This window comes from Hyphomonas oceanitis SCH89, from assembly GCF_000685295.1.
GTDB classification, from domain to species: Bacteria; Pseudomonadota; Alphaproteobacteria; order Caulobacterales; family Hyphomonadaceae; genus Hyphomonas; species Hyphomonas oceanitis.
Genome location: NZ_ARYL01000016.1, coordinates 1 through 57,442, shown reverse-complemented (window position 1 = coordinate 57,442; position 57,442 = coordinate 1). Strand labels below are relative to the sequence as shown.

At 61.3% G+C, this 57,442-nt stretch carries 50 protein-coding genes and 1 tRNA gene (1 of these 51 cut by a window edge); 26 read left to right on the top strand and 25 right to left on the bottom strand.

Translation table 11 applies throughout. The features are described from left to right. Together HOC_RS11595 and HOC_RS11590 are read left to right on the top strand one after the other, a co-directional pair. Positions 1-130, top strand: the 3' end of a protein-coding gene (locus HOC_RS11595) for a MarR family winged helix-turn-helix transcriptional regulator (RefSeq protein ID WP_051624808.1). The gene continues 347 nt to the left of window position 1, outside the view; only the last 130 of its 477 coding nucleotides appear in the window; its start codon lies beyond the left edge, outside the window; its stop codon occupies positions 128-130. Then, the gene (locus HOC_RS11590) at positions 127-822 is read left to right on the top strand and encodes a GNAT family N-acetyltransferase (RefSeq protein ID WP_035538709.1); all 696 of its coding nucleotides are present in this window, start codon (positions 127-129) and stop codon (positions 820-822) included. The genes HOC_RS11595 and HOC_RS11590 overlap by 4 nt, the downstream gene beginning before the upstream one ends. 2 nt (positions 823-824) lie before the next feature. Here the strand turns inward: HOC_RS11590 and HOC_RS11585 are convergent, their stop codons facing one another. Continuing rightward, positions 825-2,204, bottom strand: a complete 1,380-nt coding sequence (locus HOC_RS11585; RefSeq protein ID WP_035538708.1) for a class II 3-deoxy-7-phosphoheptulonate synthase — start codon at positions 2,202-2,204, stop codon at positions 825-827. A 152-nt stretch (positions 2,205-2,356) separates the two neighbouring features. Here HOC_RS11585 and HOC_RS11580 point away from each other — a divergent pair, with 152 nt between their 5' ends. Then, a complete protein-coding gene (locus HOC_RS11580) occupies positions 2,357-3,655 on the top strand; it encodes an AAA family ATPase (protein ID WP_035538707.1) in 1,299 nt (432 codons plus the stop codon). A 19-nt stretch (positions 3,656-3,674) separates the two neighbouring features. Here HOC_RS11580 and gor read toward each other — a convergent pair whose 3' ends face one another. The 3 genes from gor to glmU form a co-directional block, all read right to left on the bottom strand. Continuing rightward, the gene (gene gor, locus HOC_RS11575) at positions 3,675-5,078 is read right to left on the bottom strand and encodes a glutathione-disulfide reductase (protein WP_035538705.1); all 1,404 of its coding nucleotides are present in this window, start codon (positions 5,076-5,078) and stop codon (positions 3,675-3,677) included. A 95-nt stretch (positions 5,079-5,173) separates the two neighbouring features. Then, entirely contained in the window at positions 5,174-5,875 is a 702-nt protein-coding gene (rpiA, locus tag HOC_RS11570; RefSeq protein WP_035538701.1) for a ribose-5-phosphate isomerase RpiA, read from the bottom strand. 4 nt (positions 5,876-5,879) lie between these two features. Next, the gene (glmU, locus tag HOC_RS11565; protein WP_035538700.1) at positions 5,880-7,250 is read right to left on the bottom strand and encodes a bifunctional UDP-N-acetylglucosamine diphosphorylase/glucosamine-1-phosphate N-acetyltransferase GlmU; all 1,371 of its coding nucleotides are present in this window, start codon (positions 7,248-7,250) and stop codon (positions 5,880-5,882) included. Between the two features lie 86 nt (positions 7,251-7,336). Between glmU and HOC_RS11560 the strand changes: the two genes are divergently transcribed. After that, a complete protein-coding gene (locus tag HOC_RS11560; protein WP_035538699.1) occupies positions 7,337-8,017 on the top strand; it encodes an HAD-IA family hydrolase in 681 nt (226 codons plus the stop codon). On the opposite strand, the gene HOC_RS11555 is transcribed toward HOC_RS11560, so the two are convergent. After that, positions 8,014-8,256, bottom strand: a complete 243-nt coding sequence (locus HOC_RS11555) for a hypothetical protein (protein WP_034738295.1) — start codon at positions 8,254-8,256, stop codon at positions 8,014-8,016. The genes HOC_RS11560 and HOC_RS11555 overlap by 4 nt on opposite strands. 480 nt (positions 8,257-8,736) lie before the next feature. Between HOC_RS11555 and HOC_RS11550 the strand changes: the two genes are divergently transcribed. The 6 genes from HOC_RS11550 (at position 8,737) to HOC_RS11525 (ending at position 13,601) form a co-directional block, all read left to right on the top strand. Further along, positions 8,737-8,811 (top strand) — tRNA-Val (locus tag HOC_RS11550). 69 nt (positions 8,812-8,880) lie between these two features. After that, a complete protein-coding gene (locus HOC_RS11545; protein ID WP_035538786.1) occupies positions 8,881-9,618 on the top strand; it encodes a lysophospholipid acyltransferase family protein in 738 nt (245 codons plus the stop codon). Beyond that, complete coding sequence (locus HOC_RS11540) at positions 9,615-10,874, top strand: 3-deoxy-D-manno-octulosonic acid transferase (protein WP_035538695.1); 1,260 nt, start codon at positions 9,615-9,617, stop codon at positions 10,872-10,874. Before HOC_RS11545 ends, HOC_RS11540 begins: the two co-directional genes overlap by 4 nt. Beyond that, a complete protein-coding gene (gene lpxK / locus HOC_RS11535; RefSeq protein WP_035538693.1) occupies positions 10,871-11,866 on the top strand; it encodes a tetraacyldisaccharide 4'-kinase in 996 nt (331 codons plus the stop codon). The genes HOC_RS11540 and lpxK overlap by 4 nt, the downstream gene beginning before the upstream one ends. Next, positions 11,863-12,822 carry a lysophospholipid acyltransferase family protein gene (locus tag HOC_RS11530; protein ID WP_051624806.1) on the top strand — a complete coding sequence of 320 codons (960 nt, stop codon included), beginning with the start codon at positions 11,863-11,865 and terminating at the stop codon, positions 12,820-12,822. The genes lpxK and HOC_RS11530 overlap by 4 nt, the downstream gene beginning before the upstream one ends. Positions 12,823-12,854: 32 nt before the next feature. Then, positions 12,855-13,601 (top strand): hypothetical protein, encoded by a 747-nt coding sequence (locus HOC_RS11525; protein ID WP_035538688.1) that lies wholly within the window; start codon positions 12,855-12,857, stop codon positions 13,599-13,601. A gap of 21 nt (positions 13,602-13,622) precedes the next feature. Here HOC_RS11525 and HOC_RS11520 read toward each other — a convergent pair whose 3' ends face one another. After that, positions 13,623-13,952, bottom strand: coding sequence for a darcynin family protein (locus HOC_RS11520; RefSeq protein ID WP_035538686.1), 330 nt, complete (start codon positions 13,950-13,952; stop codon positions 13,623-13,625). A gap of 50 nt (positions 13,953-14,002) precedes the next feature. Here HOC_RS11520 and HOC_RS11515 point away from each other — a divergent pair, with 50 nt between their 5' ends. Beyond that, complete coding sequence (locus HOC_RS11515) at positions 14,003-14,611, top strand: TetR/AcrR family transcriptional regulator (RefSeq protein WP_051624805.1); 609 nt, start codon at positions 14,003-14,005, stop codon at positions 14,609-14,611. A gap of 12 nt (positions 14,612-14,623) precedes the next feature. Here the strand turns inward: HOC_RS11515 and HOC_RS11510 are convergent, their stop codons facing one another. After that, a complete protein-coding gene (locus HOC_RS11510; RefSeq protein ID WP_035538685.1) occupies positions 14,624-15,853 on the bottom strand; it encodes a potassium/proton antiporter in 1,230 nt (409 codons plus the stop codon). A gap of 182 nt (positions 15,854-16,035) precedes the next feature. Between HOC_RS11510 and HOC_RS21260 the strand changes: the two genes are divergently transcribed. From HOC_RS21260 to HOC_RS11480, 6 genes are all read left to right on the top strand, one after another. Further along, on the top strand, positions 16,036-16,455 hold the full coding sequence (locus tag HOC_RS21260) for a hypothetical protein (protein WP_051624804.1): 420 nt from the start codon (positions 16,036-16,038) through the stop codon (positions 16,453-16,455). A gap of 18 nt (positions 16,456-16,473) precedes the next feature. After that, positions 16,474-17,454, top strand: coding sequence for a pseudouridine synthase (locus HOC_RS11500; protein WP_051624803.1), 981 nt, complete (start codon positions 16,474-16,476; stop codon positions 17,452-17,454). Between the two features lie 11 nt (positions 17,455-17,465). Further along, complete coding sequence (locus HOC_RS11495; RefSeq protein ID WP_084146281.1) at positions 17,466-18,800, top strand: cytochrome P450; 1,335 nt, start codon at positions 17,466-17,468, stop codon at positions 18,798-18,800. Between the two features lie 72 nt (positions 18,801-18,872). Beyond that, on the top strand, positions 18,873-20,210 hold the full coding sequence (locus HOC_RS11490) for a cytochrome P450 (RefSeq protein ID WP_035538679.1): 1,338 nt from the start codon (positions 18,873-18,875) through the stop codon (positions 20,208-20,210). Continuing rightward, complete coding sequence (locus tag HOC_RS11485; RefSeq protein ID WP_035538676.1) at positions 20,207-20,947, top strand: enoyl-CoA hydratase/isomerase family protein; 741 nt, start codon at positions 20,207-20,209, stop codon at positions 20,945-20,947. Before HOC_RS11490 ends, HOC_RS11485 begins: the two co-directional genes overlap by 4 nt. Positions 20,948-20,960: 13 nt before the next feature. After that, positions 20,961-22,028 carry a DUF2855 family protein gene (locus tag HOC_RS11480; RefSeq protein ID WP_035538674.1) on the top strand — a complete coding sequence of 356 codons (1,068 nt, stop codon included), beginning with the start codon at positions 20,961-20,963 and terminating at the stop codon, positions 22,026-22,028. 6 nt (positions 22,029-22,034) lie between these two features. On the opposite strand, the gene HOC_RS11475 is transcribed toward HOC_RS11480, so the two are convergent. The 6 genes from HOC_RS11475 to HOC_RS11450 form a co-directional block, all read right to left on the bottom strand. Beyond that, a complete protein-coding gene (locus tag HOC_RS11475; RefSeq protein ID WP_035538671.1) occupies positions 22,035-22,913 on the bottom strand; it encodes an OmpA family protein in 879 nt (292 codons plus the stop codon). A 148-nt stretch (positions 22,914-23,061) separates the two neighbouring features. Next, a complete protein-coding gene (locus HOC_RS11470; RefSeq protein ID WP_035538668.1) occupies positions 23,062-24,354 on the bottom strand; it encodes a metal-dependent hydrolase family protein in 1,293 nt (430 codons plus the stop codon). A gap of 14 nt (positions 24,355-24,368) precedes the next feature. After that, positions 24,369-25,406, bottom strand: a complete 1,038-nt coding sequence (locus HOC_RS11465) for an alcohol dehydrogenase family protein (RefSeq protein WP_035538666.1) — start codon at positions 25,404-25,406, stop codon at positions 24,369-24,371. 28 nt (positions 25,407-25,434) lie between these two features. Next, complete coding sequence (locus tag HOC_RS11460) at positions 25,435-26,346, bottom strand: hotdog family protein (RefSeq protein ID WP_051624802.1); 912 nt, start codon at positions 26,344-26,346, stop codon at positions 25,435-25,437. 74 nt (positions 26,347-26,420) lie between these two features. Beyond that, positions 26,421-27,620, bottom strand: coding sequence for a serine hydrolase domain-containing protein (locus HOC_RS11455; RefSeq protein WP_035538661.1), 1,200 nt, complete (start codon positions 27,618-27,620; stop codon positions 26,421-26,423). 35 nt (positions 27,621-27,655) lie between these two features. Continuing rightward, a complete protein-coding gene (locus HOC_RS11450) occupies positions 27,656-28,744 on the bottom strand; it encodes a phosphotransferase family protein (protein WP_035538659.1) in 1,089 nt (362 codons plus the stop codon). A gap of 106 nt (positions 28,745-28,850) precedes the next feature. Here HOC_RS11450 and HOC_RS11445 point away from each other — a divergent pair, with 106 nt between their 5' ends. After that, positions 28,851-29,438: a murein L,D-transpeptidase catalytic domain family protein gene (locus HOC_RS11445; protein ID WP_051624801.1), complete on the top strand. Its 588-nt coding sequence runs from the start codon at positions 28,851-28,853 to the stop codon at positions 29,436-29,438. A 2-nt stretch (positions 29,439-29,440) separates the two neighbouring features. On the opposite strand, the gene purD is transcribed toward HOC_RS11445, so the two are convergent. Beyond that, positions 29,441-30,730: a phosphoribosylamine--glycine ligase gene (gene purD, locus HOC_RS11440; protein WP_035538657.1), complete on the bottom strand. Its 1,290-nt coding sequence runs from the start codon at positions 30,728-30,730 to the stop codon at positions 29,441-29,443. A 47-nt stretch (positions 30,731-30,777) separates the two neighbouring features. On the opposite strand from purD, the gene xseA reads away from it, so the two are divergent. Beyond that, the gene (gene xseA, locus HOC_RS11435; RefSeq protein ID WP_035538770.1) at positions 30,778-32,187 is read left to right on the top strand and encodes an exodeoxyribonuclease VII large subunit; all 1,410 of its coding nucleotides are present in this window, start codon (positions 30,778-30,780) and stop codon (positions 32,185-32,187) included. 14 nt (positions 32,188-32,201) lie between these two features. Here xseA and HOC_RS11430 read toward each other — a convergent pair whose 3' ends face one another. The 5 genes from HOC_RS11430 to HOC_RS11410 all read right to left on the bottom strand — a co-directional run bounded on the left by HOC_RS11430 (position 32,202) and on the right by HOC_RS11410 (position 38,416). Beyond that, positions 32,202-32,414 carry a DUF3126 family protein gene (locus HOC_RS11430; RefSeq protein ID WP_034738270.1) on the bottom strand — a complete coding sequence of 71 codons (213 nt, stop codon included), beginning with the start codon at positions 32,412-32,414 and terminating at the stop codon, positions 32,202-32,204. A 96-nt stretch (positions 32,415-32,510) separates the two neighbouring features. Continuing rightward, positions 32,511-33,323 carry a serine O-acetyltransferase gene (cysE, locus tag HOC_RS11425; protein ID WP_035538655.1) on the bottom strand — a complete coding sequence of 271 codons (813 nt, stop codon included), beginning with the start codon at positions 33,321-33,323 and terminating at the stop codon, positions 32,511-32,513. A gap of 83 nt (positions 33,324-33,406) precedes the next feature. Then, the gene (locus HOC_RS11420; RefSeq protein ID WP_035538653.1) at positions 33,407-36,508 is read right to left on the bottom strand and encodes an efflux RND transporter permease subunit; all 3,102 of its coding nucleotides are present in this window, start codon (positions 36,506-36,508) and stop codon (positions 33,407-33,409) included. Between the two features lie 13 nt (positions 36,509-36,521). Next, entirely contained in the window at positions 36,522-37,709 is a 1,188-nt protein-coding gene (locus HOC_RS11415) for an efflux RND transporter periplasmic adaptor subunit (protein WP_051624800.1), read from the bottom strand. Further along, a complete protein-coding gene (locus HOC_RS11410) occupies positions 37,706-38,416 on the bottom strand; it encodes a TetR/AcrR family transcriptional regulator (RefSeq protein WP_051624799.1) in 711 nt (236 codons plus the stop codon). The genes HOC_RS11415 and HOC_RS11410 overlap by 4 nt, the downstream gene beginning before the upstream one ends. A 144-nt stretch (positions 38,417-38,560) precedes the next feature. Here HOC_RS11410 and HOC_RS11405 point away from each other — a divergent pair, with 144 nt between their 5' ends. Beyond that, on the top strand, positions 38,561-39,196 hold the full coding sequence (locus HOC_RS11405; protein WP_084146278.1) for a nitroreductase family protein: 636 nt from the start codon (positions 38,561-38,563) through the stop codon (positions 39,194-39,196). On the opposite strand, the gene queF is transcribed toward HOC_RS11405, so the two are convergent. Together queF and HOC_RS11395 are read right to left on the bottom strand one after the other, a co-directional pair. Further along, positions 39,197-39,664: a preQ(1) synthase gene (gene queF / locus HOC_RS11400; protein ID WP_035538651.1), complete on the bottom strand. Its 468-nt coding sequence runs from the start codon at positions 39,662-39,664 to the stop codon at positions 39,197-39,199. Beyond that, the gene (locus HOC_RS11395) at positions 39,657-40,676 is read right to left on the bottom strand and encodes a calcium/sodium antiporter (RefSeq protein ID WP_035538649.1); all 1,020 of its coding nucleotides are present in this window, start codon (positions 40,674-40,676) and stop codon (positions 39,657-39,659) included. Before HOC_RS11395 ends, queF begins: the two co-directional genes overlap by 8 nt. A gap of 307 nt (positions 40,677-40,983) precedes the next feature. Here HOC_RS11395 and HOC_RS11390 point away from each other — a divergent pair, with 307 nt between their 5' ends. The 3 genes from HOC_RS11390 to HOC_RS21810 all read left to right on the top strand — a co-directional run bounded on the left by HOC_RS11390 (position 40,984) and on the right by HOC_RS21810 (position 47,442). Further along, the gene (locus HOC_RS11390; RefSeq protein ID WP_162174832.1) at positions 40,984-42,762 is read left to right on the top strand and encodes an autotransporter assembly complex protein TamA; all 1,779 of its coding nucleotides are present in this window, start codon (positions 40,984-40,986) and stop codon (positions 42,760-42,762) included. Next, positions 42,762-46,868 carry a translocation/assembly module TamB domain-containing protein gene (locus HOC_RS11385; RefSeq protein WP_035538645.1) on the top strand — a complete coding sequence of 1,369 codons (4,107 nt, stop codon included), beginning with the start codon at positions 42,762-42,764 and terminating at the stop codon, positions 46,866-46,868. Before HOC_RS11390 ends, HOC_RS11385 begins: the two co-directional genes overlap by 1 nt. Before the next feature lie 193 nt (positions 46,869-47,061). Beyond that, on the top strand, positions 47,062-47,442 hold the full coding sequence (locus HOC_RS21810; RefSeq protein WP_162174831.1) for a helix-turn-helix domain-containing protein: 381 nt from the start codon (positions 47,062-47,064) through the stop codon (positions 47,440-47,442). Here HOC_RS21810 and HOC_RS11375 read toward each other — a convergent pair. From HOC_RS11375 to HOC_RS11365, 3 genes are all read right to left on the bottom strand, one after another. Next, positions 47,428-48,402: a LysR family transcriptional regulator gene (locus tag HOC_RS11375; RefSeq protein ID WP_035538643.1), complete on the bottom strand. Its 975-nt coding sequence runs from the start codon at positions 48,400-48,402 to the stop codon at positions 47,428-47,430. The two genes, HOC_RS21810 and HOC_RS11375, sit on opposite strands and share 15 nt — an antisense overlap. A 122-nt stretch (positions 48,403-48,524) precedes the next feature. Then, positions 48,525-48,968, bottom strand: a complete 444-nt coding sequence (locus tag HOC_RS11370) for a hypothetical protein (protein WP_035538641.1) — start codon at positions 48,966-48,968, stop codon at positions 48,525-48,527. A gap of 166 nt (positions 48,969-49,134) precedes the next feature. Further along, complete coding sequence (locus tag HOC_RS11365; protein ID WP_051624813.1) at positions 49,135-51,426, bottom strand: Tex family protein; 2,292 nt, start codon at positions 51,424-51,426, stop codon at positions 49,135-49,137. A gap of 321 nt (positions 51,427-51,747) precedes the next feature. Between HOC_RS11365 and HOC_RS11360 the strand changes: the two genes are divergently transcribed. Both HOC_RS11360 and HOC_RS11355 read left to right on the top strand, forming a co-directional pair. Beyond that, complete coding sequence (locus HOC_RS11360; protein WP_035538639.1) at positions 51,748-52,983, top strand: parallel beta-helix domain-containing protein; 1,236 nt, start codon at positions 51,748-51,750, stop codon at positions 52,981-52,983. Positions 52,984-52,987: 4 nt separating this feature from the next. Further along, positions 52,988-54,151, top strand: coding sequence for an SO2930 family diheme c-type cytochrome (locus tag HOC_RS11355; RefSeq protein ID WP_035538637.1), 1,164 nt, complete (start codon positions 52,988-52,990; stop codon positions 54,149-54,151). On the opposite strand, the gene HOC_RS11350 is transcribed toward HOC_RS11355, so the two are convergent. Next, positions 54,148-54,792, bottom strand: a complete 645-nt coding sequence (locus tag HOC_RS11350; RefSeq protein ID WP_035538635.1) for a TetR/AcrR family transcriptional regulator — start codon at positions 54,790-54,792, stop codon at positions 54,148-54,150. The genes HOC_RS11355 and HOC_RS11350 overlap by 4 nt on opposite strands. 180 nt (positions 54,793-54,972) lie before the next feature. On the opposite strand from HOC_RS11350, the gene HOC_RS11345 reads away from it, so the two are divergent. Continuing rightward, positions 54,973-57,420 (top strand): TonB-dependent receptor, encoded by a 2,448-nt coding sequence (locus HOC_RS11345; RefSeq protein ID WP_206741564.1) that lies wholly within the window; start codon positions 54,973-54,975, stop codon positions 57,418-57,420. Positions 57,421-57,442: the final 22 nt, after the last annotated feature.

Genomic DNA, 57,442 nt, shown 5'->3' with positions numbered 1-57,442 from the left:
GGCGCTGACAGCAGACATGCTCGCGCCCTTGTCGGCCGCCGAGCGACGCCAGCTCGTCGATGCAATGACGACGATAGAGACACTGCTCGGCAAGCGCCGCGCATCCACCAGCGAAGCAGGCAAACAATGACACAGCCCCACCCCCTTGATCGGCCGATCTGGAGCGCACTGGCGAGCCGACAAGCGCATTTCGATACGCAGGGCAAACTGGCGCGAAAGTTTCCATCCGAGGTGAGCCCCTTCATCGCCGCCCGTGATACATCGGAAGAGGCCTGGGCAGACCTGGTTCGGCAGATACCTGCCGAGTATGACGTATCGATCCTTGAGCCAAGCATGCCCGCAGCGCCTGTGACGGTGAACGCAATAGAGCGTCCGCTCCTCCAGATGATCATGACGGGGCAGCCGCCAGCCTCAAGCAGCCATGTCGAGCTTGTGACGCTAGGCGACGACGACGCTGCGGAGATGCTGGCGCTCGCAACACTGACCAAGCCTGGCCCCTTCAGGACCCGAACGCATACGATGGGGCGGTTCCTGGGAATTCGGGATGGCGCGCGGTTGGTCGCCATGGGAGGCGAACGGCTGGCGACCGACGGATTCACGGAAATCACCGCGCTGTGCACGCATCCTGATTATCGCGGGAAAGCCTATGGCAAGACATTGCTTGCGGCGCTGGCCAACAGGATTCTGTCAGACGGACTTACGCCCTTCCTGCACACCTATCCGACCAATGACGTCGCCATCGCCATGTACACGCGCATGGGCTTTGAACCGCGTGCACAGCTGGTGCACGCGGTTTGGGAACGAAAGCCTGTAGCGGCGTAAGTCTAGCCAGCCATGCGCGAGGCGGTCGCCTCGGCAACGTTCATGTCCTGCAGCTTCTCGGCAATCAGGAATGCAAGCTCGAGGGCCTGTTCGCCGTTGAGACGCGGATCACAATGCGTGTGGTAACGCGATGACAGGTCGCCTTCGGAAATGGCCTGTGCGCCGCCGATACATTCGGTGACGTCCTGGCCTGTCATTTCGAAGTGCACGCCGCCGGGATAGCAACCTTCCGCCGACAGCACGTCGATGAACTGGCGGACTTCCGAGAGGATGCGATCCACTGGGCGCGTCTTGAAGCCGCTCTCGGTCTTCAGTGTGTTGCCGTGCATCGGGTCACAGGACCAGACGACCGTGCGGCCGCTTTTCTTGAGCGCACGCGCTAGCGGCGGCAGGCCCTTGGCCACGCCTTCAGAACCGAAGCGTGAGATCAGCGTGATGCGGCCGGCCTCGTCATGCGGGTTCAGCGTGTCGATCAGGCGAAGCAGTTCGTCTGTCTCCATGCCGGGACCACACTTGATACCGATCGGGTTGCGGATGCCCTTGCAGAAGTTCACATGGGCATGGTCGACCTGGCGGGTGCGGTGGCCGATCCACAGCATGTGGGCCGACGTGTCATACCATTCGCCCGACGTGGAATCGATGCGGGTCAGGGCTTCCTCATAGCCGAGCAAAAGCGCTTCATGGCTTGTGTAGAAGTCCACCTGCGCCATTTGCGGCACGGTCTCGGCATTGAGGCCGACGGCCTGCATGAAATCGAGGGACTTGGAAATCTGATCGGCCAGCTTCTCGTAGCGTTCGCCCTGCGAACTGCGGTCAACGAAGCCCAGCATCCAACGATGGACGTTGGCAAGGCTGGCATAGCCCCCATTGCTGAAAGCGCGCAGGAGGTTGAGCGTCGCAGCCGATTGCGAATAGGCCTGGATCAGGCGTTCCGGATCGGGGTTGCGGGACTCCGGCGTGAAATCCATGCCGTTGATATTGTCACCGCGATAGGAAGGCAGCGTGACACCATCAATGGTTTCGGTCGGCTCCGAGCGCGGCTTCGCGAACTGGCCGGCAATACGGCCGACTTTCACAACGGGTTTTGCCGCAGCGAAGGTCAGCACGACCGCCATCTGCAGGATCACGCGGAATGTGTCGCGAATATTGTCCGGGTGGAACTCCTTGAAGCTCTCAGCGCAATCGCCGCCCTGAAGCAGGAAAGCCTTGCCGGCAGCAACATCGCCGAGGCGCTGTTTCAGGCGCCGGGCCTCGCCAGCAAACACAAGTGGGGGATAGCCCTTCAGGCGTGCCTCAACTGCAGACAGTGCTGCAGCGTCGGTATAGTCCGACGGGATGTGTTTGGCAGGCAGATTCCGCCAATCAGAAGGGGTCCATGTCATGTTAAGTGCTCCGTTCGAGTGCAGCTTAAATCACATGGACCTCGGTTGCTCAAGTTTCACCATAATTTCACAGCAGAAAGGTGGCGGAATCAACGCGAAGTCCCTTAGTAACGTAGGAACAACGCCGCCACCTGAAGGACTGTCCTAGCCCCATGTCGCACGTCTATATCAGCCATTCGACGCGAGACCTGGACGAACTGCTGGAAATCCATGAAGCGCTGCGCATGGCGGCCATACCCGACTGGTATGCGCCGAACGACACCGAAGACCGCCCGAAAGCCGACCAGGCCATCGATGACGCGTTCGCCATGATTGTCATCGTGTCAGCCAGCGCTGTGCGGTCGAAGACGGTCAGGCAGGATGTCGAGCGGGCCAAGGCGCGCAATCTGCGACTCATCCCCTATCAGATCGACAAGGCCCGGATGAACGGCTTCTTCAAGCATGAAGTCCAGCCGCATCTGAAGCTGTCGTCCACCCTGCCCGATGGCGTCACGCAGCTCGTTGATGAAGTGCAGAAAGCCTACAAGCGCAAATGCCCTGTACTGGCGGTGATGAACCTGAAGGGCGGTGTCGGCAAGACGACCGTAACCAGCCAGGTTTTTGGCGCGTGGCAGGGCGCGCTCGGCGGGCGTGTGCTGCTGGTCGATCTCGACCCGCAATATAACCTGACCCAGACTTTCTTCGACATGGAAGAGGCCGACGCGAGCGCCGCAGCCGATCGCTCTGTCATCTCCCTGTTTGAACGCTCGAAACTACATGCCCGCGATGCGACCAGCCCGGGCGAGAGCTGGCTGACCCTGTCGACAGAGCCTTTCTCGCCGGTGCCGCGCAAAGATCTGATGCATGACCTCATGGGCGAAGGCAGTCCCGGCGGAAGGCTGGACCTGATCTCCGGCCAGTTCGAGATTTCGAAATACGCTTTCGCCAATGATTCCGGCGCGCTCCTGAAAGTGAAGTCGCAATTCCTGCGAATGGTGGACCATTATCGCAGCGAGTATGACCTGATCGTCTTCGACACCAACCCGAACGCGACCTTCCTGACACGCTGCGCGCTGGAGGCGGCAGACCGGGTGCTGGCGCCGATGCATGCGGATGTCTATTCGCTGCGCGGCGTTCGCCTGCTGAACCAGGTGATCGAAGAGCAGGTGGAAGAAGGCAAGCGGCCTGCGCTCTCCGTCATGTTCAATGCGGTGGGCCGGAGCGAACAATCATCGTTCGAGGCAGAAGCTCGCAATGGCACGTTTGACGGCAAGGCGGGCTTTCCCCTGTCCAAAGCGCTACTGAAAGCCGCCCTGCCCCGCTCAGGTCACCTGATGGTCAAGGCGCCAAAGGACGGCCAGCCTGCCTGGCGCCAGCTGGTCATTCATTCCGGGCGTGGCGGCGGCCTGAAATCCATCCGCGAGAGCCTGAAGACTGTCGGGATGGAGCTCCAGGCGCTGCTAGAGGACTGAGCGGCTTTCCCGTCAGCGATCAGGAATTGGACGTGACTTCCGGCACCCATTTCTGGCGCATGGTGACCAGTTCTTCGGCGACGCTGGGGTGGAGGGCGCACGTGCGGTCAAAGTCCGGCTTGGTCACGCCCATCTTTATGGCAATCCCTACGGCCTGAATCATCTCGGCAGCGTCATCCCCAACAATATGGACGCCGAGCACTCTCTCATCGTCAGGCTTGACCACGAGCTTCATGAGGACGCGGCTGGTATCGCCGTTCAGCATGTTCTTCATCGGCCGGAAGCGTGTCTTGTAGATATCGACATTGCCGTACTTTTTGCGGGCGTCTGCCTCGGTCATGCCGACCGTGCCGACTTCCGGCTGGGTGAAGACGGCTGTCGGGATGTCGGAATGGTCGAAATGCCATGGCTTGTCGTAGAATTCCGTCTCGGCAAAGGCGTGGCCTTCGCGGATGGCGACAGGCGTGAGCGCGACACGGTCGGTCACATCGCCAACAGCCCAGATGCTTGGAATATTGGTCTTTGACCATTCATCGACGATGACGGCGCCGCCATCGCTGACGGCAACACCAGCCGCTTCAAGGCCGAGGCTCTCGGTGTTTGGGCGTCGGCCGACAGCCATCATGACCACATCTGCATTGATGTTGTGGCCGTTCTTGAGATGGACGCACAGCGGGAGGTCTTCGCCTTCGACCTTTTCGATCTTCTCGAACACGGTCTGGGTGATGACCCGCACGCCGGCTTCCTTCAGGCCTTCATGCACCGCCATGCGGACGTCCTCGTCAAAACCGCGAAGCACGGTGTCGCCACGATAGACGAGGCAGGTCTTCACGCCGAGGCCAGCGAAGACGTGCGCGAACTCGACGGCGATGTAGCCGCCGCCAGCGATGACCAGGTGCTTGGGCAGCGTCTCAAGATCGAAAATCTCGTTGGACGTGATCGCATGCTCAACGCCCGGCAACTCGTCCGGCGATGGCATCCAGGGGCGGCCGCCAACAGCGATAAGGATCTTGGCGGCCGTGATGGTCCTGCCGCTGGCCTTGAGCCGCAGCGTATTCGCATCAACGAACTCGGCGCGCTCTTCGAATATCTCGACGCCGGAATTCGCGAGGTTGCGGTGATAGATGCCCGAGAGGCGGTCGACCTCGGCATGCATTGCGGAGGCGAACACGGCGTGGTCGTAGGACACGTCACCGACGCTCCAGCCATAGCCCTTGGCGTGCTCGATATGTTTGCCGTAGCCCGACGCATAGACCATGAACTTCTTCGGCACACAGCCGCGGATGACGCAGGTGCCGCCCATCCGGTATTCCTCGGCAACAGCCACTTTGGCGCCCGTAAGGGCCGCAAGCCGGGCTGCACGGACACCGCCGGAGCCGCCCCCGATGACGAAGAGATCATAGTCGTAGGACGTATCGGCCATAGGTTATTCCTTGCGTGAAGCCGGCCATCTAACAGCACCATCAGGGCGCTGGCCGGGCAATCCTTTGAATCTTCAGCAGATGTAGGGGCCTGCCCCTAGAATTCAAAGACAGTCGCACCGTTTTCATTGCCGATGATCACAGTGCGGGCGATGCCGATGAACAGGCCATGCTCGACAACACCCGGCACATTGGAGAGGCGCGCGGCAAGCGCTTCGGCATCGGGAATGCGGCCGCAATGACAATCGAGAATGTGGTTGCCGCCGTCTGTTACGAGCATCTCCATGCTGCCCGGCTTCTTGCGCAATTCGACGCGCGGACGGTCGACACCGGCGGCGCAGAGGACGTCAAAGACCTTCTTCGCCGTGATCGTGTAGCCGAAAGGCGTGACCTCGACCGGCAAGGGGAATGAACCAAGGCGCTCGACCTGTTTTGAGGGGTCTGCAATCACCACCATGTGATCGCTGGCATTGGCGATGATCTTCTCGCGCAGCAGTGCTGCGCCGCCGCCCTTGATCATGTTGCCCTGCGCATCGACCTCATCGGCGCCATCCACAGTGAGGTGGATGCGCTCGACCTGCTCGAACGGAATAAGTGGCACGCCGAGGCTGGAGGCGAGCGCGCGGGTCTGTTCGCTGGTCTCAATACATTTGACGAGCAGGCCATCGGCAACCTCGTCCGCCAGCATCTCGACAAAATACTTTGCGGTGGAGCCTGTGCCGAGGCCGATGGTCATGCCGTCTTCGACATATTCCATCGCTGCCAGGGCGGCATTTTCCTTTTCGTGCTCGTTGGCCATACGGCTAGTCCTTCTTGCTGGCGGCCTTTTCGGCGCCTTTTCGGGTGCGGAAGCTGATCGCCCAGCCTGCGCGCGTAATGAGCGGGCCGCGTGCGACGGCGAGGGCATCCGGCTCAACGTCCTTGGTGATGACACTGCCAGAGCCGACAATGGCGCCCTTGCCAATCTCGACAGGCGCAACAAGGGAGGAGTTCGATCCGATGAAGGCACCCTCCCCGATTATCGTGCCATATTTCATGAAGCCATCATAATTGCAGAAGATCGTGCCGGCGCCGATGTTGACGTTGGCGCCAATCGTGCCGTCGCCCAGATAGGCCAGATGGTTCGCCTTGGCGCCCTCGCCCATCTGCGTGTTCTTGGTCTCGACGAAATTGCCGATGCGAACATTGGGCTGGAGAACGGTGCCCGGACGCAGGCGAGCGTAGGGGCCAATCTCGCAGCCAGAGGCCACATCGGCGCCCTCAAGATGACTGAAGGCACGGATGCGGGCGCCGGAGCGGACATGCACGCCGGGGCCGAACACGACATTGGGCTCAACAACGACATCGGCTTCAAGGAGCGTGTCGTGGGAAAAGAAGACGGTTTCGGGGGCAACCAGTGTCACGCCCGCCTTCATGGCTTCAAGGCGGCGATGCGACTGAAAGATCGCTTCGGCCTCCGCAAGGTCTGCCTTGCTGTCGCAACCGATGAGATCGTCTTCGCCGCACTGGACGGCCTTGCAGATGGCGCCCTCAGCGCGGGCAAGGCCGACAAGGTCCGTCAGGTAATATTCGCCCTTGGCATTCTGGTTGGTCACCTTGGCGAGCAGGCGGAACATGGTCTCAGCCCGGCCCGCCATGACACCTGAATTGCAGAGGCGCACAGCGAGTTGTTCAGCGCTTGCTTCGCGCGCTTCAACGATGGCGTCGAGATCGCCGTCAGCGGCGAGAATGAGGCGCCCATAGAGGCCGGGTTCGGCGGCTTCAAAGCCGAGCACGCCGAGCGAGGCGCCGGTCTCAAGGGCAGCATACAGGTCTTCAATGGCCGAGGGGGGCACAAGTGGGCTGTCGCCATAGAGCACGACCAGATCGCCGACGAAGCCTTCGAGCGTCTCTTCTGCACAGCGCACGGCATGGCCTGTGCCCTGCGGCGGGTCCTGGAAGGCAATCGCGCCTTCGCCGAGCAGGGCGCTCACATGTTCGATCAGAACGGTTTGCGAAGGATGCACGATGACGACGATCTTCGAGCAGCCCACATCACGGGCCAGGTCAATCGACCAGTCGATCATGGGTCGGCCGCCAACGGCATGCATGACCTTTGGCAGGTCTGACTTCATGCGCGTGCCCTTGCCAGCGGCAAGAATGATCGCAGCGCGGTCTCTGGCGATATGTGTCACAGGTGGCCCTCTCGCTTTCCCCAGACCTTTCGCCTAGACCAAAGGCCGATTCAAGGCGAGTGGCGAGACGGGAATACATATCAGGCATGGCAAAGCGGTTCGACGGCTGGACGATTGTATTTGATCTCGACGGGACACTGGTAAACACCGCGCCTGACCTGCTGGACGCGTTGAACCATGTCCTGGTGGAGTCAGGCCTCCAAACGGTCGACCTTCCAACGATTTCCACGATGATTGGCCATGGCGCGAAGGCCATGATCGTTAAAGGTATGACGGCACAAGGCGCTGAACCAGACGCAGACCGCATGGATGCGCTCTTCGATCAGTTCCTGGCCTATTACGAAGCCAACATCGCGGTCGGATCGCGGCCATTCGAAAATGCATTGGATGCGCTAGATGCGCTGACCGACGAGGGGGCCATACTTGCCGTCTGCACCAACAAGCGTCAGCGCTCGACTGACCGATTGCTGGACGCGTTGCAAATTTCTGAAAAGTTTGCAGCTATCGTGGGAGCCGACAGCGTGCCGGATCGCAAACCACATGGGGATCATATTCTTTTGACCGTCGACCGTGCAGGCGGCAATCGGTCACGGGCCATCATGGTGGGTGATAGCCGGACAGATGAAAGGGCAGCCCGGAATGCCGGGCTGCCCTTCGTATTCGTTCCATTTGGGTACGAGACCGAAACTGAAGATGAAATCGGCGCTGACGAAGTTGTCAGCAACTATTCCGAACTAGTTCCGGCGTTGCTTCGCCTTATCGGCTAGGCAGTTGCTTCGGCACGCGGACGGTAGCTGGGGCGCGCTGCGCCTGCTTCGCCAGCTGCACGACGACGGGGCATACCGTTCACCATGTTGCTGCGCACGTCAGTGCGGGCACTCCGCATTGCAGGCACGAAGCCAGCGTCAACAAGGTCGACGTCCACTTCATAGCCGCGCTCGGCCCAATAGGCATTGATTTTCTCGCAAAGGCGCTTTGCGCCTTCTTCGTCACACCAGTCTTTCATATCACTCTCTCCAGGCTTATTATTTTACTGTCGAATTACTTCGACATGCCTGTCCTTCTTTCTGACTACGTCGTGGGCCGCTTATCAGCCCATCGCTTATGATTGCAAGATGACGATGTTCTGTGGGTTTCTCAAGGGCTTAGCGCGATGAAAGAAAGGTAATGATCTAACATGAACAGGTGTTCATTATGAACAGATGTTCATCTCGCATAGGAAGCTGAGTTTTTTGATGTGGAAACCTGCTCGCATGCGCAAAAATAAGCAAACACAGCTAGGATTTAGCCCTCATCGACCAACTATGATGGTACGGAAGCCAAAATAAGGCAATTGTGCTTTTGCATGTGAAATTGACGCCTATCGGGATACAGCCATGCATTCATGCATTAGTTATTTCTGACTATAATCCTGCTAGCGGTAACAAAAGCGTTCCGCGCTTGACGTTGGCGGGGCATGGCATTACGGACCCGTTTCCCGGAACCGGGGCGATTAGCTCAGTGGTAGAGCACTGCCTTCACACGGCAGGGGTCGCAAGTTCGAACCTTGCATCGCCCACCATTTCTGATCAGTCAGTCATCATTGCCTGCCAGCATGGCGCATGGCGCAAAGCAAAGTATAAGCGACGCGATGAAGTCACTGTTCCGATCAAAACCTGTCGTGATTCTGCTGGGATTCCTGATCTGGTTCTGGATGGTCATGATCGGTCGCACCTTGCGTTGGACAGTCGAAGGCGAACATGAGGCAAAAGCTGCTTGGGCCAGGGCTCCGGGCGTGGTTGTGGCGGCCTGGCATTCGCGCATAATGCTGCTTCCCTCTGGCTGGATGAAATGCATGCGCGACTGGCCCGGACGCGATGCAAAAGGTGCCATGCTGATATCTCTCTCCGGTGATGGCGAACCTGTGGCCCGCGCCATCAAGCATCTAGGGCTGGAGCCAATCCGAGGATCCGCCGGCAACAAGAAGAAGGCGAACAAGGATAAGGGCGGCGCCCGTGCGATCGCAGAATCCGTGAGACTGCTGAAATCTGGCGGCGCTGTGTGTATCACGCCTGACGGGCCGCGCGGTCCTCGTGAAGAGGTGAGCCTTGGTGCCATCATGATTGCGCAGCGCTCGGGCGCGCCTATCCTACCCTATGCTCTGGCCAGCAGGCCGGCCAAGCGCTTTGACAGCTGGGACAGGTTCATCCTGCCCTGGCCGTTTACGAAAGGGGCTATCGTGTTCGGGGAAATGCTGCAAACACCACGGTCGGAAAGCCCGGAAGCCCTGCGTGCCGAACTGCAGCGCCGCATGGACGCCGCAACGCGCCGCGCTGAAGCGCTGGTCGGCTATTCCGTTCCGGACACGGCAGGGCTGAGCGCAACATGACCCTAGCCTTTCATGCCTATCGGGCGATTACCCGCCTTCTGTCGCCCTTCCTGCCGGGCGTGCTGCGCCGACGCGCCGGCAAGGGAAAGGAAGATTACGGACGGATGAATGAGCGCCTCGCGCGCAACATGCCCAACAGGCGCCAGGGACGGCTCGTCTGGCTGCATGGCGCCAGCGTCGGCGAAAGCCGCCTGTTACTCGAAGTGGGCCACCGGCTGGTGGCGGCACGTCCGGACCTGATGCTTGTGTTCACGAGCCAGACGCTGACCTCTGCCCGCTTGCTGGGCCCTGCCCTGCCGGACGCAGCAATTCACCTGATGGCGCCGCTGGATACGCCCGCCGTGGCAAAGCGCTTCATCGCGCATTGGAAGCCTGACCTTTGCGTGTTCGGCGAGAGCGAGATCTGGCCGAACCTGATTTTTGAAGCGGGGAAAAGCGGGGCGAAACGCGCACTGGTCAATGCGCGCATGACGCAAGGCTCTGCCGATGGCTGGAAGCGCTTTCAGGGCATGTTCCGCAAGTTGGTTGGCAGTTTCGACGTTGTTCTTGCTGCAGATACCGATACGGCGCAGCGGCTCGGAAGCCTGCTGGGCGAAAATGTGCGCTCGTCTGGTAACCTGAAATCGGCCCTGCCCGGCCCGCAAGCGAGCGATTTCGAAATCCAGAGGATACGTGAGGGCTTTGTCGGCGGCCGACGCTGCCTTGTGGCCGCTTCGACGCATGACGGCGAGGAGGCATTGTTCCTCGACGCCGTCGCCGACATACCCGAATCTGCAATCATTATTGCTCCGCGCCATCCGGAGCGCGGGGATGAGGTCGAGGCGCTTATCCGGGCGCGGGGCCTGCCCTTCGCGCGGCGGTCCAAAGGACAAGTGCCTAACACACGGACCCGTGTGTTGCTGGCCGACACGATGGGCGAGATGGGCCTTTGGCTGAGGCTGGCCGATGCAGTTTACCTCGGCGGCGGTCATGCCGAGGGCGTCGGCGGCCATAACCCCCTGGAACCCGTGCGTTTTTCCAAACCTGTCGTGACCGGCCCGCGCGTGCACAACTTTGCCAGCATGATGGCTGATCTTGAACAACGCGGCTTGGTACGCTTGGCCGATGATGCTGCCGGGGTGGCCGATGCACTGCAGAATACACCGCCGCCACCTGTTGCAGCTGTTACAGCGCTAGCGGAACATGCCGATGCGCCCATGGTGGAGACGCTGAAGGCGCTGTTGCCACTCATCCCTGAACCGGGTCTGCTGCAATGAAGGCGCCGCACTTCTGGTCGGCGGGGCTCGACCCGAAGTCCCGTGAAGCCGCGCCGCTGACGCGCCTCCTGTTATCACCACTGGCCTTTGCCTACCGGCTGGGCGTGCAGACAAAGCTGGAAAAGGCCGAGCCTGTCCGGGTGGATATCCCGGTCGTCTGCGTCGGCAACCTGACGGTCGGGGGCGTCGGCAAGACGCCCGTTGTTGAGGCTATCCGGACCGTTCTCGGGTCATTCGGAGTCCGTTCCGCGACCCTTTCGAGGGGCTATGGGGGGGATTCCAAGGGTGTTCTGAAGGTGGTTCCGGGCGAACACACGGCTGCAATGGTCGGCGACGAGCCGCTGATGCTGGCCGCGACCGGCGAGAGCTGGATCGGGCGCGACCGGGTCGAAGCGGCGCAGGCCATGCAGGCCGACGGCGTGCAGGTGATCATCATGGATGACGGCCACCAGAACCCGTCGCTCTACAAGGACCTGTCCATCATCGTGATTGATGCCGCCGCACCGTTTGGCAATGGCCACCTCTTGCCCAAAGGCCCGCTGCGTGAGCCGGTCAGCGACGGGCTGGCGCGGGCCAATGGCGTGATCCTGATGGGCGACGGCGATGTGCCCAACGCGGTGACCCGATCCGGCCTGCCAGTGTTGCGCGCGAAGATCGGGCCGACAAAGGTCATGCCGACCGGGCCGTTGGTGGCCTTTGCCGGCATTGGACGACCGCTCAAGTTCTTCGACGGGTTGAAGGCAGCTGGGGCTGACCTGCACGAGGCGGTCGGTTATGCCGACCACCATGTGTACAGCGAAGGCGAGCTGAAATTCCTGCACGAACTGGCCGAGGCGCATGGCGCTCGCCTGATCACAACGACGAAAGACCATGTGCGCCTGCCACAGGCGGAACAGAAGCGCGTGCTTGCCTTTCCGGTCGCAGCACGATTTGAAGACAGACCTGCGCTTGAAGCGCTGCTGGACGCCATCATCTTCTCTGCACGCCAATGACAGACATGCCCCCCGCCTATGTCCGCCCGAAGGACATCGATAACCGCGCCTCCTTCTGGCAGCGGGTCCAATGGCGGCTGGAGACCGTGGCCTGGGACGTGATCTACTGGTGGCCAATGAAGATGCTGGGGCCGGACAAGGCGTCAGACTTCTGCGGATGGCTGCTGAAGAAGATCGGGCCCAAGCTGTCGCAGCACAAGACGATGCGGCGCAACCTGAAACTGGCCTTCCCCGACTGGACCGAAGCCGAGATAGAGCGCACGGCGATGGCCGCGTGGGAGAGCGCCGGACGCACGGCGGGCGAACTGCCTCACCTGCCCGCCATCGACCCGTATACCAGCGGCCGCGTGAATGTCGTCGGTGTCGAGCGCCTTGATGAAATCAATGCCAGCGGCAAGGGCGCCGTGTTCATCTCCGGCCACTTTGCCAATTGGGAAATCATGCCGGCGGCGATCTGCAAGCGCATCCCGCATGCCGTGATGACCTACCGGGCCCTGAACAATCCGCACATCGACCGGCGCATCAACAAGCTGCGCCATGACTATGGCACTGGCACGACCGCGCCGAAGGGCATTGGCACGCGCGAGCTGATGCGGGCGCTGGCACGCGGCGCGCCGATTGCCCTGATGAACGACCAGAAGTTTCGTGAGGGTGTTGCCGTGCCTTTGTTCGGGCATGAGGCGATGACGGCGCAGGGGCCGACGCGGCTGGCGCTGAAATATGGCGTGCCGATCGTTCCAGTCTCGACCGTGCGCACGGGCCCTGCCCGGTTCCGGGTGGAAATCCATGAACCCTTCCTGCCGCAGGACACCGGGGATGCCGAGGCAGACATCCTCTCCACCGTGACACGAATCAACCAGTTCCTGGAGGACTGTATCCGCGCCGAGCCGGGCCAATGGTTCTGGCAACACCGCCGCTGGCCGAAAGAGGCCTGGCGCGAGGCTGGCGTGGTATAGGGATCGATATCGATCCGAGAAGGAACGCATATATGAGCCGATCCATTACCCAGAGCGTTTTCGCGAGGCTGGCCCTTATGACCGCGATCAGCGTGGCAAGCTGCACCTCGCCATCGGCTGTGGAACAGGCCGCCGACCCTGTCATGTCCTGCGATACGCCGATCATGGTGTTTGGCACGCGCGCGTCGATCAAGGCGCCCGGGTTCACGCAGAGCGTCAAACTCAGCGACGTGCCGATCAGTGACACGACCGTTGGGTATGGCCCCTCGGCTGGGTACCGGGATGAACTCACCCTGATGGATGGTGTCTTTCATATCGCGACACCAGAGAGCGGTGACATGGTCTCGCTCTCGCATGATGTATCGCCAGAAAAGGGCGCTGGCTTTTTGGTGGCAAGCAGCCCGGCGGGCTGGAAAGCCGTTCAGCCAGTCGCGGACCTGACAGGCCTTGAGGGCATCGAAAGCCTGCTCACAGATACGGCTGAGGCAGCTGGTTGCCCAGCCGGCGCGGCCTTTCCGTTCAAGCTGACCGGCACGGCGTCACAGGCGAGCTGGAGCGCTGTCGGGAAACCGACCGGCGCGAAGGGCGGCGCAGAGGATGTGGCCGTAGAGATCGTCGGCATCTACGCCCCCGGCCCTGAAGACACCTATTTCCTTCCGGACGGCCGGACGCTTCATGCCCACGCGCATATCGTTGGAACACAGATTACCGGGCATCTCGGGCAGATTGGCGCCCTGAGCGACGTGGCTCTTTATGTTCCTGCCGCGCACCAGCCGTAACTGACCGAAAACACGGGCGGCCTAGGCAACAGCGGCTTCAAACGCCTGATACCCGTCCTCGATGGTAGGGATGATGTCGACGATCTCGAAGTACGGTTCGGCGAAGATCGGGCTGTCGCGCAGATGTTCCATGGCGAAATAATAGGCGCGAAGGTCTGTTGTCTCAAAGAGGGCGACGTCGCTCGCACGCGCCGAAAAGGCTTCCGCATCAAAATAGCGAAACGCCATCGCATGCTCGCCCAGCGCCTTGGAGAATGCCCTGTCGGCAATGCGGCTGCGCTCATCACGTGGCAGGCGCAACCAGGCCGGTAGCGCCTTTAACAGGACAAAGATCGTGTAGGTCGTGGTCATAGGTAGTATCCCGTACTTGCTTGCCCAAAAATACGAGTTATAGCTCGCATATGACAACTCGTATTGAGGCCACCTCAGACCGCGTTCGCAAACGCCCGAAGCAGGCACGCTCTCGGGCGATGTTCAATGACATACTGGAAGCCAGTGCTCGCATTATCGAGAAGGAAGAGCTCACCGCTGTGACAACAAACACCGTCGCGGAGGCCGCAGGCGTCAGCATCGGTTCGCTCTACCAGTACTTCCCCAACCTGGCCGCAATCCTCGCAGAGCTTACCTTGCGAGAGCGCGGTATACTCATGGACAATGTAAACCGCGTTGCGCTGGAGTTTGATTCCGCGCCGCTGGAAGAGACGCTGCTGGCGCTGATTGAGGTGGCGGTCGCGCATCAACTGGCACGTCCGCGGCTTGCAAGAACCCTGGATTATCTTGAGGATTCGCTGAACCTCTTCGACGAAACCGTGCAGATAGGCGATGAAATACGGGCAGCCGTTGCTTCGCTGCTGCGTCGCTATGATTATCCTCTCGCTGATCAAGCGGCCGCAGACCTCGTGGCCATGAGCAAAGGCATGATTGATGCGGCAGGGCGAACAGGCGAAACAGACAGCAAGGCTCTGTCGCTGCGCGTAAAGCGGGCAACGCTTGGATACTTGAAATACTGACGGGGCGTTCCCTCAGGTCTCTGCGACCGCCTCACGTTCCTCGTCTTCTTCTGCCGTCTTGTCGCTGCCCAGACGCAGGACGTGTGCCAGCGGCACGATCGTCCAGCCCTGCGCGATGAGCGAAGTGACGACGATGACGAAGACAATGTTGAAGAACTCGATCGTGACCGGCCCGGGCGTGATCACGGGATAGATTGCGAGCAGGACCGGCACCGCGCCGCGCAGGCCGACCCAGCTGAGGAAGACATTCTCGCGGAAGGAAAAGCCCATCCATCCAATGCTGAGCATCACGGCCAGCGGCCGTGCGACGAACATCAGGACGCCCGCTACGGCGAGCGCGGCCCAGATGTCCTTCAGGAGGTGGCTCGGCGCCACCAGCAGGCCCAGCATCAGGAAGAGTGCCATCTGGCTGATCCATTGCAGGGCTTCGTTGAAGTTCAGGATATTGTCGAGTGGACGGCGCAGGCGGTTACGGATGGCGATGCCGACAAAATAGACGGCGAGGAAGCCGCTGCCGCCGACGAGCGCCACAGCTGAATAGATGGCGAGGGCGCCGGCCAGTGCCATGGCGGGATAAGTGCCGTTCGGAAGGGTCATCCGGTCGATCAGGAATGTCAGTATCCGGCCGCCGCCGATGCCGCCCAAGAGGCCGAGCCCGATTTGCGCCACAAGGAACACAAAGAAGCCGCCGACTTCGAGCGCCGAGGTCGGCAGACCGCCATTGACCATGGTGGTGAGCGCGACAACGAGGAAGATGGCCATCGGGTCGTTCAGGCCGGATTCCAGCACCAGCGTGTTCTTCACGCGGTCGCCAATGTCGCGCTTGCTCTGCTGAATCAGCAGGAACGTGGCGGCGGCATCGGTGGACGCCACGGTGGCGCCAAGGAGCAGCCCGACAAGCGGTGGCATTCCGAGGACATATGTTGCGAACAGGCCGACAATGAGCGCCGTGACGAGCACGCCAACCGTCGCCATCATGATCGAGGAATTGCGCGCGCTGCGGATGACACCGCGCTCCGTCTCCAGGCCACCGGCGAACAGGATGATGGCAAGAGCGATGCTGCCGAGGTTGAAGCCGGTCTGGTAGCTGTAGAAGCGGATGCCGCCCGGGCCGTCCACGCCGAGCAGCATGCCGAGGCCGAGCACCACAAGCAGGATGGGGGCGCCCGCCTTATGCGCCAGCGGCATCAGCGCAAAAGTGGCGAACACGACAAGGCTGCAAAAAAGGATCGCCAGTTCCATCAATTATCCTTCAACCGCGTGAGTCTTTGCCTGACTCCCTTCTTACGTGACAGGCCGGTGAGGGCATACTCCCAGCAGGCTGCAAAGCGGACAAAACCGCAGTGAATTCCTCGAAATTTGCCCAATGCCCTACGCTTTTCGCTCAAACAGATTAGGTAGTTGGGAAACAGGAAGGCAAATCGATGCAGATTGGCGAAGTGATCTCCCTCGTCGTGCTTGGCGCCTACGCGGTTCTCGGGGCCATGACGATGCTGTCGCCGGGCTGGATGGCCCGAATCGTAAGGCTGGTTGAGGATCCTGATCCGGAGCGGCCGGGCGGTTTCTCGGAGTTCCGCGCGACGTTTGGTGGCCTGTTCATGTTTTCGCACATGATGACGGCGGCCCTGCTGCTGACCGTGTCGCAAAGCGAGGTGAATGTGCTGAGCGTGCTGGTGGTTCTGCCGCTGGCGGCGGGATGGATTGGCGCGGCCTTCGGGCGGACGCTGTCGCTGGTGCTGGACAAGCAGAAGAACCGGGGCAGCGGCATGATCCCGGTGTGGATTCCCATGGAATTCCTCAGTGGACTTGCTATAGCGGCCCCAATCCTGCAGTTCATGGGATAGACAGTGAAAGATAGACACATGACGGAGCGTCGAGAGACGGGCCGCTCGCGCCAGGCAAAGCCCGGTTCGCGCCCCCAGAACAGCCCGAATAAAACCCCGAACAATGCCCGGAAAAAGCCCGGACACAGCCCGAAAACGCTGGCCGAGCCCGACTGGAGCGAAGGCGAGCGCATCGCCAAGTATCTCGCCCGCGCCGGCGTCGCCTCGCGGCGCGAAGTGGAGCGGATGATCGAGGCCGGTGATGTCTGGGTGAACGGCACCAAGCTCACCTCCCCCGCTTTCAAGGTGACCGGTCGCGAGCTGATCAAGGTCGGCCGCAAGACGATCAGCGCGCCCGAGCCGACGCGCCTGTGGCGCTATCACAAGCCCGCCGGCCTGATTGCGACGAACAGCGACCCTGAAGGCCGCCGGACGATCTTTGACGAATTGCCGAAATCCCTGCCCCGCGTCGTGACGGTCGGACGTCTCGATTTGACCACCGAAGGCCTCCTGCTTCTGACCAATGACGGCGAGCTGGCGCGGGAACTGGAACTGCCGAAAAACGCACTGGAGCGGACCTATCGCGTGCGCGCGCAGGGCACTGTGACGGACTTCAAGATTGCCGACCTGGCCGCAGGCATTTCGGTCGACGGCGTGGACTATGCCCCGATCACGGCTGTGTTCGACCGGGAGAACGGCGCGAACTCGTGGCTGACCGTGACGCTGACCGAGGGCAAGAAGCGGGAGGTGCGCCGCGCACTGGAAGCTGTGAACCTGATCGTGAACCGGCTGATCCGCATCAATTACGGCCCATTCGAGCTGGGCGACCTGAAGCCCGGCGCGGTGGAGGAAATTCCCCCTGAACTGATGCTGGAAACCGTTGGCCACATGATCGCAGAGGCCAATCGCCCGCTGCGTGAAGCGCCGAAACGCGCGGCACCTGCCGCAAAGTCACGCCTTGGCACAAGGCCCGGTTCCAGTAGACTTGGAAACAGGAAACCCAAACCCAGACAATCCTGACGGAGAGCCCCATGGCCGATACCGCACTTGCCACCCCACCCGAGACCAAAATGGACCCGGATCGGACGATGAGCGCGGCGGCCGCGGCCACGTGTGACCAGATCGTCGACCCTGCCGTCTATGCCGACCAGCCCAAGCTGGACGCCGCTTTCGCCAAGCTGCGCGCGGAAGACCCGCTTGCCTGGTGTGAACCGGAGAACTTCCGTCCCTTCTGGGCTGTGACCAAGCATGCCGACATCATGGAAGTGAGCCGCCAGAACAAGCTGTTCACCAATGGCGAGCGGGAGATGCTGTCCTACAAGCAGGCCGAAGAAGGCGTCTATGCGCAATTCGGCCAGCCGCACCTTCTGAAGACTTTGGTTCAGCTGGATGATCCGCTGCACTTCAAACTGCGCCACCTGACGCAGGAATGGTTCATGCCGCAGAACGTGAAGAAGCGTGAAGAGGGCGTGCGCGCGATTGCCAAGCAATTCGTTGACCGGATGGAAGACCTCGGCGGCGAGTGCGACTTCCAGCAGGATGTTGCCCTTCACTACCCGCTGCGTGTGATCATGCAGATCCTGGGCGTGCCGGAATCCGACGAGCCGATGATGCTGAAGCTGACGCAGGAAATCTTTGGCGCGCAGGACGAAGACCTGAACCGCAACAAGAAAAGCCTGGAAGACCGGGACGTTGAAGGCGGCCTCGCCTCCATTCAGGCGACCCTGGCCGAGTTCTTCATGTATTTCACGGCCATCACGGCAGACCGCCGCGCCAACCCGCGCGACGACGTATCGACCGTGATTGCCAATGGCATGGTGGACGGCGAGCCAATCGGCCAGCTGGAAGCGATGAGCTATTACATCATCACCGCAGCGGCCGGACATGACACGACCAGCGCCTCGACCGGCGGCGGCGTGCTCGCCATGCTGCAGGACCGCGACCAGCTGAAGAAGATCATGGCAGACCCCAAGGGCATGTCGCGCACGGCGGTGGACGAAGCCATTCGCTGGACGACACCGGTGAAGCACTTCATGCGCACCGCGCAGGAAGACTATGAGCTGCGCGGCAAGACCGTGAAGCAGGGCGAGAGCCTGCTGCTCTGCTATCCATCCGGCAACCGCGACGAGGACGTCTTCGACGAGCCCTTCAAGTTCAAGGTGGACCGTAGCCCGAACAAACTGATCTCGTTCGGCCATGGCGGGCACATGTGCCTCGGCATGCATCTCGCGCGCCTTGAGATGCAGATCATCTACGAAGAGCTGTTCAGCCGGATCAAGTCGTTCGAGCTCGACGGCGACCCGACCTTCATCAAGGCGAACTTTGTCGGCGGCCCGAAATCGATTCCGGTGCGCTACAAGTTCTAGTCAGGCCTGCAAGCCGCGCCCGCGAAACGAGGCGCGCTGCAGGACAGAGGAAACATTTCAGGAGGACAGACTATGGGATTCCAGAACGTCACCGAAACCTACCAGGTTGAGCAGCCGCCCATCACGCCGCACAGCAAGCCTGTCTATGACCTGAAACCGCCTGTGGACCTGACCACTGCCAACGTCTTCTCCGACAATGGCGGCTATACGTTCGAAGCATTCGAGACGATGCGGACGAAGGCCCCGGTAATGTGGCATCCGGAAGACTATGGCGCCGGTTTCTGGGCTGTCAGCACCTATGACCTCGTCAAGAAGATGGAACTCGACCCGGAGACCTATTCCTCGCAAAAGGGCGGCATCCTGATGAATTACGGCATGGAGGGCGTGCCGCGTCATCCGCTGCTGCACTCATCCTCTCTGAACTCGCTGATCAACCTGGACCGGCCCTATCACACGCCGTTGCGCATGGAACACATGGCCTATTTCCGGGCTGACTTCGTTGCCGAACTGCGCAAGCGCGTGACCGCGCAGGTGAACGTTCTGCTCGATGGCATGGCCAAGCAGGGCCCGGTCGTCGACATGGTTGAGACGTTCTCGGCTGAACTGCCGCTGTTCACGCTGTGCGAAATCCTCGGCGTGCCTGTGGCCGACCGGCCAAAGCTGGTGCACTGGATGCACTTCCTCGAGCAGTCGCAATTCCAGGCGCAGCAGGAAGGCCTCGGCAATGTGTCGATGGAGCAGATCACGCACTTCATGAACGAGATCCAGGCCATGTTCGAATATGGCCGGTATCTGCTGGCCGAGCGGCGCAAGAGCCCGCAGCCGGACCTATTGAGCGCGATTGCCAATGTCGAGATTGACGGCAAGCCGCTGTCGCCGGAATTCCTTGACGGCTCGTGGCTGCTGATCGTGTTCGCGGGCAATGACACGACGCGCAACTCGCTGTCGGGCACGATGAAACTGCTCACGCAGAACCCGGACCAGAAGGCCAAACTGATGGCCGATGACAGCCTGTTCCCGAACTTCGTGCACGAGTCGATCCGCATGGTGAGCCCGGTGACCTATATGCGCCGGACTGCGACGAAGAATACCGAGCTTGGCGGCCAGCCCATTGGCGAGGGCGAGAAGCTGGTGATGTATTATGCGTCAGCCAACCGCGACGCGAACAAGTTCGATAATCCGGATACGTATGACATCACGCGCGCCAATGCGAAGGACCATCTGGCCTTCGGCCATGGTCCGCACGTATGCCTCGGCCAGCGTGTAGCGAACATGCAGGTGGATGCCGCCTATCGGCAGATCCTCGCGCGCTTCCCCGACATTGCCTGGACAGGCGAGCAGTCGATTGCGCCGAGCAATTTCGTGCATGCGATCTCGTCGCTGACGGTTGACCTCGGTAAACCGGCATGAGCGCGCTTGTTCTGCGGGAAGACCGCGACGGGCTGGCGGTGCTCACGCTGAACCGCCCGGACAAACTGAATTCGCTGACGGTCGGCGTGTTCCGCGAACTGCGCGAGCATGTCATCGACCTGAAGTCGGACGACACGATTGGCTGTGTGGTGCTGCGCGGGGCGGGACGGTGTTTCTCGGCCGGGCATGACCTTGGCGACATTGCCGAGGGCGAGAAAGTGCCCTCACCCGGCTGGCATTCGGAAACGCTGCGCATGCTGGAGACGCTGCCCAAGCCGGTGATCGCAGCGGTGCACGGGCATTGCTATACCGGCGCGCTGGAAGTGGCGCTGGCGGCGGATTTCATCATCGCGGCCGAGAGCGCGAAGTTTGGCGATACGCATGCGAAATGGGCGCTGGCGCCGATCTGGGGCATGAGCCAGCGCCTGCCACGGCGCGTGGGCATTGCGACGGCGAAGCGGCTGATGTTCACCGCCGAAATGTTCGGCGCGGCGGAGGCGCTGCGCATTGGCCTTGCCGAGCAGGTGGTGCCGGACGCGGAGTTCGATGTATCGATAGATGCGATGGCGCAGAAGATTCTGGCCAATTCCCCCTTCTCCCACGCGGCCAACAAAAGGCTGCTTGAAGCAACGGATTCCCGCGACATGGATTCCGGGTTACAGTGGGAAGTGCTCAAAAATGAGGGCGTCGGGCCTGACATGCAGGCGCGAATCGGCGCCTTCATGCGCAAGGACTAAGGGGACGCGAAATATGGACTATCTGATCAGGCGCAATGACCTGCGCGATTGCCAATGGACCGAGGGCGCGGTGGCGGAACTCGGCGAAGGCATGGCACGGCTGCGCGTGGAAGCCTTCGCGCTGACCGCCAATAACGTGACCTATGCGAGCTTTGGCGAAGCGATGAAGTATTGGGACTTCTTCCCGGCGGCGGACCCGGCCTATGGCCGCGTGCCGGTCTGGGGCTTTGCGACGGTTATCGAGTCGACGACGCCCGGCGTGGAATTGGGCGCGCGGGTCTATGGCTACCTGCCGATCTCGGACACGTTCGATGTGAAGCCAGCGCGCGTGGGCAAGGAAAGCTTTATGGACGGCGCGGAACACCGCAAGGGCCTCGCACCAATCTACAATACTTACATCGTGACTGCGGCGGACCCGACTTATGATGCTGCGTTCGAAGCGCAGCAGATGCTGTTCCGGCCGCTGTTCACGACCGGGTGGATGATCGACGACTGCCTGATGGAAACGGGCGATGCCGTTCCGGAGACGGTGGTGATTTCAAGCGCCTCATCCAAGACGGCGCTGGCGCTGGCACATTGCCTGAAACTGCGCGGCGGCGTGGATGCCGTGGCGCTGACATCGCCGGGCAATGTGGATTTCGTGAAGAGCACGGGGCTTTACGCGCGGACGCAGACCTATGATCAGGTCGACACAATGCATGCGCGGGGGCTGACGGCGTTTGTGGATTTCCTCGGCCGCCCTGCCCTCACCGCTGATGTGCACAATGCATTTCGGGACCGGCTGGTGCGCAGCCTTGTGATCGGCGTGACGGACTGGGAGGGCAATCGTGCGCCGATCCAGCTGCCGGATCCGCAACCGGAATTCTTCTTCGTGCCTACCTATGCCGCCGAGCGCGCCAAGGTGCTGGGGCCGGACGTGCTGAACCAGAAGCTGGGATCGGCGCTGATGTCGTTCTATCGCGCCTCGGACGCCTTCATCACACCGCAGCATGATAGCGGCATGGAAGCGATTGATGCTGCCTGGCATGATACGGTGAACGGCAAGGTAAGCCCGAAAACGGGCCTTGTCCTCGCGTTCTGATCTGGCTCAAGGCTGGCGGGAAATCTTGAATTCGGTGCGCGAGTTGCGGCCCCATGCCTCAGCATTGTCTGCCGTGTCGAGCGGTACGCCTTCGCCATAGCCAACAGCTGTGAGCTGCTCTGTCGAGACGCCCTTTTCCTCGAGATAGTGCTTCACCGCGTCCGCACGCTTCTGCGAGAGAACGAGGTTATATTCGTCGGACCCACGGGAATCCGTGTGCGAGCCGACTTCGACCGTGAAATCATCGCATAGCATCGCGATGCCAGCCACCGCATCGAGCAGGCCCATGCTGACCGGCGAGATGTCACCCCGGTTGGTGGGGAACTGTATCTTCTGCCCCTCCATGGTCTCATTCAGGGCCTGTTGGCAGGCATCCTGCGAGATACCGCCGCGCGCGAGGGCTGCGACGCTTGCGCCCGGACCCGGCTCGCCCTCAGCGACGCTGATGCCGTCGACGACAAGGTTGATCTCGGTTCCGCCTGTTGGGTCGGCCATGATGGCGGTCGTTGCGGCTTCAAGGGCGCGGCGCTTTGTGTCTTCGTCAGGGGCAACGCCGGTCACAACGCCGATATTCTCGCGGGCAACGAAGTCCAGCCACGTATAACCTGCTGCGCTGAAGGCGTCTTCGATGTCACCCACCCAGCCAGAGGCTGCACGGGTCGCCTGTGCAGGGGCCTGAGACTGAGATTGAGGGGGCGCGGCTGCCGTGGCCGAGAATTTGCCATTCTCGAAAACGTACATCCCTTCGGGCAGTGTTACGCATTCCAGTCCATCAACGGCAGGCGCCGCGGCCACTTCAGCCGCCTTGTCGCCGCCACAGGCGACCAGCCCGAGCAGGGCCGTCGAAGCGACTCCGACCCGCAGGAATTGATCCATCTTAACCATGACGTGCCCTTTCCTGCTGGAGGTGTGAGGGTTTCTGGTACGGAATTTTTGCATGCCCAACACTCTGACCTTTGTCCCGCAATGTCAAAATGCTTCGCGGGTTAGGCGAAGGTCTTGCAGGTTCCGGGCCAAACTGCGGCAGATGCAGCTATTCCAGCGCCTTGTAGACCTTGCCGCCCTGCATAACAAAGTCGACGGATTCCAGTTCCGTAATCTTTTTCAGGGGGTCCGCTGTGACGGCGACGATGTCCGCATACTTGCCGGGCTCGATCGTGCCGATGTCGCCATCCATTTCGAGGTGTTTGGCGGCAGATACCGTGGCAGCGCGGATAGCTTCCTCTGGCGTGAACCCTGCCTCAACCATGAGCGCGAATTCCTTGGCGTTCAGGCCATGCTGCGAGACACCGGTATCCGTGCCAAAGGCGACGTTCACGCCGCCTGCATGGGCGCGGCGCAGCATGTCCAGCATGAGCGGGCCAACAATGGCGGCTTTCTTGCGCGAGGCTTCGGGCAGCCATGGTTCATTGGTCCAGCCGGTGACCGTTACGCCCGCAATGACGGTGGGCACGAGCGTGGCCTTGTGTTCCTTGAACAGGGCGATGGATTCGTCGTCGAGATAGGTGCCATGTTCGATGGAATCGATGCCGGCGCGCAGGGCTGCGTCGACACCGGCCTTGCCATGGGCATGCGCGGTGACTTGGCGGCCCATGGAGTGAGCGGCTTCGACGATGGCGACCAATTCGTCATTGCTGAACTGCTGTTCGAGGCCAGCGGCCGTGTTCGACAGGACGCCGCCTGTTGCGGTGATCTTGATGACATCGGCGCCTTCCTTGACCTGCTGACGCACCGCGCGGCGACAGTCATCGGCGCCGTTGCAGATGTTCGTACCGGTGAAGAGCTTCAGGACCGGGGAGGAGTAGCCATTGATGTCGCCATGACCGCCAGTGATCGAGATGGCCTGCCCAGCGGCCCGCATCCTTGGACCCGCCACCGCGCCACGTGCGATCGCGTCACGCAGGCCGAAGACGGCGTCATTCTCGCCGCCGACGTCCTGAACCGTGGTGAAGCCCGCTTCGAGCGTCTTCTTCGCGAAGGCCGCGCCATCAAAGGCGGTATCGACGGATGAATCCGTGAAAGCCTTCAGGCGCTCGCCGGGACCGCTTTCGCTGGTGATGTGGACGTGGCTGTCGATCAGGCCCGGGACGACATAGGCGTTTTTCAGGTCGATGACGGGCACGTTCTTGGCGCCGGATTTGTAGCCCGGCTGGACGGAAACGATACGGCCTTCCTTGATGGTGATCGTCTGCTCGGTGAGATAGCCTTCGCCTGGCACGGCCAGCAGATGGCCTGCATGCACGATGGCATCCTGCGCACTCGCAGCGCCGACAGCGCCCAGACAGACGGCGGACAGGGCGAGCGATTTCAGTGTCACGGGTTTCATCTGTGCAAACCTTCTCATGGGGTGAGGATCATTTTCATGGCGCCGTTTTCGCGCGCGTCGAACATGCGGTAGGCCTCTGCCCCTTCGGAGAGGGGCATGTGGTGGCTGATGGTGCGTTCCGGGCGGAGCTTACCGGCCTGGACGAGCGGTACAAGCTCTGGCCAGTGCATGGGGACCGAACATGTGCCGGTCCGGAAGGTCAGGCCCTTGATGAAGGCCAGTGCCATCGGGAACTTGAAGTCCATCGACTGGTTCACGCCGATGCACGACACGGTGCCGGCATTGCGCGCCAGTTTCATGGCGAGATGGATGGCGGCATCTGCGCCGACGCATTCCACAACACTGTCGCACATGCGGCCAGAGGTCAGCTCGGTGATGCGGTCGCGGGCATCGGATGCATCGAAGGCGACGGCGCCGAGCGCTTCCGCTTCCTTGCGTCGTTCGGCCACGAGGTCGACCGCGAAGACGCGCGCGGCACCCATCAGGAATGCCCCCTCAACCGCCATCAGGCCGATGGGGCCACAGCCGACAATGGCAACCGTGCTGCCGGGCTTGATGTCGGCATTCTTCAGGCCGAACCATGCGGTGGGAAGGTTGTCCGTCAGCAGGACGGCCTGGTCCTCGCTGATGCCGTCCGGGATTTTCGCGAGGCCGAAATCGGCGACGGGCACCATCGTATATTCGGCCTGCACACCCTGCAATTTATGGCCGAGGCCGTAGCAGCGGATATTGTTTGTCTCGCAGCGGTTCATGTTGCCGGCCATGCAGGCAGGGCATGATCCGCAGCCGACAGCCGCAGAGATCATCACCTTGTCCCCCGCCTTGAACCGGGTGACCGCACTGCCGGTTTCGATGACTTCGCCGACGGCTTCATGGCCGACGCAATAGTCATTCGTCTCGGAAAAGCCGTGGCCCTGATAGATGTGCAGGTCTGACCCGCAGATGCCGCAGGCCGTGACTTTCACGATTGCGCTGCGGATATCCTCGGGCTGGGGCGGCGGAGCATCGGCATATTCAATGTCACGGGCGCCGCGATACAGAAGGCCTTTCATGGGCGGTATTCCTTGGTGTTTGAGCGGCTTAGGCCGGTAGCTTGTCGGCTGGATAATGCGGATAGCTGGCTTTCAGAACGCCGTGATTGAGCAGCGTTTCAGCGACCTGTTTCGTGCCGGTTGAATCGAAGATGCGCGTGCGGATCCAGTAATTCTCGGCGCGGCGGCTGGCGCCCAGCGCGACCACTTCGCGGCGCAGGATGTAATCCTCGTCGACAAAGAGCGGGCCGTCGATCATGCGCATTTCGAGATCGGCGAAGAGGCCGATGGACGGGTGCTTGACGGGCCAATTGGCCATGCCGCCGGTATAATTTGCAAGCACACTGACCATCTCAAGCGGAATGACCGGGCGGCCCCAAGGCGAGGCGCCCGCGTCGCTGTACCAGTCGCTGGGCTCGGTGATGACGGCGAGCTTCTGCGCGAGGCTGAAGGGGTAGAGATTACCCATATGCTGGTCGGGGCCCATGCGGACAGGCTCGTCCTTGGTGGTCTTCAGGCCGACCTTCATGTCTTCCAGGATGACGAGATCATCGGCGGGGCGCAGCTTGGCCATGCGCTCTTCGAGCAGCGTCGTGCCGTGGTCCGGGCCGAGCGTGGCGCTGGCCTCCAGAACGGGCGTGCCGTCTTCCTTTTCGGCCCAGCACCTGGCGCGGGTGGCGCCTTCGGCAGGCCGCTCTACGAAGGCGCGGACCTTCTCGCCCTCGAACACCATGTTGAGGAAGTGGACAGACAGGCATCCGCGCTCGAACCAGGCCTTGCCCCAGATATCGTAGAGCATGGGCACGAATTGCTGGAAATGCGTCGGGCCTTCGATGGGGCCCGCCTTGATGCCGAGACGTTCGGCTTCAGCATCATCGTGCAGCGACTTGTGGCCGCCATAGGATTGCTCCTGCAGCATCTGTGCGGGCGCGCGGAGCGGGCCTTTGAGAATGTCGGTCATGTCATCTCCCTTATTTTGGGCAGACAATGCCACCCTGATGTTCCGGCGTCACCCCGTTGCGAGGGACTGCCGGGTTATTCCGTGTCCGCGTCGAGGGCTTTCTGCACAGCCTTGTAGAAGGCCTTGCGTGCCTCGAACTCGCCGTCCTTGTCGCCGAGGGCGGATGTCCAGCTGCTATTGGATGCGATGACGAGGCGGCGGGCGGGATCAATGAAGATGCCCTGCCCGAAGATGCCATCAGCCTGGAATGAGCCATCGTCCCATGTCCACCACTGATAGCCATAGCCTTCGCCGGCGGCGCCATAGGAGACTTGTTTCTGCGTGGCCTTTTCGAGCCAACCCTCCGGCAGGACGGGCTGGCCATTGACCGCGCCGCCGTCGAGGATGAACTGGCCGAAGCGCGCAAAGTCCCGCACGGCGGCTTGAATGCAGCAACCGCTGATCTCGTAGCCGTCATTGCCGAGCAGCCAGGAGGCATCCTGCTGCATGCCATAGGGCTGCCAGACCTTTTCCGACAGGTATTCGGCTAGCGGCTTGCCGGTGGCGCGGATGACGAGGATGCCGATGAGGTTTGTCTCGCCCGTGGAATAGTTCCAGACCTCACCCGGCGGATGGGCGCGCGGCAGGGTGGCCATATAGGTCGCCGTGGCGCTCTTGCCGGTTTCGGCGGGATGTTTGTCGAACTGGGCGACGTCGGAATTCGGATCGTCATAATCCTCGTTCCAGGCGATGCCCGATGTCATGGTCAGCAATTGCTCGACGGTCACATCGGCATAGGCCGAACCGCTCAGTTCGTCGATATAGTCAGATACCGGATCATTGAGGCTCTTGATGGCGCCGTCCCGAATGGCCGCACCGACCAGCGTGGACGTCAGCGACTTGGCGACCGAGAAGCTGGTCCAGCGGCCATCGTCATCGAAGCCCAGTGCATAACGCTCAAGCCGCACTTTGCCGTCCTGAAGGATGACAAGCCCTGCCGTGCGGTTTGAGGCAAGGTAGGCATCCATGTCCATGTCGAGCACGAGCGGCTCACCATCTGGCAAGGGATGAGCCGTGTCACCGGCCGCAATCTCATGCGACTCGATGACGAACGGAATCTGGTCGAGCATGCGGAAGCCCGCGTCGCGCTGATCAAGATTCCAGAAGAGGATATCGCGGCCATAGGGCTGGTGCGCAATTAGCGCGCGCCAGTCCGGCCCGATCAAAAACCAGCCAGCGAGACCGGCGACGCCCAGTGCTGCCACGCCGATGGCGAGACGCCGCCCAAGTCCCATGGCTTATGCCCTTTCCAAATTTCGGCGGGAGGGCCTCAGCCCTCCATGCCGGCCTTGCGGGCATAGCTCGCAGCGAACTGTGCGAGCGGCACGACGCGTGCTGCGTTCGACTCGGCATTGGCGCTATTGGCCGTGCCATCACGCACGCGGCCGATGATGCCCTGCAGGATGCCTGCGAGACGGAAGGCGTTGTAGGCGAAGTAATAGTCGAGCTCCGGCAGGCCGTCACGGCCTGTGTGCTCGCAATACATGGCCACATATTCTTCCATGGTCGGAATGCCCCAGGCCTTGAGGTCAGGGATGGCCGAGATGGCGCCACGGGTCGTGTCACCTGCAGGCATGACCCAGTTCATGAGGTGGTAGGAGAAGTCGGCCAGCGGATCGCCGAGGGTCGAGAGTTCCCAGTCAAGCACGGCGATGACTTTCGGCTCGGTCGGGTGGAGGACCATATTGTCGAGGCGGTAGTCGCCGTGGACGATCGTGGTCTTGTCGCCGGCCGGGATGTTCTTGGGCAGCCATTCGATCAGCTGTTCCATCTCCGGGATGTGCATCGTCTCGGAGGCTTTGTACTGTTTGGTCCAGCGGTGGATCTGGCGAGCAACATAGTCGCCTTCCTTGCCGAAGCCTTCGAGGCCTGCCTTTTTCCAATCGACATTGTGGAGATCAGCGAAAGTCTTGATCTTCGCTTCATAGATCTTGCGGCGCATCGCTGGCTCGTATTCGGGCAGCGTGCCATCCCAGAGGATGCGGCCTTCGACATTGTCCATGACATAGAAAATCGTGCCGACGACGCTTTCATCCATGCACAGGCCATAAGGCCGCGCGACGGGGTAGCCGAGGGGATAGAGCGCGTTGATGACGCGGAATTCACGGTCAACCGCGTGGGCGCTGGGCAGCAGGTTGCCCGGCGGCTTGCGGCGCATCACGTATTTCTTCTTCGGGGTGATCAGCTGGTAGGTCGGGTTGGACTGGCCGCCCTTGAACTGGCGCACGACGAGCGGGCCTTCATAGCCCTCGACATTGGCTTCCATCCAGGCTGCGAGTTTCGACTCATCGAACTTGTGGGATTCCACGACCGGTTTGGTCCCTGAATACAGGTCCTGTGCCGTTTCTGTCTCTGCCATTGCGTACTCTCGTTGCTGAAGTTTCCTCTGGGACACCATAACGGGCCCATACGCGGTGCCAAGACCTGCCGTAAGGTCGCCGTATTTGCCGGGGAAAGTCTCCCCCATGATACGTTCCCTTAGTGCACTCGCCTTCTTCGCTTTCACTGCGCTTGGCGCGCAAGCTGTGACGCTTGATCCGCAGGGTCAGATACGGCCCGAATTGCTGGGACAGGCGCTGGCAGCGCAGGAATCCAACAAGGCAGACTTGCGCGACACGGGCCGCCTTGTGATCGTTGACTATTCACAGCATTCGCGTGAGGCGCGACTTTACGTCGTAAACCTCCAGACAGGCGACGTCGCCGCATTCCGGGCCGCACATGGCAAGGGATCAGACGCCGATCATGATGGTTATCTGGACAGTTTCTCCAATGTTTCCGGTTCCAGCGCCAGTCCGCAGGGCGCGTTCGCCACTGCCGAGGAATATGTCGGCCAACATGGCCGCAGCCTGCGCCTCGACGGCCTCGACGCGACCAATAGCGCGTCGCGCGACCGCGCCATCGTGGTCCATGCCGCCGACTATGCCGAACCGGAATTCCTCGCCCAGCACGGCAAGCTCGGCCGCTCCAACGGCTGCATCGTGTTCTCCAAGGCCGACCTGAAGACTTTCCTCGCCGATGTGCCGGAAGGATCGCTGCTCTTCGTCGGCAAATAGGCCTATTTCAGCGCCCGCCAGCCGATGTCGCGGCGGCAGAAGCCTTCGGGCCAGTCGATGCGGTCAACGCCGGCATAGGCGCGGTCGACGGCTTCCTTCAGCGTATCGCCTGACGCGGTGACATTCAGCACGCGCCCGCCGACGGCGACGATAGCATTCTCCGAATCGCGGTCCGTGCCCGCCTGGAAGACGGTGACGCCGGGCAGGTTGTTGGCGTCGGTGAGGCCATTGATGACGGAGCCTTTGGAATAGCTTCCGGGATAGCCCTTGTTGGCGAGGACGACCGTGGCCGTGGGTTCGAAGCGCTCCAGTTCCAGCAGGGATTCGAAGGCGTCTTCATTGCCGACCAAGCCGTTCGTGGCCGAGGCGAGGATGGCGGGCACGATGTCGCCTGCGAGGCCTTTCATCAGGGCCTGGCATTCCGGGTCGCCGAAGCGCGCGTTGAACTCGACGACCTTGGGGCCTTCTTCCGTGACCATGACGCCGACATAGAGCACGCCCTGATAGGGCATGCCGTCAGCCGCCATGCCCTTCAGCATGGGCTGGACGATCTCGGCCTTGATACGGTCCATGATGGCAGGCGTGACGACAGGCGCTGGCGCATAGGCGCCCATGCCGCCTGTGTTGGGGCCCGTATCGCCGTCGCCGACACGCTTGTGGTCTTGCGCGGCAGGAAGGTAGACCGCGCCTTCACCGTCCGTGATGACGAAGATGCTGGCTTCCTCGCCATGCATGAATTCCTCGATGACGAGCGTTGCCGAGGCGTCGCCATGCTTGCCGGACAGCATTTCGTCGACTTCCGTATCAGCCTCTTCGAGCGTCTCGGCGATGACAACGCCCTTGCCCGCTGCGAGGCCATCGGCCTTCAGCACGTAAGGCGCTTCCATCGTTCGCAGGAAGGCTTTGGCCAGCTCTGGCGAGGTGAACTCGCCATAGGCTGCTGTGGGCACCCCATAGGCCTTCATCCGGCCTTTAGAGAAGGCCTTGGAAGACTCAAGTTGCGCGGCCTTCTTGCTGGGGCCGAACACGTCAAAGCCGCGCGCGCGCAGCACATCGGCGAGGCCAAGGGCCAGCGGCGCTTCAGGGCCGATGACGATGAGGTCCGGCTCCACCTGCAGCGTGAGCTTCACGAGATTGTCGATATCGTCAGCGGCCACGTCAAAGCACGGGCCGATCACGTCCATGCCGGGATTGCCGGGCGTGGAATGGACAACGTCCACCAGTGGCGACTGATCAATCTTCCAGGCCAGCGCGTGTTCGCGCCCGCCGGAACCGATGAGGAGAATGTTCATGGGATTTGGCCCCTCGCCTGCTGCTTCCCAGCCGCTATAAAGGCTGGATGTCCGACTCGCCAGTCTCCAATGACCACGCCGTTTCCGTTTCCGAGCTCGCTGCGAGCCTGAAGCGGACAATTGAGTCCAATTTCGACCATGTCGTGGTGCGTGGGGAGTTGGGACGGGTGACCATTGCCCGGTCCGGCCACATGTACGCCGACATCAAGGACGACAAGGCCGTTCTCAACACGATCATGTGGAAGGGCCAGGTCGACAAGCTGCCCTTCCGGCCGGAGGAAGGCCTCGAAGTGATCGCGACGGGCCGCCTGTCGATCTATGAAGGCCGCTCGAACTACCAGTTGCTGGCCAGTTCCATGCGGCCAGCGGGCGCCGGCGCGCTGATGGCGCTGCTGGAAGAGCGCAAGAAGAAGCTCGCCGCCGAAGGCCTTTTCGACGCCGCGCACAAGAAGCGCCTGCCCTACCTGCCGCAGACGATCGGCGTGATTACAAGCCCGACCGGCGCCGTGATCCGCGATATCCTGCACCGTATCCGCGACCGTTTCCCGGTGCGCGTCATCGTGTGGCCCGCCCTGGTGCAGGGGGATGCCGCAGCCGCGCAGGTGACGGCGGGCATTCGAGGGTTCAACGCGATGACCGGCGCGGATCGCCCCGATGTGCTGATCGTGGCGCGCGGCGGCGGCTCGATTGAAGATCTGTGGCCCTTCAACGAGGAAAATGTCGTACGCGCGGCCTTCGAGAGCGAAATCCCGCTCATCTCGGCTGTAGGCCACGAAACGGATACGACGCTGATCGACTATGTGTCGGATGCGCGGGCGCCGACGCCGACAGGGGCGGCGGAGATTGCGGTGCCTGTGCGCAATGACCTGCTCCTGAACATTGATGAACATGCGGCACGCCTGAAGCGGGCACTGGCCCGGAGAACGGCGCGGGCACGCGATGCGCTGCGGGCTGCGCGCATGCCCCGCCCGGAAACGCTTTTGCAATCAAAACGCCAGCGGCTCGACTATGCGGCCGCCAGCCTGCCGCGCGCAACGCGGACGCTGATCGAGCGCAGCCGCGCCCGGCTTGCGGCCGCACAAGTGAGCCCGAGTGGACTCAGAGCGGACATACGCCGGGCACGCCAGAGCCTGCGGGAGACCGCTGTGCGGGCACGCCCTGCCCTGCTGCGCCTGATGGACCGGCGCCGTGTGTCGCTGGAATCACAGGGCAAACTGCTCGAAACGCTGTCCTATCACGCCACGTTGAGCCGCGGCTTTGCCATCGTGCGCAGCGAAGACGGCAAGCTCATCCGGTCGGCAGGCGTTGCCGAAAACGCAGCCGTATTCAAGGTAAGCTTTGCCGATGGCGACGTGTCGGCAGCTCCTCTGGATGGACCGCCGCCCTCCTCGTCACCAGCGGCCCCTGCCCCCAAAACGAAGAAAGCCCCGGCCAAGGGCCAGGGCTCTTTGTTCTAGGATCAGGGATCGCCTCAGGCGCCCTGTAGATCTTCCTGCAGCACCGTCATCTGGAACTGGTAGGACGTCTCGCCCTCGTCGACATCCTTGTAGACCAGCGCGATGAACTCGGCGCCGAGATAGACTTCGACGGAATCGTCTGTCTTGTCGCGGGCCAGCAGGCGCAGGCCCGGGTGCAGTTTCTCTTTCAGATACGCCTCGAGACGCAGTGTTTCTTCACGTTCCATGACGCAACTCCTTCGCAATTCAGCGGCGCAACCTAGTCTTTTTCTTTTCCGGCGCAACCGGCGCGCCTGTAAACAAGTGTGGGAACAGGGGCCGGACTATTTGGCCATTTCGTCCGGAATGTTCTGGTCCATGGTCTGTGCGGGCTGGCAACAGAGCGGTTCACCAACAATCTTGGCGGGCACGCCTGCCACAGTGCAATGCGCCGGCACGTCCTTCAGGACCACGCTGCCAGCGGCAACCTTGGCTTCGTCGCCAATCGTGATGTTGCCGAGCACTTTGGCGCCAACCGATAGCAGTACGCCGCGACCGATCTTGGGGTGCCGGTCGCCGACTTCCTTGCCGGTACCGCCGAGCGTCACGCCATGGAGCAGCGAACAGCCATCCCCGACAATCGCGGTTTCACCGATGGTTATGCCGGTCGCATGGTCGAGCATGACGCCGTTGCCGATGCGGGCGGCGGGATGGATGTCCACGCCGAAGAGCTCGGAAGCGAGGCCCTGGAAATGAAAGGCCAGCGACTCGCGGCCCTGACGCCACAGGACATGCGCAACGCGGTGGGTTTGCAGCGCCATGAAGCCTTTGAAGAACAGGAAGGGCTGCAGCATGCCGCGGCAAGCCGGGTCGCGCTCAAGAACAGCCTGCATGTCGGCTTCCGCGGATGTGAGCAGCGACGGATCGGAATCATAGGCGGTGGAAAGGATATGGCGCACCTGAAGCGTGCCCATCACCGGCCCGCCCAGCTTTTCAGCCAGATGGTAAGACAAGGCCTGGCAGAGGCTGTTATGCGACAGGATAGCGGCATTGATATAGCTCGCCAGCGTGGGCTCTTCTGCAGCAGCTGCTGCAGCTTCGAAGCGCAGGCGGCGCCAGGCCGGTGGGGGCGAACCGATATCAGGATTTTCGACCATTCCGGCCTCCGTCAGAAGTGGGCTTTGTAAGCACATGGGCGAACTGAGCGCCCGTATCAAGTTGCCTCGCGTTCATATTTGACTCACTCGGCGGGCGCAGGGCGCCAGCCAAAGGCCCGGCGAATGGGCTTCAGCGTCATGATGCGGAACACGGATGGGGTGAAATACAGCGCCAGCAGGGCAGATCCCGCCACGCCGCCGGAGATGCCCGCCGCCAGTGGCATCCAGAAGGAATCCCCTGTCAGCAGGATCGGCACAAAGCCGCCCATTGTCGTGAGTGTGGTGGCCACGATGTGGCGCGTGGCATCTACAACGATCTCGCGCTGGGCGATGACATCATCGGCCATGGCTTCGGGACTGGCCCTTAGCAATGAGAGGACCACGATCGAACTGTTGATGGCGATACCAAGCAGGCCAAGACCGCCGACAATGGCGTTGAAACCGAAGGGCAGATTGAACAGCCAGACACCGAAGAAGGCGAGGCCGAGCGACAGGAAACCGGTCGTCAGGATCAGCAGCATCATGCGGAACGAGTTGAACACGAGCATGATCGCCCCGGCCATGACCAGCACCAGCGGAATGCCGACGCCGGCAAGGTTGCCGATGGCTTCCCCGGAATTCTCGGCTTCGCCCCCGATGCTGATCCTGTAGCCCTGCGGCAGGTGGAAGTTGCTGGCCGCGAGACGTTCCTGGAAGTCTGCAAAAACGGGGGCTGGAAGTGTGTAAGGGTCCAGGAAGGCGAGGATCTGGTTGACCCGCTCGCCATCCTGACGCGAGACAACGGCGGTCTTCGGATCAAGCGACATTGTGCCGAGCGCCGACAGGGGCGTGCCGTTGCCGATGGTCATGGCGCGCAGGTCGGCCAGCGATCCGCGGCGGTCATCCGGCGCGATGACCATGACAGGCAATTCTTCCGTTCCCTCCACGACCGAGCCCGCCCGCACGCCTTCGAGTTCGGCGTTCATATCGGAGGCGATCTGCGTGAGGCGTTCGCCAGCAAGCGCCGTGGCCGCTTCATCAGCTTTCAGGCTGACCGTCGGCGCGCCAAGCTCAAGCGAAGCCACCGTGTAGGTTACGCCCGGTGTCTGGGCGAGGATGGTGCGCGCCTCGTCGCCAAGGCGGCCAAGCGTATCGAAATCGTCGCCCAGAATGGTGAACTCGATGGGCGCATCAGCGGGCGGCCCCTGTTCAAACGGCAAGGCCAGAACACGCGCGCCGGGGAAGGCATCGCGCATCTCGCGCTGAACCTCGGCCACGATCTGGTGCGTGCGGCGATTGTCATCGAGCTGGACCCAGCCAGCGGCGAAGCCCTGCACGCCTTCAGTATTGTTGATGACATTATAGTAGACACGCGGCGATGGCTCACCGAGCACCCATGTGACCGACTTCACGCCCTCCATGGCTTCGATCAGTTCGGTGGCATGCCTGGTGGACTCAATCGTATCCGAGAGGCTCGCCTCAGGGGGCAGTTGCATGCTCATCTGAAACTGGTCGCGTTCTGTCTGCGGGAAGAACTGGGAGGGCAACTGGCCGACAAGCCAGAAGCCGACCACAGCAGGCGTAACGCCGAGAATAATGCCGAGCGGCGGGAAGCGCAGCACAGCCTCGATCGTGGCGCGATAGCCATCCGAGATGAAGTCCACCGACACGCCATCACGCCACCAGCGACGGGGGCGCTTGGGCTCTCCCGTCTCCCAACCGCGTGTCCGGTCAAACCAGCCAGCCATGGCGGGTATGACGGTCACCGAGATAAGGAAGGAGGCCGTGATGGAGTAGATGACCGACAGGCCGATCATGCCGATGAATTCGCCAGCCCCACCGGGGAGCATGGCAATCGGCGCGAAGGCGAGCGCGGTTGTCAGCGTCGAGGCCGCAAGCGGCGCGAACAGGTGTCGGAGGCATTTGTCGATCGCCCCGATACGCGAGGCGCCACGCGCGCGCATCTGGTCAAAATCGTCGACGACGACGATGGCATTGTCGATAAGCAGGCCGAGAGAGATGACAAGCCCGGTAACCGACATCTGGTGCAGCGGATTACCGAACACCTTGAACAGGATCAGCACGAGTGCGACGGTCAGCGGAATGGCCGCGCCAACGACCAGCGCCGAACGCCAGCCCATCGTGAAGAACAGGACCAGGAACACGATGCCCGCCGACATGAGCAGGTTCTTGGCGAGCCCGTTCAGGCGTTCATTGGTATAGATGCTCTGGTCGAAGACGGTCTCGATCCGCAATCCGGGCGGTGCATCCATGGAAAAATCGTCAACCAGCGCATGGGCAGTCTTGGCCCATTTATCGACACGCTGGTTGTCGGAGATGTAAGCCCCGACCAGCATGGTCCGTTTGTTGTTCTCGAAGGCCATGCGCACAGGCGGGTCTTCGAACCCTTTCTGGACTATAGCCACATCGCTCACCCGTACGGCGGAGCCATCCGGGCGCTGGATAAGCGGCACGCTGCGAATACGTGAAATATTGTCGAACTCGCCGCCAACTTCGAGGCCGACATTGCCGCCATCGGAGCGCAATGTCCCCGCGGGTGTCTTGCTGTCGGCCGAACTGATCAAGGCCGCAGCCTGGCGCATCGAGAGACCGGCTGCCGAGAGCTTTTCCGGATCGACAACAACGCGGACTTCCTCGGCGGGAACGCCGAACAGGTCCGTCAGCTCGGTTCCGGGCAGGCGCTGGAAACGGTCTTCAAGATTAAGCGCCATGCGGCGCATTACGGCGAGCGGCGGATCGCCCTCGCCTTCCCAAACAAAGCCTACGACGAGGGTCGCCGCACCAACATACTGGCGGTGCACGATGGGCGTGCTTGTGCCGGGAGGAAACTTGGCCCGTGCAGAATCCACCTTTTGACGGATCAGTGTCCACGCATCATCGACCTCGGACTCGGAAAGGTCTTCGCGCACCTGAATGCTGACTTGCGACACACCCGGACGAGACACCGAATGGACTTCGTCCACTTCAGGCAATTCCATGAGGGCCGCTTCCACAGGTTCGGTGACAAGCGCCTCCATCCGCTCGGCATCAGCGCCGGGCAAGGTCGTCAGCACGAAGCCATAGCGCTCGATCAAGGTCGGGTCTTCCTGCCGTCCGAGCGAGAACATTGCGCCTATGCCGCCGACCATGATGACCATCATGATCAGGATCGTGAGGCGCGGAAGATTGAAGAATACAGTGCGCATGACCGGTCCGCCCTCAGCCGCCGTTAGGCGCGTCGGCCAGCGCAGGATCGCGCGGCGTGACGGGCATGCCGGGTGCGATGCGTTGCAGGCCATCGACGATCACGCGGTCGCCTTCCTGAACCGGGCCGCGGACAAAGCCACGCCCGCCTTCGGAATGGACCATCTCTACGGGGCGCGGCTCGGCGCGCCAGCCGCCACCTTCGACAGGTGCGGCAACGAACACGGTCCACAGCCCACGCGAGGCCGTCGACATGGCTTTTACCGGAACCCAGAAACCCGGCTCGTCGATTTCGCGCTCCATGGAGAGGCGCACAACGGAGCCCGCTGGCAGGTTACCCGGGTTTTCGATGTCGAACATGGCGGCGACCGTGCGCCGGTCTGCATCGATCACACCCGTCACGGTGCGGAGCTTGGCGTCCACAGGGCCGGTGTCGGCAACAAGTGTGTAGATATCGCCGGGGGTCAGACGGATGGCGCTGACAGATGGAAGGCCGATCCTGGCTTCAAGATGGCCGGATTCGACCAGTTCAAGGATCGGCGTGCCCGGCGCGGCGATGGCGCCTTCGTCAGACATGCGGGCCGTGACAACGCCGTCAAACGGGGCCGTGATGCGCGCCAGGTCGATCTGCACACGAAGTGTGTCAGCTTGCGCCTTCGCAGCTTCGATACGCGCCATGGATGTGCTGGCCTGCGCTTCAGCCTCGTCGACGCGCTGTTGCGAGACATGCCCCTGCGCCTTCAGTGTTCTCTGGCGTTCAACCGTGTTGAGGGCGAGATTGTGTGAGGCGCGGGCCTCTTCGACGGTCGCCTGAGCAGACGCGAGCTGCGCGCCGAGGCTGCGTGTATCCAGCCGCGCCAGCGTTGTGCCCGCTTTGACCCGGTCGCCGACATCTGCCGAGATCGCCTCGATACGCCCACCGGTCGAAAAACCGAGCTGGCTCTTGCGGCGCGCCTCGGCAAGACCGCTATAGGATTCATCGATCTTGAACTCGCTGGCGAGCCGCACCGGCAGGACCGAGACAACGAGTGGCTCGGGCGCCACGGTCGCGACCTTCGGCCCTTCCGCGCTGCGCAGCTGGAACGCCGCAAAGACGAGCCCACCCCCCACAAGAGCGAGGATCACGAGGAAAATCAGCCCCTTTAAAAAGGTCGGCCGCTTCTCGCGGGCAGTGTCGCCCTGATACGGATCGGAAGGCGTCATGGCTTGTCTCCCAAGGGGATGAAATCAGTTTGCTGCCGATTGGCGGGGCCTTGCAAACCCCGAAAGACCAGATCGGCATGAAAGGTAATGAACTCGCTCGCAGATACAGGCGCATGCGTCGGCGCAACGGCAGGAAAGTGCGGCAGGTGAGTCAGCAATTGCGCAACGCCGTGTGATGCGGCCCAGACCGATGTGGCCGACAGGAAGGGGTCGAGATCAGGGTCGAAAATGCCGAGCGATTGCCCCTCTTTCACCATTGAGACGAGAACACCGAAGGCACGGCCCTTGTTGGATGCCGTAAACACATCCCAGTCAGCATCACACTGAGGGGACATTTCAGCGCTTTCGATTTGAGAAAAAGCGGCTGCATAGTGATACGGACGCTCAATCGCCGTCTCGATATAGGTGGAGACACAGGCACGTCCGCGCACGGCAAAAGGGGCATCCACGCCGGAGACCCGGCCGACACGCGCCAGAAGCCGCTCGAAGAACGCCTCCTTCAATTCGTCGATCAACTCATCCTTCGACCCGAAATACTTGTAGATGGCGGAGGGTGAATAGTCGATTTCCTCGGCGAGCCGGCGGATCGACAAGCCAGACTCGCCTTCCAGCGCGAAGACACGCTCGGCCGCCTCGATAATGGCGCCGCGCACCTTGAGACGGCGGCGCTCTGCAGGCGTGGGGTCGAGGGACAGATCAGTTGGCATGGAGCGTTAATCAGTCGATGAGCTTAAGGCATGTTCAGAAAGTGAACACTGTTCACCCCATCTAGCGCCACCCTCCTGCCCCGGCAAGAAGAAACATGGAACCGCGCCCTTTCACGCCCCCGCTGTGGCCTCTATGTAGCGAGGATGGCAAATCGATTTCCCCCCGCTCCGCCCGTTGGCACACCGATGCTGGCAACCCGTCCCAGCGCCGACGCGCGCGCCATGCTGGCTTTGCGCCGCTCGGTTGGTAAGCAATTCCTGACCGAACCCGGCCCCTCTCCATCAGACCTGGACGAATTGCTGACGATTGCCGCCCGCGTACCGGATCATCGCAAACTCACCCCCTGGCGCTTCATCGTGTTTGAAGGCGATGCCCGTGTTGAATTCGGCAAGGCCATCGCCAAAATCCACGGCAGCAACCTGCCGGACGCAGAATCGCAGGATGTGCTTCATGCGGCGGGTTTGCCCCTGCGCGCGCCGGTCATGGTGGCCGTGATCTCGTCGCCGGACCACACCCACAAGACACCCGTCTGGGAACAGGAATTGTCCGCAGGCGCGGTGTGCCACAACCTCTTGCTGGCTGCCAACGCGTCAGGCTGGGCCGGTGTCTGGCTGACCGAGTGGCTCGCCTTTGACAAACAGGTCGATGCTGTTTTGGGCCTCACGGAAGGCGAACGGGTTGCCGGCTACATCTATCTCGGCACCGCCACGATGGCCTCTCTGGAACGCCCAAGGGCGGACATGAGTGAGAAGGTCACACGCTGGACAGCGCCCGCCTGATCAGCCGCGACCGCGATAGGACGCAACGCCCGTATCCGGCACATAGAGGCCTTTAGGCACTTCGCCGGACTGCCAGAACACGTCGATCGGAATGCCGCCGCGCGGATACCAGTAGCCCGAGATGCGCAGCCATGTGGCGTGGGTAAAATCGAAGATGCGCTTGCCGATCGAGACGGTGCAATCCTCGTGAAACGCACCATGATTGCGGAAACTGGTGAGGTAGAGCTTGAGGCTCTTGGACTCGACCAGCCAGTCGCCGGGCGCATAGTCGATTACCAGATGCGCAAAGTCCGGCTGGCCCGTTACGGGGCAAAGCGACGTGAATTCAGGGGCAACAAAGCGCGTCAGATAGAGCGTGCCAGTATGCGGGTTGGGCACGCGCTCAAGCTGCGCCTCTTCCGGGCTTTGCGGGGCGGCCGTTTGCTGGCCGAGCTGATCGAGGCCGCTATAGATCGGATTATCAGGCATTGGTCAGAATTCCTGGAACGGGGACAAGGCCGAACAAGAGCCCGAAATAGGTCGCATAGGCAAGCAGGAGGACTGCACCTTCCCAGCGCGAGATGCGCTTGCGGGTGATCGCAAAAAGCATAAGCAGGACAGTCGAGAGCACAAGCATGCCGATATCCAGCGGCGAAATGAGACTGGTCGTCGCGCCGTCGGCGATGGATCCCACAGCCGTGTTTCCGCGCACGCTGAATGGCTGGACAAGGGCCGTCACGCCGAGAATACCAAGCACATTGAAAATGTTCGAGCCAATGATATTGCCAAGCGCCACGTCAGACTTGCCACGATAGGCCGCCACAGCCGTTGTGGCGAGTTCCGGAAGGCTGGTGCCGACCGCAACAATCGTAAGACCGATGATGGTTTCGCTAATGCCGAAATCACGCGCGATTGAAACACCGCCGTCCACCAGCAGACGCGCGCCGATGATGACAGCTACCAGGCCGACAACCGCGATAATGAGCCCGACAAACAGGCCATATTGCGCCTGAACGCTTTCGCCTTCAGCGGCGTGCATCGCGGCCGCATCCGTCTCGCGTTTCTGATCCGCCAACAGTGAATACGCCAGATACGCCAGCAACAGGCCAATCAAGCCAAAACCCGCCACCCGGGTGAAAAGATCAAACCAGATCAACGCACACAAAAGGGCGGTTACGCCCACCATGACAGCCCCGTCCCGGCTCAAGGCCTTGGGATTGGTCAGGATTGGTCGGATGACAGCGGCGAGGCCCAGCACAAGCAGGATATTGGCGATATTCGACCCAACGACGTTCCCCACCGCGATGCCGACTGCGCCCTGACCAATGGCCCGCAGGCTGGTGACCAGTTCGGGAACCGAAGTGCCGAAACCGACCAGCGTGAGACCAATGACAAGCTCGGAAATATTCAGCTTCCGGGCAATGCTGACAGACCCCCGGACCAGCGCTTCACCACCCACAAACAGGAGCACAAGGCCGCCAAGCACCATAAGGTATGTCATTCAGTCTCCGTACTGCGTTGATAACTGCATTATATGGTGTTGCCGCTCATACTTGCAATTACCCGTATGGAGCGCCCCAAGACTATAAAAACTCGCCTGAATGGCGATGTATTTACGAGAATATTTTTCATTTTCTTGCAGTGTTCGGGGCGTAAACGGCAGACCTGCGCAGTATGTTGCCACTATACAGGCCTGTTCAGGCTTCATTTAGGAAAACTGGCGCAATCCTCGCATTGCAATTCGAATGGTAAATTCTTTGATGTCTCAGCGGCTAGCCCGTTTCAGCTCTGTTGCCGGGAGTGCCTTGATGCACCCCGCAACGGGCCTGTGCATGTTAAGCGCAGTGACGGCGTGCGCCGGATTTCCCGGAGGCAGTAACGGCATAGGCGGCGCGAACAAGCAGATGCCTGTCGAACTGGACGGCCTGCCGCCCGGACTGGAAGACAAGACACGCACCGTTCTTGAAACCGACGAGGCCCCGCCAAAGAGCATCCTGGAGTCGCGCCGACAGGCAGGCGATGCGGCCGGCACGCTGGAAGAGTTCCTGGCGGCGGAAGGCTATCTCGCCGCCCAGGTCTCGCCCGAGCTGATCGACACGCTTGAGAAGAAGCCGCGCCTCGACGTGCAGGCCGACGAACGTTTTGAAGTCGCCTCCGTCAAACTCTCCATGGCGTCCCCGGTCAGCGAGCCGCTTCAGGCCAAACTGGATGCGGCGCTCAAAACGGTTCCTGTGGGCTCGCCGGCGCGGACAATCGATATCGAGGGTCTGGACAGCCGACTGGTGCGGACGCTGCAGGATAATGGCCACGCCTTTGCCGAAAGCGGTGGCATTGATGTGCTCGCGTCCCGCAAGGAGAAGTCGGTCGAGATCACCTACGCCCTGAAACCCGGTCCCTATGTCCGTCTCGGCGACATGACACTGACCGAAGGCAGCGCGTCCGACATGGACACGATCCGCCTCTACCGCACCTGGACACCCGGCGACGTCTACGTCGCCGACAAGATCGACCAGTTGCGCGCACGCCTGCGCAGCAGCGGCCTGTTCGACGGCATCGGCGTCGCGATATCGGAGACGCCGGACTCGAACGGGCTCTACCCTGTCGAATTGACCCTCACTGAAGCCAAGCGCCGCTCTGTGGGCGCGGGCGTTACAGCCTCCACGACAGACGGTGTCGGCGCGGACGCCTTCTGGGAACGGCGCGACGTGACCGGCGCAGGCGACACTTTCCGCCTGCAGGGCGCAGTGGCGACACTCGCCCGGGACCTGACGGCCACCTATACCCGCCCGAATATCGGCCGCTATGGCCGCACGTTCACCGCGGAGACAGGCGTCCGCGCCGAAGAGACCGACGCCTATGACCTGCAAGGCGTAAAGGTCGGCGCGGCCTTGTCGCAGCCTTTCAACAAGAACTTCACGCTCTCGGCAGGCGTCACGCTTGATGCGACCCGCACCAAGGAGCTGCGCCTGCGCGCGTTGCTGGAGCCGCGCGAACTTGTGACCCTCTCCTTCCCGCTGGCGGCGACCTATTCGACCGTCAAGCAACCGCTCGACCCGCAATCGGGCAACAAGGCCTTCCTTGGCATTGAGCCGGGCATGTCGGTGGGCGATGCGAATGCGGGTTATACCCGCCTCCTCATTTCCGGATCGACCTACAAGAAAATCGCGGATGGTCCCTTCGTGGCCGCCTTGCGCAGCGAGTTCGGCGCCTTCTTTGGCTCGAATGGCGTTCCGGCTGACCGCCTCTTCTTCGCGGGCGGCGGCGGCACGGTGCGCGGCTTTGATTATCAGAGCCTGTCGCCAACCGATTCCTCCGGCGCCATCCTCGGCGGCCGCGCACTGTTCGATATGTCGGCCGAGCTGCGTTACCGCCGCAGCGAGAAGATCGGCTATGTCCTCTTTGTCGACACCGGTTCGGCGGCGAATAGCACAGACGAAGTGTTCAGCGATTTGCGCACGGCCGTCGGCCTTGGCTTTCGCTACTATCCCGGCTTCGGCCCGGTCCGCGTGGATATCGCCACGCCTGTCGACCGCCGTGACGGCGAGAGCCCGGTTCAGTTCTATATCTCCATCGGGCAGTCCTTCTGATGAAGTATCTGCGCGCCACCTGGGCCTTCATACGCCGACGCCCCCTGATGTCAGGCGCGGGCGGCATCGTGACACTGCTCCTGGTCGTCATCCTCGGCGCACGGCTCTGGATCAACAGCGATGGCGGGCGTGCCTTCGTCCTGTCGCAGATTGATGGGCGCGAGATCGGCAGTCTCGGAACAATCTCTGCGGAGGGGCTGACGGGCGATCCGCTCAATCGCATGCACCTCAACCATCTCACAATCGCTGACAGTGATGGAATCTGGCTTGAGGCGAACGATGTTCGCCTGAAGTGGACTCCCCGCGCCCTGTTCTCGCGCAAGGTCGAACTCAATCTCGCCAGTGCAGGCGAAATCAGTATCAGTCGCCGGCCCCAGACCGGCTCGCGCGAAAGCTCAGGCGGCGGTGGCTGGAGCATCGAGTTGGACGATCTCTATATCGGCAAGCTGGCGCTCGCCGAGGGCGTCGCCGGACCGGCAGCCTCCTTCAGCGTCGCTGGCGCCTTCACGCGCGGCAAGGACAGCATCCTCACCGCCAAACTGGATATCACGCCCATTGAGGGCCTCGGCGACCGGTTCAAGATTGACGCGCGCCGCGACGCAGCCGGCCAGTTCAACCTGAACGCCGAAGGGGCCGCACCTGCGGGCGGAACCTTTGCCACCCTGCTCCACCTGAAAGATGGCCAGGACGCATCCCTCACCGCCTCTGTGGACGGCACGCTTGAGGAAGGCGATGGCTTTCTGCAATTCCAGATCGCAGGCGAAGACGCCGCCTCGATGACTGCAAAGGTTCTTGACGGTCGCCTGACGGCCAATGCGGACGTCAACGCCCTGTCGCTTCCGTTGCCGGAGACCGTGCAGACACTGCTCGGCTCCGATGCCCGGTTTGTGCTCGGCGCGGATATCAAGAAGAACATTGCGTCGTTTGACCTCTCGGCCTCCATGGCCTCCGGCCTGCTCACAGCCAAGGGCGAAGCAGACACCGAGACCAGGAAGCTCAACGGCCCGGCCGCAGTGACACTCAAGTTCACGGGCCTGCCGGATCTCGCGGGCCTTGATGCCAACCTCTCACTCGATGGCACACTGAAAATGGAGGGCAATGTGCCCTCCTATACCGGGCAGGCAAATCTCGTCGCGCTCGATGGCACCGACCTCCCCTTCCGCCAGCTGAGCGGCCCTGTGACCGTCTCGGTGGAACCGGACAGAATCCCTTTCCAGGCTGACCTCATCGGCGAAGGCATCCTCGCGGGCAATGACACTGTGACAGGCCTGCTCGGCAAGCAGCCCCATCTCGTGGCCAGCGGCGCCTATGCCCGTGACACCGGCGTGCTGACGCTGGCGCCTTCCGCACTCACCCTGCCCGAGGGCAAGGTTTCCGCGTCCGGCACTCTCGCCACAAAAGCCCGCACGCTCGACATTCGGGGCACGCTGGACCAGGCACTGCGCAGCCTGCCCGGCTCATTTGGCGGGCGCGCCGCCGGCACATTCCGCGTGCACGGCCAACTCTCCAGCCCGTCCATCGAGACCAGCCTTACAGGCCAGAGTTTCTCAGGCCTTCCAGACAGCGTACAGCCGCTCATCGGTCCGGCGCCGAAGGTCAATGCGTCACTGAAGATTGATGGCAAGGCCATACGCATCGCCAAGGCAACGCTCGACAGCGCGGGCCTGCAGCTAAAAGGTGACGGCGTCTACCGGATTGGCGGCAACAGCGCATTGGCCTTCGATTTCGACCAGACCGCCCCCCTTGAGATCAGCGGCAACACATTTGATCTTGGTACAGGCAAAATCAGTCTCGCCGGCCCCTCCGATGCGCTTGTCGTGGATTTGAAATCCAGTTCGGGCACGTTCCACGTGGCCTCCCGCGATATGGAAGACGTGGCGACAACCGCGACAGTCACGCTGGCCGGTGATCGCATCAGCGGGCCTGTCAGGCTGACCGGAAGCTTCGCCGGTGAAGCGCTCGACGTGACGGCGGACTTTACACGCGCCGATGGCGACATGGTCATCGACAATATCAGCGGCAATTATGGCCCTCTAGCCCTCGCTGGCCGGACCGAGATCAACAAGGCAGGCGACCTGATCGTTGCCATCAACGCCGATGGCGATGGCCTGACGACGGAAGACATCCGCGTCAAAAGCCTGCGCGCCAATGCCAGCATCATAAAGGAAGGCGACGCCCCGATGTCGCTGGTCGTGCAGGCCCAGGGCAGTGGCGCGCGGCTGAAGAACGGCGTCAAGCTCGACACCTTCTCTGCTGACATAAAGAACAACAAGGACGGGTATGATTTCCGCGCCAGCCTCGTCAGCACGCAGGAATCGTTTCCGTTCGACTTCACCTTTTCCGGCAAGGCCAATCTCTCCGGCGATGCCCCGGAAGGCACTTTCAGCCTGTCGGGAACCGCGCTTGGTGAAAAGCTGAACACACCTCAGCCCGCTCGCTGGCGGCTGGGAGATCAACCCGACCTCAACGGTCAACTGGACCTGTTGGGCGGCGACATAAAAGCGAGCCTCTCCGGCAGCGGAGAAACCGCGACCCTCGCGGTGGACGTCAACGCGGTCGACTTTGGCGCCCTGTTTGCCCTCGCAAATCTCGGCGAGGTCGATGCGCGCCTGAATGGTCATGGAGAGTTCAAGCCGATCGGGCTGTCGCCTTCCGGGTCGTTCGCGTTTTCCGCAACAAGCCCTGTTCCCGGCCTCGATACGTCCCTGTCGCTGGACATGACGGGCCAGCTGAATGCGAAAGTGTTCAAGCTGAATGCCCGCAGCAATTACGGCAAGGATCTCGTGCTTGTCGCTGACGCGGTATTGCCGGTGAAGCCTTCGGCCACTTCACTGGTCAGCCTCGACCGCGAGCAAAAGCTCAGCGGACAGGCCACTCTCAAAGGTGATCTCGGCGCGCTCCAGTCAGCCGCCCTCGCCTATGGGCATGATATCGGTGGTCGCATAGATGCGCTGGCAACACTGAAGGGCTCGCTTGCCGCGCCTACCTATCAGGCCAAAGCGACCATCAGCAATGGCATCTACGAATTCGGTGCGACCGGCATGCGCCTGACAGGCATCGCCCTTGATGCCGCCTATGACGACCAGACCTTCACCGTGCAAGGCACCGGACGCGGCGCGGACAATGGCACCGTGTCAGTCAACGGCTCGCTGGGCAAAGACCGCACACGGGTCGAAGCCGATCTCACGCGCCTTCTCGTCTATGACCGTGACGGCGACATCGCCCGCCTCAGCGGCAAAGTGACGGTGACAGAGGATGATGACGGACGCCTGGCAGAAGGCAAACTCGTCGTCGATGAGGCGCGTGTATCGCTGGACAACCTGCCGTCCTCTGGCCCCAAGGCGATAGACGTGCGCTGGACAGACGACGATCCGTCGGCCTCCGATGCCAGCAAGATAAGGCAGTCATTGAGGCTCAACCTCGATATCGACGCCGCCCGGCGTGTGTTCGTCACGGGGCGCGGTCTGGATAGTGAATGGGCGCTCAATCTGACGGCCACCGGCACAGCATCCAACGTCAACCTCAGAGGCGAGGCCACAATGGTCCGCGGCAGCCTCGACCTCGCGGGCCGCCCCTTTGTGTTCGACAGCGGCAAGATCACATTCGACGGACCTGTCGACTCGGCCCGTATTGCCGTGGACGCGGAACGGTCCGTCAATGGGTTCGTCGCGAGGGTCCAGGTGTCGGGCAAACCGTCAAATCCGGTCTTTGAACTGTCGAGCACGCCGGACCTGCCGCAGGACGAAATACTGTCGCGCCTCCTGTTCGGTCGTTCATCCATCGACCTCTCGCCCGTCGAAGCAGCCCAGCTGGCCTCATCCATCGCCAAGCTCAGCGGGCGCGGCGGCGGATTTGATCCAGCCGGACAACTGCAGTCGGCGCTCGGGTTGGACCGTCTCTCGATTGGCTCAAACGATGCGGGCAATGCCGAACTCGGCGTGGGCCAGTATCTCAGCGACGACGTCTATCTCCAGCTCAATGCCGCAGGTGCCAGCGGCAGCTCCGTCGAGGTCGAATGGGAGCCTGCCGATCACGTCTCCGTTACATCTGAAACTACTTCGACCGGAGAAAACAAGCTCTCCATAAGGTGGAAAAAAGACTACTAGCTCCAGTTATAAGCGATGACTACCATTGAAACCAAAGGTATATTTTTGTGAGCTTAATTCACTTACGGGTGGTGGTTGGTCACAAAAGAACCTCAAATAGGCGCTTTAGTGTTTCATATTTTTGGTAAGCCCTGATCTTGCTTTAACATCCTTAGCGCGAAATGCAGGGGGTGCCATAAAAGGAAAATCTAACGTGCAACACGAGCAAAGACACTCCAGTTCGCGCGCACCGACGCGCGTAGATCAGCTAGTAGGTGAAAAAATTCGCGCACTGCGCATCGCGCAGAACCGCACTTTGGCCGAGCTTGGCACGGAACTCGGCATCAGCCATCAACAGTTGCAGAAATACGAGACAGGCACGAACCGCCTGAGCGCCGGTATGCTGTCGACTGTTGCAGAGGCTTTGCGTGTCCCCATTGCGGACCTGTTCGAAGACGAAGGCGACGCCGATCCGACGATCAAGGATCCGGCAATGCGTGTACGAGCCGAATGCCATGACTGGATCGAGCGGACCAAATCACCCGAGAAACTCGAAACCATGTCTCGCGTGCTGAAAGCCCTAGCCACCGGCTGAGGCATCGCCCTTCAGGTATGGCTTGAGCGAATCGACGCGATTCGGGTGGACGAAGTGTTCGGTGAACCAGAACGCATCTTCCGCTTCGAACATGTCTTTCAGCCAGTCGATGACGATACGGCCACTCGGCATGCGCCAGACTCTTTCGGTATAGGTCAGCCAGAACTGGATCGGCGCGACCTCTGGCAGTTCCAGAGGCACCAGGGACGGCTCGACCGTACCGATATAGGATGGCAGCAAGGCAACGCCGCCGCCATTCTTGCACACTTCAATCATGGCGCTTGCGGAATTGGTGACGAACGCGAAGCTCACCAGTTTCCGCAGCTCTGACATTTTCGGCGCCCAGCGCTCAATCTGGTGCACATAGGCCTGATGAAGAATTGAGCGGTGCCGGAAATATTCGAACAGGCTATTGGGCTCGCCATGCTCATCCAGGTATCCGCGTGAGGCGAAGCTGATATAGTGAAGCGTGCCCATGCGCCGGGCGATGACATCGTGTTGCTTCGGCTCGGTGAATTGTATCGCGATATCCGCATCGCCAGCCCCGACGTCAGGCGCCTTCTCGACCACATTCATCTTGATCTGAATGCGCGGATTCGCACGGTGGAATTCCGGCAGGCGCGGCGCGATCCAGTAGGGGCCCAGCCCGTCACCTGTCGCCAGCGTGATTGTTCCCTCAGCCGGCTGCCCCTTGTCATTGGATTGGCGTGTCAGCTCCTTGGCGGCGCCAGCCATGGCCTTGGCTTGGTTCAAGACAAACTTGCCCGCCTCGGTCAGCTCCACGCCGCGCGTCGAGCGATTGAGCAACTGCACGTTCAGCTCGTTTTCGAGGTCGTCAATCTTGCGCCCGATGGTCGGAGGGGACTCGCCAAGGCGCACAGAGGCGGCCTTCATGCTGTTCAGCTCCGCGACGACCATGAAGACCCGGAGATTATCCCAATTGAGGCGCTCCGACGGCATGCCCGTATCCTTCCGCTGGGCACAAGCCATACGCCATGCCTGACGCATCTATATCGGGGCAGACAAGGCACGTCATTACCGGAATCCAGCCAGTATTCGTAAAATTTATACCGTCTATCTCTTCAGGCAGCTCGACGAAGCGTAATGAATCCCGGATCTACTGTGACGGATTCACAGGTGATTTTCAAAACCCAATCGCGAATACTTCCCGGACCACCAAGGCATAGCCGGCCTTCGCGCCGCACGATCGGCAGGGGCCGCGCTGCCACAACGCCAAACCCGCTGACGCCGCGCATGCACTGCGTTTCACACCAATCCCAGCGATCATTGACGGTGGCGCAACGGAACCCGTCATCGTCGATCGGCTTGCGAAGGATGTACAGATGGCTTCCATTGACGAAGAGGTGCGAGACAGCCGTGTCGAAATAGGCTGGCGCATGGCCACCGAATGTCTCGGGATCGGTGAGCAATCGAACGATCTCGACCTGCTCGGCAGCGATGGGTGAATTGGGCAGCCCGCGCGGAATGGTTCCAGGCTGGCGGGAGGGAATTTGCGGATAGAACACGGCAGTCTCCAATCACGGATATGGACAAACAGGCCTCACCCATCGTGATTGGAATCTAGAAGCCCTGCCGCTGCAGCGCCAGTTACGAATCGGCCATATGGACGGAGTTTAAGACTGGCCCAGGCGCCCGAGTGCACTGCGCCTGTCGCAGCGCACTCGGTCTGTTTCAGCGCAGGGAAGAAAGCACATCGAACGGGCTGGACGATGGCGTGTCCTTGGGCGCAGCCGTCTTGGGCGCGGATGTATTGCGCGGCGCCCTGCCCGCAGCCTGCTTGAGGCTGAGCCCGATGCGCTTGCGCTGAACATCCACGTCCAGCACGACCACATTCACCACCTGCCCCGTACTGACCACCGTGTGCGGGTCTTTCACAAACGTATCCGACAGTTCCGATACGTGCACGAGCCCGTCCTGGTGAACACCGATGTCCACAAAGGCGCCAAACGCCGTGACATTGGTGACCACGCCTTCCAGCCGCATGCCGGGCTTCAGGTCAGTCACTTTCTCCACGCCATCCTTGAACGTCGCCGTCCGGAATTCAGGGCGCGGGTCACGGCCCGGCTTTTCAAGCTCGACAAGAATGTCCTTCACCGTCGGCACACCAAAGATCGCATCGGCAAACTCTTCCGGCTTCAGCTTCGAGAGGAAGGCCTTGTCGCCAATCAGCGCCTCAAGCTTGCGACCCGTCTTCTTGGCAATCCGCTCAACGACGGGATAGGCCTCCGGATGAACGGATGAGCCGTCCAGCGGGTTCTTGCCTTTGGAGATTCGAAGGAAACCAGCTGCCTGTTCAAACGCCTTCGGGCCAAGGCGCGGTACTTTCTTCAGCTCGCTCCGCGTCTTGAACGGCCCGTTCGCATCGCGATACGCGACAATGTTGGCAGCAATCGTGGCATTGAGGCCAGCAACGCGCGCCAGCAGTGAGGCCGACGCCGTATTCACGTCAACGCCAACCGCATTGACGCAGGTCTCGACAACGGCATCCAGCGACCGCGACAGCGCAGCCTGGTCCACATCATGCTGGTACTGGCCGACGCCAATGGCCTTCGGTTCGATCTTCACGAGTTCCGCCAGCGGGTCCTGCAGGCGCCGCGCGATGGAAACCGCGCCCCGGATGCTGACATCAAGGTTGGGGAATTCCTTCGCCGCAAGTTCAGACGCCGAATACACCGATGCCCCGGCTTCCGAAACCATCAGGCGCGTCAGGTTCAGGTCCGGCAGCTTGTCAGAGAGTTCCGCCACAAGCTTGTCTGTCTCCCGCCCCGCTGTGCCATTGCCCACGCTGACCAGCTCGACCTTGTGCTTCTTGCAAATCGCCGCCAGCGTCGCGAGCGATCCGGCCCAATCACGCTTCGGCTCATGCGGGTAGATCGTCGCCGTATCCAGCAGCTTGCCAGTCGCATCCACGACAGCAACCTTGCAGCCCGTGCGGATGCCCGGGTCGATACCCATCACCACTTTCGGCCCGGCAGGCGCGGCCATCAGCAGGTCATGCATGTTGCGGGAGAAGATGCGGATCGCGTCCTTGTCGGCCAGTTCCTTCAGGCGCGTGATGGACTCGCGTGAACTCGATGGCTCAAGCTTGCCCTTCCACGCGGCCTGAGCCGTCTCTTTCAGCCACGAGTCTCCCGGGCGGCCCTTGGTCGCGATCCCGAATTCCTGACAGATTTCACGTATGGCCGGATGGTCGCGCGTCTCGTCATGCGGCACAGCCAGCTTGACCCGCAGCACGCCTTCCTTCTGGCCGCGCAGCAGCGCCAGCGCCCGGTGCGATGGCATCGCATTGATCGGCTCATCGAAATCGAAATAGTCGGCAAACTTCGCCCCCGCCTCTTCCTTGCCCTTCACCAGCGCCGAGCCGAGCTTGCCACTGCCCCACACGGTCTCACGGATCTTGCCGACCAGTTTTGGTGCTTCGGCCATCTTCTCGACGATAATCTCGCGGGCGCCTTCCAATGCGCTCTCCTGGTCCGCAACGCCTTTCTTGGACGAAACGAACGCCTTCGCTTCGGCGGTTGGCAGCAGGGCGGGATTGGCCAGCAGCCGGTCGGCCAGTGGCTCAAGCCCGGCCTCGCGGGCGATGGTCGCCTTGGTGCGCCGCTTGATTTTGTAGGGGGCATAGAGGTCTTCAAGCGCGACCTTGGTCTCGGCCGCCATGATCTCGCGCTCCAGCGCGGGGGTCAGCTTGTCCTGTTCGCGGATTGCACTCAGCACCGTCTCGCGTCGGCTCGCCAGTTCCGTCAGGTATTCCAGGCGCTCGGTCAGGGCGCGCAGCTGCGTATCGTCGAGGCCGCCTGTGCGCTCCTTGCGATAGCGCGCGATGAAGGGAACCGTCGCCCCTTCATCCAGCAGTGCCATGACGGCCGATACCTGACGTTCAGCGACACCGAGTTCCTTGGCGATCTGGCGGGCGATAGCGTCTGAGGTGGTCGAAGCAGAGGAACGAGATGTGCCGGTCATGATATTGGCCTTCTGAATGCAGGGAGGAACAGCACGTTCAGGAACGCGCGGGTCCATCAATTCACCCTAAATCGTTCACACCTCGTTTACGCTTGAAGAAACATCTGCAGTTAATTGATGCCTTCCCTCATTGTAATATTTGTGGGCCTGTCATTACAGGCGATCTAGACAAAAGCGCTCCCCTCAGCTCGCTTTTTCTACCGGCACTGCGTCTCATGAGCAGAAATCCCGGAAAACAGAATTTTTTTCTGTTTTTTCGCTTCAAGCGCTAGACAGCACCGGAATTCTAAGGTTCCGATGGCGCAAATGGAGGAAACATAAATGACATCCAAGCACCTTATCAGCGTATGTCTGGCGGCAATGCTCGCCGCATGCGGTCAGAATACACCCAAGCCTGAAGCCCCAACCGAACAGCTTAGCGCCGAAGACACGCTGATGCAGCAGCTCATCGACGCCAAGACGGGGGATGTCATCGAAATTCCCGAAGGCAAGCTTTCCTTCAAGCGCGCCCTCAGCCTGACGGTAAATGGCGTGACAATTCGTGGCCAGGGTATGGACAAGACCGTGCTGAGCTTTGCCGACCAGATTTCCGGCGCCGAAGGCCTCCTCGTCACAGCCAGCGACTTCACGATTGAAGATCTCGCCATCGAAGACACAATCGGCGATGCCCTGAAGGTGAATGAAGGCGACAATATCACCATCCGCCGCATTCGCACCGAATGGACCAACGGACCAGCGACAGAAAACGGCGCCTACGGCATCTACCCGGTCCAGACGACCAATGTGCTGATGGAAGACAATGTCGCCATTGGCGCCTCTGATGCCGGCATCTATGTCGGCCAGTCGAAGAACGTCATCGTCCGCCGCAACCGCGCTGAATACAATGTCGCCGGTATCGAGATCGAGAACACAATTGGCGCCGACGTCTACGAGAACGTCACCACCAACAATACAGGCGGCATCCTCGTCTTCAACATGCCTGCCCTGAAGCAGGCAGGTACAACGACCCGCGTCTATGACAACAAGGTCTATGCCAACAATCTCGGCAATTTCGGCCATGCCGGCACACCCGTCGCCAGCGTTCCTGCCGGTACGGGCGTCATCGTCAACTCGAACGACAAGGTCGAAATCTTCAACAACGAGATTTCCGACAACAAGACCTCCAATGTGATCATCTCCAGCCTCTTCGAAACCGGCTACTCTGACGACGAGAAGAGCGACACGTTCGATCCGTATCCAGAAAGCATCTACATCTATGGCAACACGTTCTCGGGCGGCGGCAACGCCCCTGACAGAGCCGGCCTGGAAGCGGCGCGTGTGGCGCTGTTCGGCGAAGATGGCAGCTTTCCGGACGTCCTCTGGGACGGCTATGTCGATCCGGCAAAGATGGTGGACGGCAAGATGCCGGATGATCTGCGCATCTGTGTCGACAATGGCGACGCGGAAGTGCTCAACGCCGATGCACCGAACAAATATGCCGCCCCGGCGCTTGTGACCGACGCGCATCGCTGCACGCTTGAGAAGCTGCCAGCCATCGAGTTGAACCGCGAGGGCTAGGTTCATGCATTTGAATCGCTTGGGTGGCTTCCTGGTTGCCGGATTGCTTTGTGTGCTCACGGCCTGTGGCGCACAAGGCAAATCGGCAACGGCGACCGTCCATTTCTATCCGGACACCAACCCGGCGCTCTTGAGCGAGTGGGGCGTGCTCAGCGCATCCAAAGGCGCCCTGCGCCTCAGCACGGGCGTTGTGCCCTATGACCTGAACACGCCGCTCTTCACGGACTATGCCCACAAGCTGCGCACCATCTATGTGCCGGAAGGTGAGGCCGCAGCCTTTCGCGACAATGACTACCCTGACTTCCCCGTCGGAACGATCATCAGCAAGACGTTCTACTATCCCCGCGCTTCCGGCGATCAGACGGGCGATCGTCAGCGCATTCTCAAGGCCAATGACACGCCCGGAAAGGTCGAACCGATCCTAGACGATCTCGCATCGGTGGACCTGGTAGAAACACGCCTGCTGGTCCGCCGCGAAAAGGCATGGGAGGCCATCTCCTATGTCTGGAACGACGAGCAGACCGACGCCAAGCTCACCAGGATCGGCGCCTATCGCGACATGACAATTGTCGACGATCAGGGCCAGGAGACGGATTTCACCTACGTCGTGCCCAACACAAACCAGTGTGCAGGCTGCCACGCGCTGAACAACACCACGCGCGTCATCGCGCCGCTGGGTGTCCGCCCACGCCATCTCAACAAGCGCTTCGACCATGGCGATGGCGAGACGAACCAGTTGGAATATCTCGCCATGATCGGCTATCTGAAAAACGCGCCTGCGCCTGAAAATGTGCCACGGAATGCCGACTGGAAAGACGAAGCGCTCCCCCTCAACGACCGCGCCCGCGCCTATCTCGATATCAATTGCTCCCACTGTCACAACCGTGATGGTCCGGCCGATACGTCCGGCCTTTACCTGACGCCTGACATCCCGCTCGGCGAGGCCTCAGGCCTATGCAAACTGCCCATCGCAGCGGGTGGCGGCACGGGCAACCTGCCCTACGATATCGTGCCCGGTCATCCCGAGGACTCCGTTCTCGCCTACCGTATGGGATCGACCGACCCGGGCGCCATGATGCCGGAGCTTGGCCGGTCCCTCAGGCATGACGAAGGCGTCGCACTTATCCGCGAATGGATCCAGAATATGGATGGCTCATGCGCCGGTTAGTCGCTCAGGAAATTGGCCAGATAGCTTTCGAGGTTGAGCTTCAACGACTCGAAATAGCTGTCAGCCATCTCCTCTGCCGCCTGGCTGACAAGAATGCTTTCGACCGACAGGAACACCTGCATCGTGATCTGAGCCGTAATCATCGGATCGCCGCCCTTGAAATTGTCCCCGCCCGCGCCCCAGTATTCCGCCAGGTGCAGCGTGATCGAGTCCTGCTTGGCAATATCAAGCGCAAGGCCGCCCGTACGTATCAGTATGGCTTGCAGAAGCTTGCGGTAATACGGGTGCAGGTCGAAATACTGGCGCACAACATCCATGACCGCGCCCAGCCGCGAGCGCCAGTCGGTATGCGTTTCCGTATCCAGCAACACCTCGAACAGCTTTGCGTCAATCTGTTCCGTGACCTGCAGGTAAAGCTCGTCAACAATCAGGTCCACGGTCGGGAAATAGCGATAAACCGAGCTGACAGGGATGGATGCCTCTTCGGCGATCAGTGTCGTCGTGAGCTCGCTGACGGCATGCGTGCGCAGGAACTCGGCCGCCGCCCTGAGGATCGTATTCGCCCGCTGCCGCGCCCGCGCCTGCGGGGGATCTTCGCGCGTCTTCAGCGGACCGATTTCGAAGGAATCTCTCTGGGGCATAAAAATTTCTGCTTTGTTTTTATCAAGCGAGATTCATCGGAGAAGAAAAAGAAACAAACATCAAGGGATACGCAACAGGGAGGCCCTATCGCTGCCTTCTACATCAATACATAGAAACATTTATCAAGATAACAATGCAGTCGCAGGGGGTCACTGTGACGCAAACACCGGGGAATACACATGAACAAGAATCGATTTGGTATGAACACGGCGCGTCTGGCGCTACTGACCAGCGCAGGCATCGTTGCCCTGGGCATGGCACCCGCTTCCGCTCAGGAAGAGGCGGCCGAAAGCCAGCGCACGATGGACACGGTCCTCGTCACCGCCCAGCAGCGCGAGCAAAACCTGCAGGAAGTGCCGATCACGCTGCAGGTCCTCTCCGCTGACGCGCTCTCAACGCTCGCCGCCGACAATATGGGCGATATCGACGCCTTCGTACCGGGTCTGGAAGTGTCCGATGGCAGCCCGACACAGCCGAAGTACAAGATCCGCGGCATCCAGACGTCAGACTTCGGCGTCGGCACCGATCCGGCTGTCGGCATCTACGTTGATGGCGTCTATGCCGCACGTTCCGGCGCTTCGCTGCTCGCCTTCAATGACGTCGAGCGGATCGAAGTCATCAAGGGCCCTCAGGGAACGCTCTTCGGTCGCAACAGCGCCGCCGGCGCCGTCTCGATCACCACCCGCAAGCCCAGCGACAAGTTTGAAGCCGAAGTCGGTGTCCGCGTCGGCGAATACAACAAGCAACGTATTGAAGGCCTGCTGAACCTGCCCGTCAATGACAAGGTGGCCATCCGCCTGAACGGTGTCATGAACAAGCGTGACGGCATCTACACCGACGCCGCCACAGGTCAGGATCTTGGCCGCGAAGACAACTGGGCCATCAAGGGCGCCCTGCGCTGGGACCTCACGCCCGATACCCGCGCGATCCTGACCTACACGCATGACGAGCTGGACCAGGACGCCCGCCCCGCCATCGGCATTGTCCCGATCCCGGATGCCCCCGCCCAGCCTGCCTATCCGGTAGACGAGTCAACCTATCTCAATCCGTTCACGGCCAAGATCCGCAATGATGTGATCGACAATAGCGAGCGCCGGCAACTCGACGAGTTAACGCTTGCGGTCACGCATGACATCGGCTCCATCACCCTGTCATCGATCACGTCCTACCGGACATTCGATACCAATAACCGCGAAGACGAAGACGGTACAAACCGCATTGATCTCTATTTCGACACGAACAATGTCGAGAGTAATGAGAGCTTCTATCAGGAGTTCCGTGCGGCTGGCGAAACGGGCCCACTGAACTGGGTGGTTGGCGCAAGCTACTATGATGAATCTGCCGACCAGCGCAGCAACACATTCGCCTACACCAATACGATCAACACCGCCCTTGGTAATCTCGGCCTTGGCACGCCCTTCTCTGACATCGATAATTTCGTCCTCATTCCGTTTGGCATCGACGCCCGCCTCATGGGCAATGGCTGGACCGAGGACATGATCAACCATGGTGACTTCAAGGCCTATGCCGCCTTTGCCGACGTCATCTGGGAAGCGACAGACAAGTTAAGCCTCACCGGCGGTCTGCGCTATACGAAGGACGAAAAATCCTTCTCCTGGCTGAATGGACCGCGCGTCGCGCCGGAACTTGATGCCACGCTGGCCGCGCTGGAAGAAGCGGGCATTCTCGGCCTTGTTGGCGCCTCGCCGGAAGACTTTCAGTTTGACCTCGTGTTCGACATGTCAGGCCTCGCCGGCGTGCCTTGCGACAATGGCGTCACGGTGGCCGAAGGCGTCACATGCGAGCTGAACGATGAATGGTCGAATGTCAGCCCGCGTTTTGTTGTCGACTACAAGCTGGCCGACAATATCCTGCTCTTCGCCTCTTACGCCAAAGGCTACAAGGCCGGCGGGTTCAACAGCGTCGAACAGGCATCCCGCTTCGACAATGAAGACGTGACCAATTACGAAGCCGGCATCAAGTCGACCTTCCCGTCGGCAGGCCTTCTGATCAACGCCTCGGTCTTCCAGTACACGTACAATGACAAACAGGCGATCAGCCTGGTCAGCGGCGTGAACGGCTCGAATGTCTCTCAATACGTTGTGGAGACCAGCGATGAGGAAGCCTCTGGTGTCGACCTGCAGGTTGAGTGGGCCCCGACCGACGCCCTCTCCTTCTTCGGCAACGGCCAGTATATCAATGTCCTCTACAAGGATCGTGTCACACGCTCCGGTGTTGACCTGTCCGGTTCGCCAACGGGCGAGCCGGAATGGTCCTTCGCCTTCGGCGGGCAATATGTGCTTGACCTGCAAGACAATGGAGAGATCGAATTCTCCGCCTCACATGCCTATACGGGCGAACGCCGTTGCAACGCGGAATCCGATGGGCAGGGCTCTTGCGCCACCTATGCCGCATTCTCCGTAGGCGAAGCACAGGAACGCACGGATGTCCGGGCCTTCTGGACAGCTGAAAGCGGCCGCTACCAGGTCGGCGCGTTCGTGAAAAATGTGTTCGACAATCGCTACGTATCCGGCATCAATAATATCACTGTCGGAACGCAAGGCACGGCCTTCGTCGGCCTGACCGACCCGCAAATTTGGGGCGTCGACTTCAAATACGTCTACTAGGACGCCACACACCTACATCGAC

Bases quoted from the DNA above. Each gene is read 5' to 3' on its own strand.
- HOC_RS11590 (WP_035538709.1), top strand. From the start codon at position 127: ATGACACAGCCCCACCCCCTTGATCGGCCGATCTGGAGCGCACTGGCG.
- HOC_RS11585 (WP_035538708.1), bottom strand. From the start codon at position 2,204: ATGACATGGACCCCTTCTGATTGGCGGAATCTGCCTGCCAAACACATC.
- HOC_RS11580 (WP_035538707.1), top strand. From the start codon at position 2,357: ATGTCGCACGTCTATATCAGCCATTCGACGCGAGACCTGGACGAACTG.
- gor (WP_035538705.1), bottom strand. From the start codon at position 5,078: ATGGCCGATACGTCCTACGACTATGATCTCTTCGTCATCGGGGGCGGC.
- rpiA (WP_035538701.1), bottom strand. From the start codon at position 5,875: ATGGCCAACGAGCACGAAAAGGAAAATGCCGCCCTGGCAGCGATGGAA.
- HOC_RS11560 (WP_035538699.1), top strand. From the start codon at position 7,337: ATGGCAAAGCGGTTCGACGGCTGGACGATTGTATTTGATCTCGACGGG.
- HOC_RS11555 (WP_034738295.1), bottom strand. From the start codon at position 8,256: ATGAAAGACTGGTGTGACGAAGAAGGCGCAAAGCGCCTTTGCGAGAAA.
- HOC_RS11545 (WP_035538786.1), top strand. From the start codon at position 8,881: ATGAAGTCACTGTTCCGATCAAAACCTGTCGTGATTCTGCTGGGATTC.
- HOC_RS11540 (WP_035538695.1), top strand. From the start codon at position 9,615: ATGACCCTAGCCTTTCATGCCTATCGGGCGATTACCCGCCTTCTGTCG.
- lpxK (WP_035538693.1), top strand. From the start codon at position 10,871: ATGAAGGCGCCGCACTTCTGGTCGGCGGGGCTCGACCCGAAGTCCCGT.
- HOC_RS11530 (WP_051624806.1), top strand. From the start codon at position 11,863: ATGACAGACATGCCCCCCGCCTATGTCCGCCCGAAGGACATCGATAAC.
- HOC_RS11525 (WP_035538688.1), top strand. From the start codon at position 12,855: ATGAGCCGATCCATTACCCAGAGCGTTTTCGCGAGGCTGGCCCTTATG.
- HOC_RS11520 (WP_035538686.1), bottom strand. From the start codon at position 13,952: ATGACCACGACCTACACGATCTTTGTCCTGTTAAAGGCGCTACCGGCC.
- HOC_RS11515 (WP_051624805.1), top strand. From the start codon at position 14,003: ATGACAACTCGTATTGAGGCCACCTCAGACCGCGTTCGCAAACGCCCG.
- HOC_RS11510 (WP_035538685.1), bottom strand. From the start codon at position 15,853: ATGGAACTGGCGATCCTTTTTTGCAGCCTTGTCGTGTTCGCCACTTTT.
- HOC_RS21260 (WP_051624804.1), top strand. From the start codon at position 16,036: ATGCAGATTGGCGAAGTGATCTCCCTCGTCGTGCTTGGCGCCTACGCG.
- HOC_RS11500 (WP_051624803.1), top strand. From the start codon at position 16,474: ATGACGGAGCGTCGAGAGACGGGCCGCTCGCGCCAGGCAAAGCCCGGT.
- HOC_RS11495 (WP_084146281.1), top strand. From the start codon at position 17,466: ATGGCCGATACCGCACTTGCCACCCCACCCGAGACCAAAATGGACCCG.
- HOC_RS11490 (WP_035538679.1), top strand. From the start codon at position 18,873: ATGGGATTCCAGAACGTCACCGAAACCTACCAGGTTGAGCAGCCGCCC.
- HOC_RS11485 (WP_035538676.1), top strand. From the start codon at position 20,207: ATGAGCGCGCTTGTTCTGCGGGAAGACCGCGACGGGCTGGCGGTGCTC.
- HOC_RS11480 (WP_035538674.1), top strand. From the start codon at position 20,961: ATGGACTATCTGATCAGGCGCAATGACCTGCGCGATTGCCAATGGACC.
- HOC_RS11475 (WP_035538671.1), bottom strand. From the start codon at position 22,913: ATGGTTAAGATGGATCAATTCCTGCGGGTCGGAGTCGCTTCGACGGCC.
- HOC_RS11470 (WP_035538668.1), bottom strand. From the start codon at position 24,354: ATGAAACCCGTGACACTGAAATCGCTCGCCCTGTCCGCCGTCTGTCTG.
- HOC_RS11465 (WP_035538666.1), bottom strand. From the start codon at position 25,406: ATGAAAGGCCTTCTGTATCGCGGCGCCCGTGACATTGAATATGCCGAT.
- HOC_RS11460 (WP_051624802.1), bottom strand. From the start codon at position 26,346: ATGACCGACATTCTCAAAGGCCCGCTCCGCGCGCCCGCACAGATGCTG.
- HOC_RS11455 (WP_035538661.1), bottom strand. From the start codon at position 27,620: ATGGGACTTGGGCGGCGTCTCGCCATCGGCGTGGCAGCACTGGGCGTC.
- HOC_RS11450 (WP_035538659.1), bottom strand. From the start codon at position 28,744: ATGGCAGAGACAGAAACGGCACAGGACCTGTATTCAGGGACCAAACCG.
- HOC_RS11445 (WP_051624801.1), top strand. From the start codon at position 28,851: ATGATACGTTCCCTTAGTGCACTCGCCTTCTTCGCTTTCACTGCGCTT.
- purD (WP_035538657.1), bottom strand. From the start codon at position 30,730: ATGAACATTCTCCTCATCGGTTCCGGCGGGCGCGAACACGCGCTGGCC.
- xseA (WP_035538770.1), top strand. From the start codon at position 30,778: ATGTCCGACTCGCCAGTCTCCAATGACCACGCCGTTTCCGTTTCCGAG.
- HOC_RS11430 (WP_034738270.1), bottom strand. From the start codon at position 32,414: ATGGAACGTGAAGAAACACTGCGTCTCGAGGCGTATCTGAAAGAGAAA.
- cysE (WP_035538655.1), bottom strand. From the start codon at position 33,323: ATGGTCGAAAATCCTGATATCGGTTCGCCCCCACCGGCCTGGCGCCGC.
- HOC_RS11420 (WP_035538653.1), bottom strand. From the start codon at position 36,508: ATGCGCACTGTATTCTTCAATCTTCCGCGCCTCACGATCCTGATCATG.
- HOC_RS11415 (WP_051624800.1), bottom strand. From the start codon at position 37,709: ATGACGCCTTCCGATCCGTATCAGGGCGACACTGCCCGCGAGAAGCGG.
- HOC_RS11410 (WP_051624799.1), bottom strand. From the start codon at position 38,416: ATGCCAACTGATCTGTCCCTCGACCCCACGCCTGCAGAGCGCCGCCGT.
- HOC_RS11405 (WP_084146278.1), top strand. From the start codon at position 38,561: ATGGCAAATCGATTTCCCCCCGCTCCGCCCGTTGGCACACCGATGCTG.
- queF (WP_035538651.1), bottom strand. From the start codon at position 39,664: ATGCCTGATAATCCGATCTATAGCGGCCTCGATCAGCTCGGCCAGCAA.
- HOC_RS11395 (WP_035538649.1), bottom strand. From the start codon at position 40,676: ATGACATACCTTATGGTGCTTGGCGGCCTTGTGCTCCTGTTTGTGGGT.
- HOC_RS11390 (WP_162174832.1), top strand. From the start codon at position 40,984: ATGCACCCCGCAACGGGCCTGTGCATGTTAAGCGCAGTGACGGCGTGC.
- HOC_RS11385 (WP_035538645.1), top strand. From the start codon at position 42,762: ATGAAGTATCTGCGCGCCACCTGGGCCTTCATACGCCGACGCCCCCTG.
- HOC_RS11375 (WP_035538643.1), bottom strand. From the start codon at position 48,402: ATGCCGTCGGAGCGCCTCAATTGGGATAATCTCCGGGTCTTCATGGTC.
- HOC_RS11365 (WP_051624813.1), bottom strand. From the start codon at position 51,426: ATGACCGGCACATCTCGTTCCTCTGCTTCGACCACCTCAGACGCTATC.
- HOC_RS11360 (WP_035538639.1), top strand. From the start codon at position 51,748: ATGACATCCAAGCACCTTATCAGCGTATGTCTGGCGGCAATGCTCGCC.
- HOC_RS11355 (WP_035538637.1), top strand. From the start codon at position 52,988: ATGCATTTGAATCGCTTGGGTGGCTTCCTGGTTGCCGGATTGCTTTGT.
- HOC_RS11350 (WP_035538635.1), bottom strand. From the start codon at position 54,792: ATGCCCCAGAGAGATTCCTTCGAAATCGGTCCGCTGAAGACGCGCGAA.
- HOC_RS11345 (WP_206741564.1), top strand. From the start codon at position 54,973: ATGAACAAGAATCGATTTGGTATGAACACGGCGCGTCTGGCGCTACTG.